The following is a 54,291-nucleotide window of genomic DNA, read 5'->3' on the forward strand; positions in this document are numbered from 1 at the left end:
TTACCCACTGCGCAGAACCTCCACTCGGCCTCTCGATGGGGCAAGAAAATCAAAATCAAAAGCAAAAGCAAAAGCAAAAGCAAAAGCCAAAGCCAAAGCAAAAGCAAAAGCAAAAGCGAGGCGGCCTTAAAGTCGACCTGATTGCAGCCCTGTCCGCGATCCCCTGTAGGAGCGAGGTTCACCCGTCAAAGTCAGGTCGGCTTTAAGGTCGCCTCGCTTTGCTGTTGATCGCGGGCGACCCACGGAGCAATGCCTTCGTTCTGGCATGCCGAGCCCAAGCGAGGCACCGAGTGGTGGAGGAGATTTACCAGAGCGCCAGGGTATAGCTGAGGATCAGTCGGTTCTCATCCAGGTCACTGCCGAAATGGGTCGAGCGCACCGTCGCGTTGCGCCACTTCACGCCGACATTTTTCAGCGGCCCGCTCTGTACGACATAACCAATGTCGGTATCCCGTTCCCACTCCTTGCCTTCCGGGCGGTTTGCGCCCAGGTCGATGTTGTCACCCGTGAGGTAGCGGGTCATGAAAGTCAGGCCCGGTAAGCCAATGGCCGCAAAGTTGTAGTCGTAACGCGCCTGCCAGGACTGTTCGTCCTTGCTGGCAAAGTCCCCGATCTGCACGAAGTTCACCAGGAAAGCGTCGGTGCCGTTGACGTAGGCGTAGCCGGTATCGCCGCTCATGCCTTGATAACCGAGGCCCAACGCATGCCCACCAAGGTTGTAGGTAAACATCGCGCCAATGGCGTTGTTATCGACATTGCTACCCCCATCGTCCGTTGAACGGGCGAAGCGCAGATCCGTCTTCAACGACTGGCCGGTCGTCACTGGCAACACGTAGGTCAGGTTGACCAGGTGCTGGCTGTAGAAGTTGTCGAGGTGACCGTAGCTATAGCCGGTGGCGAGGTTGCTGGTCCATTTGTAGTTCAGGCTGGCGAAATCGAAGCGGTCGCTGTCGATGTGACGTGTGGTGATGCCCTTGGCGCCCGTTCGGGTGATGCCCATGTCCTCGTAGTCCGAGGAGTCGCGCTGATTGACCTGCGTCAGGCGCCCGGCATCCACGGTCAGGCCTTCGAGTTCCAGCGACGTCAACTGACCGCCCTTGAAGGTTTGCGGCAACAACCGTGAATCGTTAGCCAGTACCGTCGGCAGCTTCGGCAGCAACGTGCCGAGTTTCAGCGTGCTTTTGGAGGCACGCACTTTGGCGGTCAGGCCCAGTTCGCCGTACTCGTCCTGCGCACCCTTGCTCGTGTCGCGATGGCGTTTGAGCAGGCCGGAACCTGCGCGATCAGGGCTTGAGTCGAGCTTGACGCCGACCAGTCCGATGGCATCGAAACCGACACCGATCAACCCTTCGGTGAAGCCCGATTCATAGCGCAGCAGGAAGCCTTGGGCCCATTCCTCTTGTTTGGATTGGGCGGCGTTGGCCTGACGATAATCTCGGTTGAAGTAAAAATTGCGCAGCTCCAGGCTGGCCTTACTGTCTTTGATGAAGTCCGCGTGGGCCTGGGTGGCAAGGCTGGTGCCTGCGAGGAATAGACTGAAAAGGGTAGGTTTCATGTTTGTCTCTTGTTGTTATGGGCAAGCCGATCCCGCACTGGCCGTGGCCGGTGGAGGGAAGGCTGGTTGACGGTGCCCTGGCCGGCGGCGCAGGGCGGGCGTAAAAAAGCGCGAAGCCAAGGGGCGCCTCGCGCTCGGGGTATTGGCCCCGCAAACACTGCAGCGTCAGTGACTGCTGGCCATGGCAGCGCCGAGGCCGGTCTGGGCGCGCACGAACTGATCGGCATAGGCCGCGCGTTCACGATCGGCACGCTCGCTGCGGTCCAGCCTGGACACGACCACTATGACCAGGAAGGCCAGCGGCATGGAGAACAATGCCGGCTGGTCGTAGGGGAAGATTGCCTGGGCATGGCCCAGTACACCGACCCACACCGACGGCGAACCGATGACCAACGCCAGGGCGCTGACCAGTCCGGTCAAGCCGCCGTAGAGGGCGCCGCGGGTGGTCAGGCCACCCCAGTACATGGCCATGATCAATACCGGGAAATTTGCCGAGGCGGCGATGCCGAACGTCAGGCCGACCAGGAAGGCGATGTTCTGGCCTTCGAACAGAATGCCCAGGGAGATTGCGACAATGCCCAGGCCGACAGTGGCGATGCGCGACACGCGCATTTCCTGCTTCTCGTCCGCCTTGCCCTTCTTGAATACCGAGGCATACAGGTCGTGGGAGATCGCCGATGCGCCGGCCAGGGCCAGGCCGGCTACCACTGCAAGGATGGTGGCGAAGGCAACGGCGGAAAGGAATCCCAGAAACAGGTTGCCGCCCACCGCTTTGGCCAGGTGCATGGCTACCATGTTGCCGCCGCCGATCATGGCACCGCCGAGCTTACCGTCGACGTAGTACTGCGGGTCTGTGCCGACGATGACGATGGCGGTGTAGCCCAGGATGCAGACCACGAGGAAGAAAAAGCCGATGAACACCGTGGCGAACAGCACCGATTTGCGCGCCTCCTTGGCATTGGGCACGGTGAAGAAACGCATCAGGATGTGCGGCAGGCCGGCGATCCCGAAGACGAGGCCCAGGGACAGTGACACCGCGTTGACCGGATCGGCCAGCAAGGTGCCCGGGCCCATGATCTGCACGCCGCTGGCATGCACCGCTACGGCCTGGGCCGACAGTGTCTCGAAGCTGAAGCCGAAGCGGCTCAGGGCCATCAACATCAGGGTCGTGCCGCCCGCCAGCAGCAGGACCGCCTTGGTGATCTGCACCCAGGTGGTCGCCAGCATGCCGCCGAAGATCACATAGACCAGCATCAGCAGCCCGACCACCACCACCGCCGTGCGATAGTCGAGGCCGAACAGCAGCTTGATCAGTTGGCCGGCACCGACCATCTGCACCACCAGGTAGCAACACACCACCGTCAGCGAGCCGAGGGCGGCGAAGCTGCGCACGCGAGTCTGGTCCAGGCGCAGGGAGACGATGTCGGCGAAGGTGTAGCGGCCCAGGTTGCGCAGGCGCTCGGCCATCAGGAAGGTGACGATGGGCCAGCCGACGAAGAAACCGATGATGTAGATGAAGCCGTCATAGCCCTTGGTGAACACCAGGCTCGAGAGCCCCAGCAACGTGGCGGCAGACATGTAGTCCCCGGCGATCGCCAGGCCATTCTGGAAGCCTGTGATACCGCCTCCGGCACTGTAGAAGTCGGCAGCGGAACGCGTACGGCGGGACGCCCACCAGGTGATCAGCAAAGTGGCGAGGACGAAGACGAAGAACATGCCGATGGCATGCACATTGAGCGGTTGTTTCTCGGCAGTGAGGGGGGCGGCGGTGGCCAGCAGGGGGCTGAAGGCGAGCAGGGCGAGTAGGGGTTTCATGCGCGGGTCTCCTGCAGGATCTGCGCGCTGAGCGCGTCGAAGCGGGTGTTGGCGGTGTGCACATACCAGGCGGTCAACAACCAGGACAGCAGGATAATCGCCACGCCAATCGGCATGCCGAGGCTCAGGTGACTGCCGTCGTACATTGGCAAGTGCAGCCAGGCGGGTGCAAAGGCCACGACCATGATGAAGCTGTAGTAAACCGCCAGGACCACGGCACTCAGGGACCAGGCCAGCAGCGAGCGTTGGCGCGTAAGGCGTTGGAAGTTGGGATTGGCCCTGACCTGGGCGCAGATCTGGACATGGTTCGGATGGTCGGTCGTCATCGTGAGGCTCCGCTTTTTTAATTGTTGTTTGTCGGCCTTTTGAGGGGCGTACGGGTACCCGGGCGACGTTCCGAAACGGAGCGTCACCTGAATGCTGCTGGAGTCGTTGCTGCCCTGGCGATCTTCCGGAGGCGAGGGGATGTTGATGGCGAAATCGGGTGCCAACAGGGGGCCCGCCGCATGAGCCCGCGGTGGGTACGAATGCGACAGATTGCACTGCCGCGCAGTTGCCTTTTTTCGCCTTGAAAACAGGCTTTTGAGCCTGCATTCAGGCCGTCAGCCCTGATTGAACTCTGGGCCTTTCCGCTTGCGAAATGCTGCTGGTAAAACCAGGCTGGATGCGAGTATATGTTGGCTAATTTCCAATAAGAATTGGCAGAAAAGCCTGATGAATATGCAAAATCGCACAACGCAAAACCAGGTGAATTGGGACGATATGCGTTTCTTTCTCGAGGTCGCCCGTGCGCGCACCGCCAGTGGCGCAGCACGCCGCCTGGGGGTGGACTACACCACCGTGTCGCGGCGCATTCGCGCCCTTGAGCAAAGCCTTGGTGCGCTGCTTTTCGAGAAGTCCCGTGCGTCGGGTTTCGTCATGACGGTCGAGGGGCAGCGCCTGATCAGTCACGCCGAATCATTGGAAAGTACATTGCTGGCAGCGTGCGAGCAGGTATCGGGAACCACCGCGGGGCTCGCCGGGCACTTGCGCATCGGTTGTACCGAAGCGTTCGGCTCCTGCTTCATCACCACGCAGATGAGCCATTTCATCATTCACTATCCGCACATCTCGGTGGACATCCTGCCGGTCCCGCACTTCGTCAACCTGTCACGGCGCGAGGCGGACATTGCCATCACCCTGGAGCGTCCTGAACGGGGTCCCTACGTGTGCTCGCGCCTGTGCGACTATCGCTTGCGCCTGTACGCGACACCGCAGTACCTGGCCGATCATCCACCGATTACCAGCAGCGAGGATTTGGCCAGTCACCCGTTCGTGACCTATGTCGAGGACCTGGCCTTCAGCTTCAAGCTGCTCTACCTGAACGACCTGCTGCCCGGCGCGCACAGCCGCCTGCGCAGCACCAGCGTAGTCTCCCAGTACCATGCGGCGCTGGAAGGGCGAGCGCTGGCCATCTTGCCCTGCTTCCTCGCCGGTCCCGATCCACGCTTGTGCGAAGTGTTGCCCCATGAGGTCGAGGTCACTCGCCAGTTCTGGATGTACTACAGCGAGGATTTGCGCAAGCTCAAGCGCATCACTTTGGTCGCCGACTATTTGCGTGCCTGCGCGGAACTCAATCAGCCACTGCTGATGGGCGAGTCCCGTGTGATGGCGTACTTGCCGTCGCCCTGAGTTGAACCACTCATTTGCGGTCACCGAAAAAAATAAAAACAGGTGTCTCCATGCTTCTCGACCATGCGCTGCTGACTGATGTCAGCGGCAAACCGATACGCCAGCAGCACAAAGTTTTTTCAACCGAGTGGGATGAAATCAGCGCCTGGTCGGATCGCGTCTACATGCCCTATCGTGTCACCCCCAAAGGGCAAGCCATCAAGCCTCGCGCCACCATGCATTCATCCAGGATTGGCGAGTTGACGCTGACCCGTTTTGGCTATGGCGTGGCGGTGAGCGTCGATGATTTTTCGCCTGAGGCGGGGAATGCCTTGCTGCTCACCACCATTGGCGGCAATGCCCGGCATTGGACACAACGTTCAGTCACTGAAGATACGGCAGTGGGTGAGTCCTTCATTGCCGATTGCAGTCGTGTCGAATACCGGGTTGACCTGGATCCGGATCACCTGCAACTGAATTTGACCCTGCCTCATGCAGTGTTGGAGCAGATGGCGCAGCAGTGGTTTGGGTTCGTGCCCGACGATCGATTCTGGAGGCATAAGTGCGTCATCGGTGGGGTTGGTTCGAGCTGGCTAAGTCTGCTGGAGTACACGGTTCGCTGTGTTGCCGAAGCTGGCGAACACATGACTGAGGGACGTATGGGGGCTCATCTGCAGCAAGCCCTGTGCGTTCATCTGTTGCGAGAGTGGGCTGGCCGCGCCGCACAAGCCGGACTTGATTTCAGCAGTCCAAAGAACCGGATTGCGCCCCGCTACGTGAGGGCTGCCGAAGAATTCATGAGTGCCAATGCAGCGAGCCTGCCGACGATGGCAGAGGTTGCCAGTGCGGTCGGGACCAGCGTGCGGGCATTGAGCGGGGCCTTCTCGCGCTTTCGCGGTATGACGCCCGGTGCGTTCCTGCGCGAACAGCGGCTACAGGGAGTGCACCGCGATTTATTAGTGGCAGATCCAGCGTCGGGCGCGACAGTTTCTGCCATTGCCTTTCGATGGGGTTATCTGAACCTGGGGGATTTCGCGGGGCTCTATCGCAAGCGTTTCAGTGAACTGCCGTCACAAACCTTGCAGCGCCGGTTGCGCTAGCGGCTTGATGAAAAAAAGGGCACCGAGAGTAACGTCAAAGCCACTCTCGGTGCCCACCAACCCAGCCAATCGCAGCGGGTCAGAACACCCACAGCAACCGTAGGTTAACCCGCTGTTCTTCCTTGAAACCATTGTCGACCGATACGTCCTGGCCGTAATTGAGCAGGGCCTGGAAGGTCGGGGTCATCCAGTAGGATCCTCCGACACGATACTTGCTGGTACCGGGTTCATCGTTCTGGTCCTGGCCATCGATGCGCGTCTCGCCGCCCCAGAGTTGAGACGCGCCGACGTGCACCGACAGCTTGGGTGTCACGGCGTACCTGAGGTAGGTCTGGGCTTGCCATAGCGGCTTCTGGCGCAACGTCAGGCCTTGACTCGTGAGATCGTCATTCTTGCCGAACAGCGTGACGTCGGCGGTGAGGTCCAGGGACAATCTGTCAGTGAGGCCGGTCACATAACCGGTCTGCAACGTCATCTTCCAACGGTTTTCACCGAGGTTGAGTGCATCGTTGCGGTCATAGCTACCGGTCGGCACGAACAGGTAGGGCGCAATGCCCCAGTAGCGGTTCTTCGCCGGATCGTTCACGAGCCACAGGGTCGAGGCCAGAATCAAATCACCCGTGCCACTGGTGTGTCCCAAGGCGTCGTTGTCGCGTGTTCCTTCCAGGCGACCGAAGGGCAACAGGAACTGTGTATTGATCGTGTAGTCCCCCAACTGCTGGTAATTGGCGACGCGCAGTATGCCGATATCCGAGTCGAGTCCCGCTTTGATCGCAGCCTTGTGACCGTCACTGTAGAGCGACCGCCGCTCGGCATGCTGCAGGTAGAGCAAGCCGATATTGCTGCCGGCTGGAAGCGCAGCGGCGTATTCGCCGGCGTCCACATCGATGGCATGGGCGTTGCCGGCCAGGGTGGCTAGCAGCAATGCGGCACCGATCATTGAAGTATCCAATGCGCAAGCTGAGAAACGAGCGCGCGCAGGGGTACGCGTGGAGATCTCCATGAGTCACCTGTTTTTGTTCTTGTAGGTTTTAGAGAGGGGTGAATCAGGAGCCGGCTCAGCGGCTCAGGTTGCGGTAGGCCGCCGTTTCGAAATCCAGATAACCCTGGGTCGATACAGGGTCTACGAATGGCAGTATCTGGGTGGCCCAAAAGCCACCGATGCCATTCTTGCGATCGATCCAATAGAAGAGATTGGCCAATCCAGCCCACGCCAAGGAACCCGCGGGGCGACCGGTGGGAGCGTCTTGTTCGTTGATCATGAAACTCAACGCCCACGACTTTGGCATGCCGGGGAAGAATTCCGCAGTATGGGAAATACTCGGAATCACACAGGGAAGGGCTTTTATCTTCAGGTTGTCGAGGCCGTTTTGCTCGGCGAAACGAATCGTCTCCGGCTTCAGGATCCGTCCGTGATCGCCTTGTCCATCGTTCAGCCAGGCGCGGATGAACAGGCAGTAATCCTTGACTGTCGAAAACAGGCCATGGCCTCCCATATGCACTTCGGGTTCCGGCGGGAGGAGGGAGCCTTCGACCGGGCTCAGCGATCCATCCTCTTCACGCTGGTGCATGCCAGCCCGTCGCTGGAGCATTGACGGGGTCATGGTGAAGGCCGTGTCGGTCATGCCCAGAGGCTCAAAAATACGCTGTTGCATGACTTCACCCAAGCGCTTGCCGGTAATGGCCTCGACCACCAGGCCGGCCCAGTCCATGTTGGAACCGTATTCCCACTGCTCACCCGGCTCGAACAGCAAGGGCGTTTTCAGGGCAGCCAACGATCCGCTGATGATGCTGGGTTGTCGTTGCTCCTGGACCAGCCTGTTGTAGTGTTCGTTGAAGAATTCGTAACCCAGGCCTGCGGTGTGAAGCAGGAGCATTCGGGTGGTGATGTGATTTTTCGCAGGGCGAAGCCGTGGGGTGCCGTCGCTATCAAACCCTTCGAGCACCTTGAGTTCGCCGATCATCGGCAGGTAGTCCCTGGCGGGCGCATCGAGATCCAGTCGGCCTTCCTCGACCAACTGGAGCACGGCGGTGGCGGTTATCGCTTTGGTCGTGGAAAACATCGCGAAAACACTGTCGGTCGTCATTGCCCCTGTTTGACCGAGCGTTCGTTGCCCTGAAGCACCCTCGTAGAGCAAACCGTCTCGCCCGGTGACGGCAGCCACGACGCCTGGGACGCGCTGCTGCCCAACGGTGACGGCATCGAGTATCTGGTCGAATGCTGATGTAGAACCTGGATTCATTATTCTTATTCTCCTTAAACCCAACCCTGGTGCGCTTGGCTAGCGCCGGGAGCGGGATGTGCAGTGACAGGACTGATTGAGCCGACGTGAAGCGATGAACGTCGGGCCAGGGGAGATTAAGAAAATAAAACCGGAGCGTTTGTCGGCTGCCGGCAGAGGGTGTCGGAATCCGGCATTTATCCAATTATCCGCCTCGCCTAAGGGAAACCTTTAGCCGCACGGGAGATTTCCCCCTTTCGGATGCTGTTCATCTTGATACCGGCGCGGCGTCTACTCGCTTACCTTGCGCACACAGGAGGCGTGTCGTCGTAGCGAACTGTTCCACTGAGCTCGCCTTGCGCTTACCCCATAACAATAAGAATGGAGATATCAGGTGAAGCAATCTTGCCGTGGGCTCGGTATTGCCAGTGTGATCGGGGTTGTCTGTTCACCCTTGGCAGCTCATGCCGATGTGATCGATGACAGTCATTTCAAGGTGGATACCCGTAACTTCTACTTGCACCGCAACTACACCAACACCACCGCTCCAGTGTCTGAAGTGCACAGTTGGTCCCAGGGTTTCGATGCGCAATTTACCTCCGGCTATACCGACACGGCCTTGGCCATTGGCCTTGATGTGGATGCGCAATACGCCGTGCGCCTGGATTCCTCGGGCAACGACGGTTCGCTGCCGTACAGTGTGAGCGATCAACAGACGGCCAATGACTACAGTCGCGCCGGTGCGACCTTCAAGATGCGCTACAGCAAGACCGAGTTGAAGGTGGGAGACCTGCGCCCGCAATTGCCGGTGGCGTTCGATGACCCCAGTCGACAACTGGATACCATCTATCAAGGCGCCGTGGTCGAGTCCAAGGAAATTGACGGATTGACCGTAACCGGTGGCCGCTTCTGGTCTGCCGTGACACGGGAGTCTTCCAATCACGAAAAGCTCTACAAGTTTGGCTCCACCGATAATCTCGACAGCGACGGCCTGGATTTCGGCGGCGTCACTTACGACATCAGCAAGACGTTGCAAGCCAGTTACTTCTATGGCGTCCTGCACGATATCTACCAGCAGCACTATTTCGGCCTGATGCACATGGCTGACCTGGGCAATGGCTACAAACTTAAAACCGACTTGCGCTACTTCAATAACAATGAAGACGGCAGTGCCTTGAACGGTGAAATTGACAACCGCTCCTACGGTGCCCTGTTCAGCTTGCTCAAGGGCGCGCACATGTTCGGCCTCAGTTACCAGCGCATGCTCGGTGACAGCGTGTTCCCGACCATGAACGGCTATATCCCGCAACCTTACCTGGTGCACTGGTCGTCCCTGGGTTTTGTCCGCCCCGATGAGAAGTCCTGGGGGGCGCGCTACAGCTATGACTTTGCCGGGATGGGCATGCCAGGGCTGAAGTTCTACACCCGCTACATCAAGGGCACGAACTGGGACCGCGGCGGCAACTTGAGCGACAACCAGGAAAGCGAACGCTACCTGGGGCTCAATTACGTGGTACAGAGCGGGGCGCTGCAAGGCCTTGGACTGGACCTGCGTAACATCGATGTGAAACAGAAGTACGGCTACGACTACAACGAGTTCCGTGTCGCCACGACCTACACGTGGAAGTTCTGGTAAGCGCATTGACTCCATAACAATTCCAACAGGAGCAAACACTAGTGAATATACAGGTCGATAACCCGGTCCTGCAGCGCAAGAAAACCTACGTTTACGAGTGGTACGTGGTGGCCCTGTGCATGATCGCCTACATCTTTTCGTTTGTGGATCGGCAGATCCTGGCGCTGATGATCGAACCGATCAAGGCCGACCTGCAGATCAGCGACACCCAGTTCAGCCTGCTGCACGGGCTGGCTTTTTCGTTGTTCTACGCCTTCATGGGCATGCCCATCGCCTATCTGGCCGACCGCTTCAGCAGGCCGAAGATCATCGCCGTCGGCGTGGTGTTCTGGAGCCTGGCGACCGCAGCCTGCGGCCTGAGCAAGAACTTCCTGCACATGTTCCTCGCGCGCATTGGCGTCGGCGTTGGCGAAGCGGCCCTGTCGCCCTCGGCCTACTCGATGTTCAGCGACATGTTCCCCAAGGAGAAACTCGGCCGCGCCGTGGGCATCTACTCGATCGGTTCGTTCGTCGGTGGCGGCCTGGCCTTCCTGGTGGGCGGCTATGTGATCGCCTTGCTCAAGGACATGAACACCATCGAGGTCGCCTTTCTCGGCGCGATGAAGGCCTGGCAACTGGCGTTCTTCATTGTCGGACTGCCCGGTATCGTGGTGGGTCTGCTGATCTGGCTGACCGTGCGCGACCCGGCGCGCAAAGGCCTGCAGGTCGATGCCCAGGGTCGAGCCAAGAAGGTCGCGATGAGCGATGGCTTGCGCTTTCTGGGTCGTCACCGTGCCACCTTCACCTGCCATTACCTGGGCTTTTCGTTCTACGCCATGGCCCTTTTTTGCATGATGAGTTGGAGTCCGGCGCTGTACATCCGCAAGTTCGGCCTGTCGCCGATGGAGGCCGGCTACATGCTCGGCACCGTGCTGTTGGTGGCCAATACCGCCGGCGTGCTGTTCGGTGGATGGCTCACAGACTACCTGGCCAAGAAGGGGCATCAGGACGCGGCGATGCGCACGGGTGTCATCGGCGCCCTGGGCATGGCGGTGCCGGCCGTGCTGTTCCCGCAAGCCGATCAGCTGTGGCTGTCGGTGACCCTGCTGGTGCCGGCCATGTTCTTCGCCTCGTTCCCGATGCCGGCATCCACGGCAGCGATGCAGATCCTCGCGCCGAACCAGGTGCGTGCGCAGGTCTCGGCGGTGTTCCTGCTGATCAGCAACCTGCTGGGGTTGGGCCTGGGCACCACGCTGGTGGCGCTGTTGACCGACCGCTACTTCGGTTCGCCGGCAGCGGTGGGCTCGTCGATGTCGTTGGTGATCGCCGGTGCGTCGGTGTTGACCGTGCTGTTGCTCTGGCGTGGTTGCCGGCGTTTTCGCGAAAGCTATGCCCGGGAGTATCCGAGCCGCGCTTGATTGGTCATAGTTCATGATCGGTGCCTCGGCCCCGCTGCGTTTGTATGCAGCGGGGCTCAAGCACTTCCAGGCCAGGAGAATCCCCGATGTTGAATGACGTACACCTGCTGGAACGGCATAGCCTGTTCAGCTCGGCCGATTACCGGGAAATCAAGGACAAAGTCAGCCACTACCTGTGTCCGCACAGTTTCAACGTGCTGCGCGACGAGCCGATCCATACCCGGCTCAACGGCGTATTCTTCGGTACTTCGGCGCTGCTCGACCTGCGCTATGGCGCGCCGGTGGAGATCAACATCGGCGACATTGCCGACCAGTACCTGTTTCGCATCACCTTGCAGGGGCATTGCGAAGTGGCCCACGGCCGGCGCAGTGCGGCGATGCAGTCGGGCTGCCTGAGCGTTTCCTCGCCGTTCGCGCAAAGCCGTATCGTCACCGATGGCGAGTGCCGCAACCTGATCCTGCGCGTCGACCGTGACGCCCTGCAGCTGCAACTGCAACGCCTGCTCGGGCGCAGCCTGCGGCAGTCGGTGATCTTCGATGTCAGCGTCGACCCGCTGGGTGCCGGTGTGGTCAGCCTCTATCACACTCTGGACTACATCTGCCGGCTGTACGGCAGCGGCGTGGACGGGTCGCGACTCGCCAGCGGCTTGTCCGACTACCTGATGCAGCTGTTGCTCACCCAGCTGCCACACAACTATTCGGCGGATCTGCTGATCGATTCGCGCGCACCGCTGCCGCACCACGTGAAGAAAGCCCGTGACTACATCGAGGCGCACCTTGGCGAGCCGATCAACCTGGCGACCCTGAGCGAGCTCTGTGGCGTCTCGGCCCGCACCTTGCAGAACGGCTTCAAACAGTTTCTGCAGCAAGCGCCGGTCGAGTACATCCGTGAGCGTCGCCTGGCGGTGATTCACGAATCGCTGCAGCAGGGCAATACCTGCGAAAGCGTCACCGATATCCTGTTGCGCCACGGCATCAACAGCTTCGGGCATTTTTCCAGTGCCTATCGGCAACGCTATGGCTGCCTGCCGTCGGACACCCTGCGCCGACACAGGCATTGAGACTTCTGCGTAATCCGTCAGTCGGCTGCGCAATCGGGACAGTCCGTGGCGGTGCAGACCGATAGCATCGAGTCTCTTACAAGAGGAGCAACTCGATGAATATTACCGTGCTGGGTGGGGGACATGGCTGCTACGCCGCTGCTGTCGAGATGGCTGAAAAGGGCCATCAGGTTCGCTTGTGGCGGCGCGATTCGGCAGCGCTCAAAGAGTTGCTGGCCATCGGCAGCCTGACCATCAAGGACTATCGAGGCCCCCGTCAGCTGTCCGTCGGCAAACCGGGCGACAAACTGTCGTTCACCGACGACCTGGCCGAAGCCCTGGGCGACGCGCAACTGGTGATCATCCCTTTGCCGTCGACCTCCCACGAAGACCTGGCCCGGCACGTGGCGCCGCACCTGCGCGACGGCCAGGTGGTGTTCCTGCCACCGGGCACTTTCGGTAGCTACGTGTTCGCCAAGGCGATGGCCGATGCCGGTAACCACAGCAAAGTCGCCTTCGCCGAAACCGGCACACTGCCGTACCTGGTGCGCAAGCATGGCGCCAGCGACCTGGTGATCAGCTGCTACGCGACCCGCCTGCCGACCGGCGTGTTCCCCAGCAACCTGTCCGAGCACGCCTTCAGGGTATTGCGCGAGGCCTACCCGAGCGTCGAACCGATCGAAGACGCCCTGAGCGGTGCGTTGATGAACGCAGGCCCCATCATCCACCCACCGCTGATCATGATGAACGCAGGTCCCCTGGAGCATTTCGAGGCCTGGGACATTCACAACGAAGGCACCCAACCGTCGATTCGTCGCGTGACCAACCAGCTGGACGCCGAGCGCATGGCCGTGCGTGAAGCACTGACCTACGGTGCACCGCACTTTCCCCTGGCCGACCACTACAACACCAGTGAAGGCGAGGAATGGATGTACGGTCGCGGTGCCCATGGCAAGCTGACCGACAGCGGCGACTGGCGCGAAGACATCGACCTGCAGGCCCATCGCTACATGCTCGAAGACACCCGCCTGGGCCTGTCCTTCCTGGTGTCCGTCGGCCGTTGGGCCGGTGTGCCGACCCCGGTTGCCCAGGGCCTGCTGAGCATCGCTTCGGTCGTTGCCGAACGTGATCTCTACGCTGAAGGCCGCACCCTGGAAAACCTCGGTCTGGCCGGGCTCGACCGCGCACGGATGACTGAACTGCTGACCAAGGGCTTTCAATCATGAGCATTGAATGGCCTCAAGTCAGCGTGGTGGGCGCCGGCCGGATGGGCGAGGGCATTGCCCTGGCCTTCATCCATGCGGGCTTGCCGGTCACCCTTATCGACATCAAGGCGCGCGCCGAGGATGAGCGCGACGACTACTTCGAGCGCGTGCGCAATAACATCCGCGGCGAACTGCAGATGCTGGTTCGCCTCGGCGTGCTCCAGCCGGAACAGGCGGACATCGCGCTATCGCGCTTGACCCTGCAAACCCGGGATCGGGCCTGCGAGGCATTGCGCCAATGCGAGTTGGTGTTCGAAGCCGTGCCGGAAGTCATCGAGGTCAAGCAACAGACGTTCGCCTGGGTCAGCGAACATGTCCCGGCGTCGGCGATCATCGCGTCCACTACCTCGACGTTCCTGGTCACCGAGTTGAGTGAAATGGTCAGCACGCCAGCGCGCTTCGTCAACGCGCACTGGCTCAATCCAGCGCACCTGATGCCGCTGGTGGAAGTCAGCCGCAGCGCCGCAACCTGCCCCCAGGTGGTCGAGCGACTGATGCAACTGCTCAAGCGCATCGGCAAGGTGCCGGTGGTGTGCAATCCGGTGGCGGGCTATATCGTGCCGCGCATCCAGGCACTGGCGATGAACGAAGCCGCACGGATGGTGGAAGAGGGCGTGGCCAGCGCAGAGGATATCGACACCGCCGTTCGCATTGGCTTCGGCTTGCGCTTCTCGGTACTGGGACTGCTCGAGTTCATCGACTGGGGTGGCGGCGACATTCTCTACTACGCCTCGCGTTACCTCAGTGGCGCGCTGGCGCCGCGCTTCGAATCGCCACAGGTGATTGCCGACAACATGCACAACGGCCGCAACGGCCTGCGCGACGGCCAGGGTTTCTACGATTACCGTGAGCTGGACGTGGAGGCCTACAAGCAGCAGCGAATGGGTGCCTTTGTGCAAAAGCTGGCGTCGTCGGGGCTGACGCCAGCGTTCGATGGCGCGTTGGGACAGGCCTGAGCATCAGGGCCCGGTTGCCGGGCCCTGACTACGCGACGTTTGAGTTGATGTCGTTGCCCACGACTTCGACGATGCGTCGGGCAATATGCTCGACGTGGGTCTCCAGGGCGAAGTGGCCGGTATCGAGCAACTCGACCACCGCATTGGGGTTATCGCGCTGATAGGCCTCGGCGCCCGGTGGAATGAAGAAGGGGTCGCCTTTGCCCCAGATCGCCAGCGTTGGCACCTGGGTGTCGCGAAAGAACTGTTGGAACGCCGGATACAACTCGAGGTTGTTCTGATAGTCAAGGAACAGGTCGAGCTGGATGTCCTTGTTGCCGGGCCGCTCCAGCAGCAGCGCGTCCAGATGGTACGCCTCGGGTGCGATCACCTCGGGATGACTCACGCCCTCCACATACTGCCAGCGCGTGCCTTCCAGATGCAGGATGGCATCCTTGATCACCTGGCGGTTGGCGGGCGACGGGTCGGCCCAGTACTGGCGGATCGGCGCCCACGCATCCCCCAGACCTTCGAGATACGCATTGCCGTTTTGCGAAACAATCGCGCTCACCCGATCCGGGTAAGCCAGCGCCAGGCGCAAGCCAGCGGGGGCGCCGTAGTCGAAGACATACATCGCATAACGCTTGAGTTCCAGTACATCGACAAAATGGCGCAGCGTCTCGCCGAGGGCATCGAAGGTGTAGACGTAGTGACGTTCAGCCGCTACTTCTGTGAAGCCGAATCCGGGCAGGTCCGGCGCGATGAGGCGGTATTTGTCCGCCAGCAGCGGTATCAACTCGCGGAACTGGTGCGACGAGCTGGGAAAACCGTGCAGCAGCAACAGTACCGGCGCGTCGACAGCACCGGCTTCGCGATAGAACACCTTGACGCCGTCGGCTTCGACGAATTTGTAGGCAACGTTGGTGTGTCGGGGAGTGGTCATTGTTCTTTGATCCTGTAACTGTATAAAAGTGTTTTACGGGTTACTCAAATCTATTCTGCATGGATTATGTAACTGGTCAAACTATTTTTATGGGTTACAATCTGTCTGGTTATTCCCCGGAGATTTCCATGACTGACGACGTTCCTCCCCTTGAACTGCCTGCGCCGTTGCTACTGGCCGATCACCCGGCACTGGACCTGCTGAACACCCGCATGATGGTCGACGGCCAGCGGCAAGACCTGCTCGGCACCGATGCCGAGGCGGCGGCGTGGCTGCAGCAGATTGGTTTCGGTCCGGCGATAGACGTGGAGGGCGACGACGGGCATTTGCTTGCGCGATTGCGCACGCTACGCGACAGCGTCGAGGGCCTGCTCGCCGCCCGCCGGGAAAATCGCCCGGCGGATCCGGCAGCGTTGAATGCCTTTCTGTTGGCGGCGGTGCCGCAACTGGTGTGGGAGGAGGGCGGCGCGCCGGTACTGGATCGCTTCCGTCAGGGCGATGCCGCCAGCCAATGCCTGAGCCGGCTGGCTTACGCCGCTGCCGAGTTGTTGGCTGAAGGCGATTTCAATCTGGTGCGCAAATGCGAAAACGCGGAATGTTCATTGATGTTCTATGACCGCACCAAGGCGCACAAACGACGCTGGTGCAGCATGGCGCTGTGCGGAAACCGGCATAAGGTCGCCGAGTTCCGCAAGCGACGCCAGGGTGCAACCCAGGGTTAGGGCACCTGGCTGTGGACCTGTCGATCAGCGCACCAGGCAAGGTTGCTTGTTGTTGAAGCGCCAGCCCGGAATCAGGAACTGCATCGCGACGCTGTCATCCCGCGCGCCGAGCCCCATGCTTTTGTAGAGCTCGTGGGCCTTGGCCACCGCGTCCATGTCGATCTCTACGCCCAGGCCATGCCGGGTCGGAACCTTGACGTAGCCGGCTTCGATTTTCAGCGGTTCCCGGGTCAGGCGCTGGCCGTCCTGCCAGATCCAGTGCGTGTCGATCGCGGTGATTTCCCCCGGTGCGGCGGCTGCTACCTGGGTGAACATGGCCAGGGAGATATCGAAGTGATTGTTGGAATGCGAGCCCCAGGTCAGGCCCCATTCGTGGCACATCTGGGCAACTCGCACTGAGCCTTGCATCGTCCAGAAGTGCGGGTCGGCAAGCGGGATGTCGACCGATTGCAACTGAATGGCGTGGCCCATTTCGCGCCAGTCGGTCGCGATCATGTTGGTGGCGGTCTTCAGTCCCGTGGCCCGGCGGAATTCGGCCATGACCTCGCGGCCCGAGTAGCCGTTTTCTGCACCGCACGGGTCTTCGGCGTAGGCGAGGACGTGATGCTGATCGCGGCACAAACGAATGGCTTCTTTAAGCGACCATGCACCATTGGGGTCAAGGGTGATTCGTGCGTCAGGAAAGCGTTCAGCCAGCGCGGTGACTGCTTCGATTTCTTCATCGCCGCTCAACACACCGCCCTTGAGCTTGAAATCGTTGAAGCCATATTTTGCGCTGGCTGCTTCTGCCAGGCGCACCACGGCTTCGGCGGTCATGGCTTTCTCATGACGAATCCGGAACCAGTCGTCTTCTGCGTCGGCTTCGTTACGGTAAGCCAGGTCCGTGACATGGCGGTCGCCGATGTAGAACAGGTAGCCGAGCATCTTCACCGCATCGCGTTGCTGCCCTTCGCCGAGCAATGCAGCCACCGGCACCTCGAGGAATTGGCCCAGCAAATCGAGCAGGGCGGCTTCCATGGCGGTCACTGCGTGAATGGTGATCCGCAGGTCGAAGGTTTGCAGGCCGCGACCGGCCGCATCACGGGAAGCAAAGGTGGTGCGCATCTGATTGAGGATGCGTTGGTATTGGCCGATGGGCTGGCCGATCACCAGGCTACGAGCGTCTTCGAGGGTCTCACGGATGCGTTCCCCACCTGGTACTTCGCCCACGCCGGTATTACCAAAGCTGTCCTTGAGAATGACAATGTTGCGAGTAAAGAACGGACCGTGGGCGCCGCTCAGGTTCAGCAGCATGCTGTCGTGGCCCGCGACGGGTACGACTTGAAAATGGGTGACGACAGGCGACTGGGTGGCGTTGGCAGAATGTTCAGCGTTCATGGCAAGTTCCTACGAGTTTGGTCGTTCAACGAACAATGGAGTCAGTGCGCTTTGACTGTCGCATGCGTTGGAGCAGCGTTCGGTGGTGTCAGCACGGGTGATGGCTTGGGTGAGGTCCTGGCAAAAAACACCAGTATCGCGGCAAGAACCGAGGTGCCGGCCAAGCCGTAAAGGCCGCCTTGAATCGAGCCGGTGGTCTGTTCCAGGAAACCGAAGGTCGTGGGTGCCACGAAACCGCCCAGATTGCCGATCGAGTTGATCAGCGCGATAACCGCGGCGGCGATACGGGCATCCAGGTAGCCCTGGGGAATTGGCCAGAACAATGAGGACGCGGACTTGAAGCCGATGGCAGCGAAGCAGATGGCGACAAAGGCGAAGATCGGCCCGCCGGTGGTGGACAGGAACATGCCGGCAGCTGCAATCAACAAGGCAGTTGCGACCCAGGCTTGCTGGAATTTGAACTTGCCCGACAGCGCCGCAAAGGAGTACATGGCGATGATCGAGATCAGCCAGGGAATCGAGTTGAAAAAACCTACCTGCACGTCACTCAGGTCACCCATCTTCTTGATGATGCTGGGTAGCCAGAAAGTCGCGGCATAGATCGTCAGCTGGATGCAGAAGTACAAGGCGCAGAACAGCAGGATCTGTCGATCTTTCAGGAGTTTGCCAATGGTCGGTTTCACGCTGGTCAGGGCTTCACGTTCGCGTTGCTCCTGATCGATGGCGCCGACCAGCGCATCCTGCTCCTGGCGCGTCATCCACTTGGCGTCGTGGGGTTTGGAGTCAAGCCAGAACCAGACGAAGAAGCCCAGGAACACCGAGGCCAGGCCTTCTATGGCGAACATCCATTGCCAGCCGTGAAAGCCAAAGCCTTCGATTTGCAACAGGGCACCCGACAGCGGACCGGAAATCAGTGAGGCAACGGCTGAGCCGCTGAGGAAAATGGCGATGGCTTTACCGCGCTCGACGCCTGGCAGCCAGCGAGTGAAGTAGTAGATCACGCCAGGGAAGAAGCCTGCTTCGGCCACGCCCAACAGGAAGCGCAGGATGTAGAAATGGGTTTCGTTCTGGATGAACGCCATCAGCGTGGCGACGATGCCCCAGGTGAACATGATGCGGGTCAGCCAGATGCGGGCGCCGACCTTTTGCAGCAGCATGTTGGAGGGCACTTCGAACAGTGCGTAGCCAATGAAAAAGAGGCCTGCGCCCAGTCCGTAGGCGGCAGCGCCAATGCCCAGGTCATGTTCCATGTGCGTGCGCACGAAGCCGATGTTGACCCGGTCGATGTAGTTGAGGATGAACATGATCACGAAAAGCGGGAGCACATGTCTCTTCACTTTGCCCACGGCGCGCGCGAGAACCGAATCATTTTCTGGAACGACAGATGCGTTGCTTGAATTGTTCACAATTCAAATCTCCCACTGATTATTTTTATGCGGGTTTGAGCGTGATAGCGGCGGCCTGGCCGCCGGTTATTGCTGTCGAGTTACCAGGCACCGAGCGCCTTGATCAGGGGCGCGTCGGGGTCGGTCAAAGGAAAAGGCAGGGAGGTCTTGCGAGAGGAGGGACTTGAGTACTTGAGGATTCATGGGATTCGCCTGCATCGATGGTTTTTGTTTAGATGTCTGGAGCGGGTTAAGTTGATAGACATCATACAAGTGGTTGTTTGGCGCTGCAATGCGGAGAATGGTGTTTTGTGTGCATAACGACGTGAGAAAATGACTTTTTTGGTTATTATAGGCAGTGATCGTTGGCGTTTAACGGCTAAATCGTGCCGAGCCTGATAGGGTCGAACTATCATTGAGCTAGAAGGTATCCCGAGTTAAACAGGACCGTATAGGTGTGTTGTCATACAAGTATGGGCCTTTTATGATGGCTTAAGGGGGGGGGTACATTCGCATTTCGCCAGTGAATCTCCGGTGGGTGTTAAGCTCTGTGAAGCAAAATTCCGTGGACTCGAACCTATGCAAATTGAAAGCGGAACCCCTGTCCGCAGACGCCCCAATAATCTGGCTCAAGGCGTGGTCGAAGCACTGACCCAGCGCATTTTGCTCGGCCAATTGAAGCCAGGCGAAAAGCTGCCTTCGGAATCCACCATCGTTCTCGAACATGGCGTGAGCCGCACTGTTGTCCGGGAGGCTATCTCCAAGCTGCAAGCTTCGGGGCTAGTCGAGACACGACACGGAATCGGCACATTCGTGCTGGAGCAACCCTCCCAGCCAGGGCTGCGCCTGCACGTGGATACCGTTGCCAGTGTTCGCAGCATGCTGGAGCTGAGATTGGGCCTGGAGGTGCAGGCGGTTGCTTTGGCCGCTGTGCGCCGAACCGACGATCAGCTCGCGCGCATGCGCCAGGCCTTGAGTGATTACCAGGCTTCGCTGGCGAACAACGATAGTTGCGTCGAGCAAGACAAGCGCTTTCACCAGATCATTGCCGAGGCGACCGGCAATACGTTTTTCACGGAAATCATGCAGCACCTGGGCAATGCCATGATTCCTCGTACCCAGGTGAAGGCCGACGAGCGTGGAGGCGCCGATTTTTCGCAATTGGGGCAGCTGGCGAATCTGGAGCATGAAGCGATTTTCAACGCGATCAAGCGACAAGATCCCGATGCGGCTCGAGCAGCGATGGTGCTGCACCTGACCAACAGTCGGGATCGGTTTTCGGGGAGTTGAAGGGGGGCTGAAACCGTGGCAAGGGAGCTTCCACTCCCTCACCGCTGTCTTATCCCCGGCACTCCACCAGGCTTTTCACCTGCCCCGAATCCGTCTGGTTCTCATCACTCAACCAGCGTTCGAACCCTGCGCCAATCGCCGGCCACTCCGAATCGATGATCGAATACCAGGCGGTGTCGCGGTTCTGCCCCTTGACCACCATGTGCTGGCGGAACACCCCTTCGAAACTGAACCCCAGGCGCTCGGCCGCGTACCTGGAGCGGGCGTTGGCGTTGTTGCATTTCCATTCAAGGCGTCGATAACCCAGGGCAAAGGATTCCCTGGCCAGCAGATAAACCGCTTCCGTGCTTTTCGGTGAGCGCTGCATCGGCGCGCCGAAGGTTACGTGGCCGATCTCGATACGGCCCTGGGAAGGGACGATCGACATCAGGCTTAGGATGCCTTGCACCTCGCCGCTGGCACGGTCGACCACGCTGAAAAAATACGGGTCGCTGTGGGCTGCATGATTATTCAGCCAATCGTTGAATGCGCTGCGTTCAGGGAAGGGACCGTAAGGCAGGTAGTCCCACAGCTTCGGATCGGCGCCGGGGCCTTGCAGGGCCTTGAACAGGTCGTCGCCATGGCGCGCCGGGTCGAGTTTTTCCAGGCGAATGAAACGCCCTTCGATCAATTGGACCGTCGGGGCCGGGACGCCTTTCCAGTCGGCGAGTGAAGTCAACATGCTGTTCTCCTTAACGTTATAAGGCTTTGCGAAACTGGATGAAACCCGGACGCTCGGCGATGCGCTCGTAGAGCTGGATCGCGGTGGCGTTGGTTTCGTGGGTCAGCCAATGCACTTTGCAGCAACCGTGCGCCTTGGCAGTGGCGTAGACGTATTCGATCAGCTTGCGGCCAACGCCGGTGCCGCGGGTTTCGGGCGTCACCAGCAAGTCTTGCAGGTAGCAGGCGTTTTCGATGCTCCAGTTCGATCGATGGTAGATGAAGTTCACCATGCCGACTGCCTTGCCATCGATCCACGCCAACGCCGAATGAGTCGGTTCGTTGGTATCGAGCAGGCGTTGCCAGGTGCTTTGGGTGACAGCCTCAGGCAGTTCGGTGTTGTAGAAACGCAGGTAAGCGTGCCACAAGGGCAGCCACGCCGCGTGATCGTCGGCGCTGACCTGGTGAATGTCGATCTGACTCATGTGAAGTTCCTTAACGCATCAAGTGGGCGAGGGCCTGAGCATGCGCATCGGGGCTGGCGGCGAGCCCCTCGCGCACGCCGGCGATGTCTGCGGCACTGCGGTTCTGGCTGAGCTTGCGCTTGCCTTCCAGGCGCTGGATCGGGAGGGCAAACCCGACGATGGCCTTGAGCATGCCGTCGATGTAGTCGGTGGGGGCATCGGCAACGGTCCAGGGTTGGGCGCGACCGGTCTCGTGACGATCGGTCAGGGCGCTGACCAGCTCGAGCAGGCGCTCGGCGTCCGTGAACACCTCAGCCGTGCCGTAGGCATGCACCGCGACGTAGTTCCAGGTTGGCACGACTTTGCCGTGTTCGGCTTTGCTCGGATAAAAACCGGGGCTGACGTAAGCGTCGGCGCCGGCAAAGATCACCAGGGCCTCGGCGCCTTCCTGCAGTGCTTTCCACTGTGGGTTGGCCTTGGCGAAGTGGCCGTAGAGGGTGCCATTGGGACCTTGCTCCGGGCGCAACAGCAGTGGCAGATGGCTGGCTTGCAGGCCTTGCTCGCCGTGGGTGACGAGCATGGCCAGGCGGGTGTCTAGCATCTGCCGGTGCAATTCATCCAGATCTTTGATGGCAAAACCGCTGGGGGTGTACATGGAAAAACTCCTCGGCGAATGCCTGCATCCTAGGCAGTCTAATGGTCTGTTGTAAGAGCCATTAATGACGAATTTCATAGGTCCATTGTCATGACGGATGCGCCGCTTTCCTTGTCGTTCAACCCGGCAGGTATCGAACTCGATCGCCGTCAGGGCCTGAGCCGTCAGCTTTACCAGGCCTTGCGCCTGCGTGTGCTCGATGGGCGACTGGCCAGTGGCACGCGGTTGCCGGCCAGCCGTGATCTGGCGGCGGCCTTGGGGATTTCCCGCAACAGCGTGGTACGCGCTTACGACCAGCTCTTTGCCGAAGGGTATATCGAGGGGCGGGTGGGTGACGGAACCTATGTCGCGCAACTACCGCAGACCGCGCTCCCGGCAAAAACACCGGGCAAAAAAAAAGGACCGGCCGCCTTATCCACGAACGGGCTGGAGCTGCCTGTGGTTCCATTCGCCAAGGCGACTCGCAGTGCAGCGCTCGGACGCGTTGAAAACAACCATCTGGCCCTCCCGCCCAGTGGGCCGCCTCGGGCATTCCGGGTGGGGGTACCGGCGTTCGATCTGTTTCCTTTCGAGGTATGGGCCAAGCTGAATGCGGCGTTCTGGCGTAAACCGGATTTGCAGCAACTGTGCTACGGCGATCCGGCGGGCGACGAGCGTCTGCGCGGGCTGATTGCCGCGTATTTGCGCAGTTCTCGCGGCATGCAGTGCACGGCCGAGCAAATAGTGATCACCAGTGGCGCGCAGCAAGGCATCAGCCTCTGTGCACAGCTGCTGGTGGAGCCGGGCGATGGCGTGGCGATTGAAAATCCGGGGTATCGGGCGGCGGGGCATGCCTTCGCCGTGGCCGGTGCGCATTTGCATGGCGTGGCGGTGGACAGCGAGGGTATCGACTGTGCCGAACTGGCCGGGCTCAGCGACTGCCGGCTGGCCTATGTCACGCCGTCGCACCAGTACCCCACCGGGGTGGTGATGAGCCTGGCACGGCGCCTTGAGTTGCTGGCCTGGGCCGAACGCAACCAGGGCTGGATCGTCGAGGACGACTACGATGGCGAGTACCGCTACAGCGGCGCACCCCTGGCACCGTTGGCCGCCCTCGACCGCCAGGGGCGGGTGTTGTACGTCGGCACGTTCGGCAAAGTCGCCTTCCCGGCACTGAGACTGGGATATCTGGTGCTGCCACCCGGCCTGGTCCAGGCCTTCTCGCAACGGCGCGCGGTGGACGTTCGGCATTCCGAAGTGAGCACCCAGGCGGTCATGGCGGAGTTCATGGCCGCCGGCCATTTTCAGCGGCACATCCGCCGCATGCGGCGAGCGGCGCTCAGTAGGCGTAACACGTTGCTCGCCGGTTGGCCTCGGGACATCCCCGGCGTCGGCAACCTGCCGAGTGTCGTGGCAGGGCTGCATCTGACGGTGGCGGTCGACTCGCAGGCACGTGAGCGCGAACTGGTGGAGCAGGCTTACAGTGTCGATATCGAGATCAACGCCCTGAGCAGCTACTGGTTGCCTGACTCGTCGACACCGCCGGACTTGCGCGCCGGGCTGGTCCTGGGTTTTGCAGCGGTGCCCGAGGCGGCAATCAGCGCAGCACTGGGGCGTCTGGAAAAGGTCTGGCGTCGCTGAGCCATCAAGTTGCCGTTGTCACCGTTTCAGGCTCCAGGTCGAGGAACAATTTGCGCAGCAGCGGCTCTTCAATTTTTCTGAACACGCCATCGACGGGCTCCAGGGTACTCAAGTCCTTCTGCAATTCGGGTGTCAGCGTTTTCAGATAGTCCTCCGACACTTTCAAATGGGCCGCCGTCGGCATGTTCGCCGGGCTTTTCAAGGTTTCGTAGTGAAAGTGCGCAACCCACAGCGGCTGGTTGCGGGTCTTGTCGACAATCCGGTATTCCTGGAAAAAGTCGCCCAGGCCCCGGGTCCGGATTCGCCCTCGGGGGTCGCGGCTGATGTCGATTTGGCCGTTTTCATGCATCCATTTGAAAATGCTTTGGGTCGGTTTACGCCGACCGTAGAGGCTCGCTCGTACCTTGATGCCTTCCTGGCGAAGACGGCGGGCCGCCTCTCGCAGTTCCAGGCCCAGGTTGGCGGCGGGAGGCGGGGTGCCCTTGGCTTTGCTGATGTTGGCCAGGGCCTGATCAACGCTGTTGGCACTCTGTTCCAGCTTCAGAGCCTGTTGATCGAACAGGTCCTGTATGTCGGCCGGAATGCGCCTGGGCAGGAAAGCATCCTTGCGAGTGCGCTCCATGAACTTTTCAGCATCAAGGTTGAGTTCGGTGCCGGCCTCGATGATGTCCAGGTCACCCAGCGCCGTGGCGGGTTGCTGATAAATGGCCGGTGTGAGGGGCTGCAGCGGTTCCTCGCTCGAGCTTTGCGCCTGGTTTCTGACGGGGTCCCGTGGCCGGGTCCTGCGCACTTTTATCGCTGGCCGTGAGGGGCCAGGATGTTCGCGATCTACCGGCCCCGGCCGCGCAAGGGGTTCGGGTTCCGGGAGCAGGGCCTGGAGGCGATTGTGTGCCAGTTGTGCGAATTCATCGATGAGCGTGCGCAGGTGATTGAGCCGGGGCGGCTTGACCAACCCGGGATAAACGTCGGGCAACTCCCGGATTCGCTGTTCGGCGTCGGCAAAAACCTCCATGAGCCTGCTCAGTTCTTCGATACGCCCCTCCAGACGGGCAGGGGCTTCGCCGGCTTTCGTGAGTTCGATAACTTTGATCGCGGCCTTGGCGGCACTCACGACCAATCTGCCTACCGCGACACGCGCCTGTTGCATCAGGGGACTGGCCTGTTCCTGCAGGCACAGCTCCTGCGCCATGCCGATCTCGTTGGCCTTCAGATCCAGTGCTGAGAAGGAAGGGGCCACCTTGCTGCATAGCCGCGCACTTTCAACACCCGCTTTTCCCGCGGCGCGCATACCCTCGAGGGTCGAACTCCACAGCGTCAGCTTTTGTTCCATTTCCTGGCCGATGTCGGTGGCCAGCTGGATCTGTTCGACGTAGGTCTGTCTGGGCACCGGTTCGGCATGCCCGGGATCGGTCATGACACTGATAGCCTTGCCATAGGCGACTCGTTTGATGACAAGCCATAAGGACAGATTTTTCTGTAGCGCGCCGCTCATGCGCAGCAACTCTTGCTGGTAGTTTTCCGATCCGCCGAGTTCACGCCATTGGCGCAATTGTCCCAGTGCCTGGCGATACTCGTCGATCGCAGTGTCCAGTTTTTCCACGTACACCGCCATCAGTCGATCGTAGTCCTGGGCGCTGGCCTGCTGTGCATCGGCATACCGCTTTTTCAGTTCGGCTTCCTTCACAGGTTCCAGGTGCTTGAAGGCCTTTAGGGCCTTGTCCAGGCGCTCGAAATCAACGGTTGCCTGGAGGCGGCTGAGGGCATTCCCACCGCCCCCTCGCAAGCGCAGGCGAAGATCGAGCACCCATTGGCCTTTGCCGCTGTCCAGCAGCAGCGGTCCGGTTCGGGCGGGTGCATCCGGATGGACAATTTGGATCTGTTGTTCGCCACTCACGTTGACGTAGAACCACCGCTCACCGACCTGGGCGTAATTCCTGTTGTCATGCTGGTAGATATGAGGCGGCGCCGGCCTGACCGTGGTCACTTGCTCGCTGGAGAGGTCGGGGGCGACGACTTTGAATGTGTCCAGATAGGCACCCAGCGCTGTCGGTGTGCGCCGGGGCACCGAACCGGCGACGTCCAGCGAGGCGTAATGGCTCGGCGCATGTTCCGGCGCCAGCGCCACGGGATTGAAAGTGGCGGTGACGGGCCTGACATCGGGTCTGGAGGCTCGGTCCAAGGGCAGCCGTTCGATGCCTGGCGTGCTCGACGGCCTCTTGCGTGCCATCGCCGCGTGATGGCTGAGGATCATTCCAAGCGCCAACAGCACGTCCGCCACGGAGGTCCATTCGATGAATTCGTCACCCCGATCCCTGGCATCGAGTGCCTGTTGAATCTGATCGATGGCCTGCCAGACCCAGACCGCCGCACCCACGGCACCGCTGAGGAAATTCGAGGCGACGTTCAACAGCGCCCAGGCGCTGTCATTCAACACGCGCCAACGATATTCGGCATTGGATTGCGCCTGCCGGTCAGCGAGGTCGACCAGTGCCTGCGCGTTACTCTTGAACAGTACCGATAGAACGTCACCGGTGATCTCGTCGCTCTCCAGCACCACGCGCCCGAACCGGTCCGCCCGCTGCAGTGGATTGACCACCTGTTCGGCGACCAGCCACGGGGAGGGTAACCCCGTGGGGAAGACATACTGGGCGTACTCAAAACTCAGGGCTTTGTCGGGCAACCAGGCCAGTACCGAATCCCTCAGATCACCGGCCTGGTGCATCGCGTACAACAGGTTTTGCCTGGAGGGGAATTGCAGCAGAGGTTCATCGAGCATCGGGCGATAAAGCAGGCAAGGACCGCCTTGTGTTGCGCGAGGGCCGATGATGAACATGTTTTCGACGGTGTCGCTGGTGCTGATCAGGCGATGCTGCGGTGTCATGGTGAGCGGGTAGAGGGCGACCGTTTTGTTCGTAAGGTCCGGGTCCAGCAGCTCGCAGATGTATCGGTAACCCTGTTCATCAACACCGGTTTGCGCCTGGTACCTGGCTTCAAGTGCCTGAAGCGGCAACAACCATCGCAGTTGGTTGCGATAGAAATCTTCCTGGCGTTGCGAACTGAGCGGATTTTCCTGAAGCCTGAGTTTGATCAGCAAGGGATACGCCTTGCCGACATCAACACGCGCCGCCATAAGGGTGAGCCATTGAGGTGTCAACCAGCCCGGTACCGCTGCGCCACTCTTGAAAAAGACCGATGCCATGAAGGGCGCTTCATTTTCCATGGCGTATTCGGCCAGTGTTTCAATGCGCTGGTCGAGCGGGTTGGGGAGCGTGAGGTTATCAGCGGTAAAGCTGTTGGTGATCTTGATTCGCAGATCGTCCAGCGCCAGGTGCGTCGCGCCAACGGCCAGCGGATCGGCAATGATCGCTTCGCGCATCAGGCGTTGCGCATAATCGGTGATGGAGGGAACCTCGGCTCGGGCGAGTTTGCCCTGCGGTTGGCGATACAGCATGCCCAGGCCATTGATGTAGCGGCTGTAGTCCGAAATATGCTGGGGCGATGCGTTGTGCAGCCAATCAGGAATCGCCGCGTCCAGTTGCAGGAATCGCGCTTTTTCGGCGGGATCGAGCCCGGTCTCGGGTTCTACGTCATTGTTCAGCCGCGCCTCGATGGAATTCAACGAGTGGATGGCGTCCAGTTGTGACGACACCAGCGCCCAGGCCATGTGGTCGAAAATGTTGCCTTGGGGTTCGTAGAGTCGCCAGGTCAGGGTGCGGCCTTTCAACTGCTCCTGCAGGCGCGCGGGAAGCGAATCCCCCAGCTGCGTCATTGAACTGAACGACTCATAGGCACGCTCGATGGTGTACATCACCAGCAATGGGCGATTGTTGTACGTGGCCTTGAGTACCAGGGCGCCACCGATCAACAGATGGTGCGTGGCGTCATCCTCGACCGTATCGATATCGATCAGGCACGCCTGAATGACGGAAAACCCGCTATCGGTATTTTTCCGGGTAGTGTTGTCCGGGTCATTGAAGACCTCTCGCGCCATCGCACATTCATCGCCGTCCCAACCCTTGACCTTCTGCACATTCAGCGCCTGGCGCAACGTGTCGGAGAGTTCCTGCCACCGAGCAATCCTGTGCCCCCTGGCATTCCAGAAATCGAGTTGGCTGCCTTGCAACGCCACGAACAGCATCGACGCCGACTCGTTGAGCAGCTTTGCAATCTCTTCGATGCTGACGGCTAGGTGAACCGGGCTTTTACTGTCCGGCTCGAGGGTAAGATAGTGTTCCCCTTCGAGGAAATTGGCTTTTGTACCCTGCAGGCCCTGTCGCACCAGTGCGTGGGTCAGCGATTCGAAAAGGGTCGGCCCCGCCTCTACGCTGTCGTCCACCACCCGCCACTGGGGGGAGGCGACGACGGCGGCGTCCGGGTCGATTTCCAGTTGCGGATAAAGTTCTTTCAAGGCCCGGCGCAGTAGCTGTGAAGCCACTTGATCGAGAGTCGGGCCATGACTGGTCTGGCTGATCAGATCACTCGTGTGTACCAGGGGCGTCGAGTCATTTTGCGGTAGTGAAGTGTTATTGCTCATGGCGGATACCTTGGGGGCAAGGGCGAGGCGGGGAAAGCCTCTTGTTGCGCCGAAGGTAATAGGGCGTCGACACCCGAGGGTGGTAGATAGTTATCGTGGGGGGGAAAAAAGACCCCCGGCCACGATCTAAACCCATGGCGAGGCTGCCAGGCCGCCTCGCCTTAGCTTTTCTTTCCACCTCACGCCCTGAGCCTGTCCGTCAACCTGAGACGACTCATGATGGAGGCACTGTCGCGGTCTTCCTGGCGAAGAACAGCGCTTTGGCCAGTTGAGGGCTGATCTCGCTGCGATAGATCGAAATCGCTCGGAGATTGTCATTCGAACCACGCGCCTCGCGCGCGCCGCCCAGGTGCCTTTGTTCAGCAGTCTTCAGGTGCGCAGCCGTGAAGTGCTGCACCGGCGCCGCGGCGTCGCCGTAGTGGAAGTGCGCGTACCACAGGACGCTCTGGTCGCTGGCGTCACGGATCTCATACTCATCGAGGTAATCTTTCTTGCGGCTCTTGAGCAGGCGTCGGCCCGGCGATTTGACGATGTTGACCTCGCCTTGCTCATGCAGCCACTGGACGCGGCCCGCCGTTGGGGGTTGCAGCTTGGTCATGCTGACCCGTACCTGATGCCCTTTGCCGTAGAGCCTGGTGGCCTCGTCGTTGAGTTGCTTGGCCACGGTTACGGCGGAGCCCGGGCCGCCGTCAGTCGAATTGCTGGATGTCAGCGCTTCTTCGATCACATTCGCCGCTTCATTGAGTCGATGGGCCTGCTGGTGGAACATTTCCTCTATTTCCACGGGGATTCTTCGCAGCCCTTTTGAATGGGTCTCTGTGCGCCGGATGAACGCCTCCACCCCGTCCAGCAATGTTTGCCCCTGGACAATGCTGTTGGCCAGCGTGGGGGTGTTTGGGGTGGATGAAGCCGTGGTCGGTTTCACCCTTTCAACCCAGACGCCCGGGGACTTTTCATGAAAGGTCGTGATTTTGCCGCTCAGCGCGGATGTCACGTCAAGGAACGCGGATCCTTTCATTTGCGGATCGCTGCGCAACTGGCCAACCACCGTGCCCCGGAAGCGGGTCTTGACGATGCGCTTGTTGGGAGCGGTCGATGGCCGGGAAGGCCCGGGTTGCGGCGCCAGGCTCTGGCGTTCCAGCAGCAGGCTCGCCAAGTGCGTTTCGGTGCGTTGCTGGAACGCTTCTATACGCTGGCGCATCAGGTCCAGTGGTGGTTGCAGCAACTGCCCGGGGAACTCGGCCGACAGATCGACGATGCGCTGGTTGACGGTGGTCAGTTGCTCAAGCACATCGCTCAGGCCGTCGATTCGCTCGGGCAAGCGCAGGATGTCATCCTCGGCGGCCAGATCAAGCGAAGACTGGATGGAGAGGGCAGCGTCTTCGACCACGGCGTCCAGCGCCTGTCGCACATCCAGGATGGGCGCGGCGCTACTTTCGTCGACGCACAATTCCTGGGCCAAAGTGATCTGGAACAGCTTGAGCTCCTGCAAGTCGAACGACGGCAGGATGACCCTGAATTCTCGACTCGCCTCGGCACCCCCTTTTCCAAGTAGGTTCAGTTGCTCGAACACTGACTGCGCGAGCTCGATCTTGTTGATGTAACCCTCGGTCAGATCGCTCAAGTGTTGATAGGTCTGACGAGCAATCTGGGTGTTTGCAGCTGCATCGCTGTCGAGCGATTCCTCGGAACGTCTCAGTTGTTCCTGGAAGTCAGGACGCTGCTGCACGAACCATTTGTCTATCAGTGACAATTGGAGCTTTAGGCGGCTGATCATTGCCTCTCGGTAGTTGCTGATCGCCTCGCGCGCATTGAGGATTTTCATCTGTTCGATATTGCCGATGACCGATGCAATTCGTGCGTCGAGCGTTTCAAGGTATACCCGGCGATGGGTGTCGGTGGCGGTGGCGGACTGCGCATTTTTTTCCGCCTCGTCCAGTTCCGCCTCCCGACGGTCTGCCTGGCTCTCGAACACCGCCATCTGACGTTTCAGTTCTGCATGGCGCTGGGCGTTTTCCCGTTCCAGTCGCTGTTGCGCCTTGCCTGCGCCCCTCAACCTCAGGCGCAGATCGATGAACCACTGGCCTTTTTCATTCTTGACCAACAGCGGGCCGTTGCGCGTGGGGGACTGGCGAGAGTCAATGATTTGCACGTCACCGTTGTCGTTGAGCGTGGTTTCGAACCATCGCTGGCCGACCTGGGCATACCATTTTCCATTATGCGAGCCGAGGTATTGATGGGGGCCGGGGGCCGAGGTGCCGACGCTCATGCCCTTGGGTTCGGCGATGGCCAGCTCATCGAGAAAAGTGCCCAGGGAGGAGGCCGGGAGTGCGGCGACGGCATGCAGGGCTGCTTCGTGGGTAGGCGGTAAGCGCTGAAGGTCAGGCAGGCGCGTCACCACAGGCTTTGTCGCTGCCAGGATCTCTGGCGTTTCGAGGGGAAGCCCTGGTAGCTTGCGCGCGCGGTTCACCGGCCCATGGCGAGAGGCTGCCTGATGGGCGAGCACCATGCCGAGCGTCAATAGCAGATCGGTCATGGCAGTCCAGCCTCGATCGCTGTCATCGCTCTCTACGGCCTCGCTCACTTGCTGCAAGTCGTCCATGATCTGCCAGATCCAGGCGGCGATGCCGACATTGCGTCCGAGGAAGGGCAGGGCGATGTTGAACAGCATCCAGGCACCCTGCTTGAACGTTGCCCAGCGAGCTTGGGCATTGGAAACCGATTGACGGTCCGCCAGGCTGATCAGGGCATTGGCGTTGGTCTTGAACAGCGTTGCCAACGGATCGTCATCCAGTGCGCGGGTACCGAGTGACACCGTGCCCATCCTGCCCAGTGCCGATGTGGGATCGACCAGCAACTGGGTCAGTGTCCAGACCGATGGCAGGTCACCCGTAAACACATACTGGGAGTAGTTGAAGCGCACATCGTCAGGGAGCCAGGCCAGCACTGATTGGCGCAGTGCCTTGTCATGCTTGATGGCGTACAGCAGATTGGATTCGCTCGGGTATTGCATCAGCGAGGGTGTGAGCAGTGGCCGATACAGCAGGCAGGGGCCCTGATCGGGATGGCGGGGGCCGATCACGAACATGTTGGCGACTTCGTCGGCGGTGGTGTCCATGCGATCACCAGTCACGAAAGCCAGCGGTCGAATGACTATCGGTTGCCCGTTGACGACGCGATCGGCTGCGTTTTCCTGCAGGGCCGCCACCACGTATTGATAGCCGCATTCGTTGATGCCTGCTTCACCGCGCATTTTGTGCTGCAGCGCCTGCAACGACAGCTGGATGCGCAAGTGCCGGGTGTAGAGGCCTTGTCGGCGCAAGCTCTCCTGCGGATCGTCCAGCAGTTTGCTTTTGATCAGGGCCGGGTACACCGCGCCAATGTCGACCTGGGTCACGAGCCTTTCCAGATAATCCGCGCTCAGCCAGGTCGGCACGGGGTCACCATTCGTGTATTGCACGGTCTTGTTGCCCAACGGGACGGCGATCAGGTTTTGCAGCGCCAGTTCACTGAGCGACAGCGTGACCGTCTGCGTCTTGCCAGGCAGCACGATGGTGCCCAGCACCACGACACTGGTGATGCTGATTTCGATGTCCTTCAGTGCCAGCCCTGCTGCCGCGGGATGATCCTTGATCATGTGTTCGCGCAGGGCTTGCAGGGCGAATTCCGGTAGCGCGGCGATGCCCTCGTCGAAGGTTTTGCCGCCATCCTGTTCGCGCAGCAGTGCCAGGTCCATCAGGTGTCGGCTGCACCGGCTGAGATCGGCGGTCGAGGCCTTGTCCAGCCAGCGTGGCAATACGCCCCTGACCTTGTTGAAATGCGACGAGGACAAGGTTTCAAAGTCGGTGAAATGCTTTGCGGCGGCGCTGACTTGTGCAGAAAGGCCGGCCGGGAAGAGGGGCTGGAACGCCTGTAAAGCACCGATGGCCTCGGTTTCAAGCGCGATCAGAGCGCAGGCCTGGTGATGGAAAAAATTCCCTTCGGGTTCATACAGGCGCCACTGCAGGTTCTGCCCCCTGCCGGCTAGCGTTTCACCCAGCGCCTCAAGGGACTCGTAGCGCTTGAACCCCTCTGAAATCGAGTGCGTCAATACAAGGCTGCGACTGCCCGCCGTGCCCACGAGAACGGCGGTGTCCAGCACCTGTCGATGGACGCTCACAGCGTTTTCCAGGTGGTCGATGTCGATCAGGCAGGCCTTGCTCAAGTACTTGTCCTGAGGCCGTCGAGTCACCCGATCCGGGTGATCGAACAGGCTGCGGGCCAAAGCTTTCTGGTCCGCGTCCCAGTCCGCGGGCGGTACGCTGTTCCAGAGGTTGTGCAATGAGCGCGAAAGCTGATGCCAGCGCGGAGTCGAGGGTTTGGTTTCCTGATTCCAGTAATCCAGTTGCTGTTGCTGATAGGCGATGAACAGCTGTGAAGCGAGGCGATTGATCAGGCGGCCTATCGCATCGATTTTCACCGGCATGTGAACCAGTGGCTCGGCACCGGGTTGCAAGGTTAAAAAGTGTTCACCGTCGATGAGCGTTACAACCGACCCCGACAAGCCGACTCGCACCAGCACATCGGTGAGCGATTCATAACGGTTTTCACCCGGCACGACACTGTCGTCGGTAATGATCCACGTCGGGGTGACGACCGTGGCGAGCGTCGGGTCGATCTTCAACGCCGGGTACAACGTGCCGAGCGCGGGCGCTAAAGCCGTTGCCGCGACTTCTCTGATCGAGGGACCGGTGACCAGTTGGGTCAGTATATCTTCTGCATTCTGAGGTATGGTTTCGGGCATGGTCGTCTCCTGACTGGGGCGCCGCAGTCCTGCCGGCGCTGAATCTGGAAACGGTATCGAGCCGCACCACCGGTCTGGCGGTACATAGATATCGCGGGTAAAAAAAGACCCGCGAGTGCGGGTCTTTGGTTTCCTGACAGGTTTCAGGTGCCTGACTTGATCTTGGTCCAGGCCCGCGTACGTGCACGTTCGGCATCACGCGGCAGCGGTTGCAGGGTGTAGAGCGTGCCCATTGCCGCTTCGGTCGGGTACAGGTTGGGGTTGTTGCGGATCGCCGGGTCGACCAGTTCCGTGGCGTCCTTGTTCGGGTTCGGGTAACCCACGAAGTCACTGACCGGTGCGATCACCTGCGGTTGCAGCAAGTAGTTGATGAAGGTGTAGGCGTCCTGCGGGTTCTTTGCGCCCTTGGGAATGGCGAGCATGTCGAACCAGATCGGCGCGCCTTCCTTGGGCAGGCGCATGTCGACGACCACGCCGTTCTTGGCTTCCTTGGCGCGGTTGGCGGCCTGGGAGAAACTGCCGGAGTAACCGACGGCGACGCAGATGTCACCGTTGGCGATGTCGGCCATGTACTTGGACGAGTGGAAGTAGGTGATGTGCGGACGGATCTTCATCAGCAGCGCTTCCGCCTTGTCGTAGTCCGCAGGCTTTTTGCTGTTGGGGTCCAGGCCAAGGTGCTGCAGGGCCAGGGGCAGGATCTCCGAAGGCGAGTCGAGCAGGGCGACGCCGCACTGCTTGAGCTTGCTGATGTTCTCTTCCTTGAAGATCAGGTCCCAGCTGTCCACCGGCGCATCGGCGCCCAGCGCGGCCTTGACCTTGTCCGGGTTGAAGCCGATCAGGATGGTGCCGTACATGTACGGCACGGCGAATTTATTGCCCGGGTCATTGGCTTCGATCAGCTTCATCAGCTTGGGATCGAGGTGGTTCCAGTTCGGTAGTTTGCTGCGGTCCAGAGGCTGGAACACACCGGCTTCGATCTGCTTGGCCAGGAACACGTTGGAAGGCACCACCACGTCGTAGCCGGAGTTTCCGGTCAACAGCTTGGCTTCCAGCGCTTCATTGGTGTCGAAGATGTCGTAGACCAGTTTGGTCTCTGGGTTCTGGGCCTTGAAATCTTCCAGGGCCTTGGGGGTGATGTAGTCGAACCAGTTGTAGACGCGCAACGTTCGTTCTTCTGCATGTGCGCCGCCACCGAGCACCGTGGCGCACAGGGCAGGAACAATCAGGCGCTTTAGATTTTTCATTGTCATGCGATTCCCCGTTAAGCGTTTTCAAAGCCTTCAAGCACGTTGACGGCGTTGATGCCGATTTCTTCCACCGCGTAACCGCCTTCCATCACGAACAGCGTCGGCACACCGAGCCTGGCGATGCGTTGACCCATGGCCAGGTAGTCGGGGCTGTCGAGCTTGAATTGGGAGATCGGATCGTCCTTGAACGTGTCCACGCCCAGGGAGACGACGACGATGTCGGCGCCATAGGTCTCGATCTCGTTGCAGGCTTGCTCCAGCGCAGCGCTCCAGGTATCCCAGCCGCTGCCGGCGGGCAAAGGATAGTTGAAGTTGAAGCCTTCACCGGCGCCTTCGCCGCGCTCGTCCTCGTAACCGAGGAAGAACGGGAACTCGGCTTCCGGATGTCCATGGATCGAGGTGAACAGCACGTCGCTGCGCTCGTAGAAAATCGACTGTGTGCCGTTGCCGTGGTGGTAGTCGACATCGAGAATCGCGACTTTTTTGTGGCCCTGGTCGAGAAAGGCCTGGGCGGCGATGGCCGCGTTGTTGAGGTAGCAGTAACCGCCCATCAAGTCGCTGGCGGCGTGGTGTCCCGGTGGACGGCACAGGGCGAAGGCGCTGCGCGCACCGCGCTGGATCTCTGCTTGCGCGGTGAGTGCGACCTGCGCCGCGCTGTACGCCGCTTGCCAGGTGCCGGCGGTGATCGGTGCGCCGCCGTCGAAGCTGTAGTAGCCGAGCTGGCCGTGCAGGCTGGTGGGTTTGACCTGACGCAGGGTACGCGCCGGCCAGGTGTAGGGCAGCAGGTCACCGTCGGTGTTGAATTCGGTCCAGCGCGCCCAGGCACCTTTGAAGAAGTCGAGATAGTCGCGGCTGTGGATGCGCTCGATTGGCCCCAGGCCAAAATCCTTCGGCGCTTCTACGGGACCCAGATTCTGCTTTTGCACACGTGACAGCACATGATCGGCACGCGAAGGCATTTCAAAGCAGGGCTTGAGTTGCCCGTCAATGAGTTCGCAACGGCCGTGGTGCAGGTGGTGATCATCCGAGTAGATCGTCAGCATTTTCTTGTTCTCCGCAGGCGGTTTCGGTTGCACACAGTCTTGCGGCGCGGACGAATTCGGAGAACGGCAGGAAAGGCCAAAAGGGGATTAATGTGGCCAAAATAATTGACCGAAATTCGCCCCTTGATGATGTGGGACTCACAATTAGGTGAACACTCATTACTCTTGATGTGGCCTTTTGCTGTTCAGGGCCGGAACTGGCTAGGCGTCACACCACTCCAGCGCATAAACGCATGGCGGAAACTCGCGGTCTCGCTGAAACCCAATGCTTCGGCGATCCGGTAGATCGGCATCTGGTCTTCACACAGCAAAAGCTTGGCCTGCTCGAACCTGAGCTCATCGAGCAATTCCTGATAGCTGCACCCCAGGTCCTTGAGATGCCGGCGCAAGGTGCGTGCTGAACAATTCATCTGCTCGGCCAATCCCTCGAGTCCCGGTGCCGCATGCAATTGTGCCCTGAGCAGCTGGCGGATCCGCCCCAGCCACGCCTGGCGCCCGGTGAACTCGGTATTCTGCTTGCGGCAACGCTCGGCCATGGCCTGGTGGGTGATGGCATCGGCCAGGGGCAAGGGTTGATCGAGCCAGCGCTTGTCGAACGCGAAGGCGTTGTCCTGGGCGCCGAAATGCAGGGGGCAATTGAAGTGATCGTTATAGGACGCTTCATAGTCGGGCGCAGCATGTTCAAAGCGTGCAGCCAACAGCGGCAGTGGATGCCCGAGCAGGTCATCGCAGATGACTTTCAGCGACACCAGGCAGAACTCGGCGTTGAACACCGCCAGTGCCGGATTCTCCCGGTAATCGGCGGCGACAAACCAGACGCGCTCGTCGTCCTCTTCCAGGCTCAGTTCGAAAAGTGTTCCCAACAGCGCCGGATAACGCAGCGCCAGGCGCAATGCGTCACCGAAGGTGGCACTGGTGAGCAGGGCGTAGCCGAGGATGCCGTAGGACGAAACATGCATGCGTCGACCCAGCTCCAGGCCGATATCGTGCTTTAGGGCGACGGCGTTGGCGCAGACCTGCATCTCTTGATTGGTGGTGATGCGCGTGTCCGCCCGGGCCAGATCCGCGGCACAGATGCCGCTGCCGGCGAGCAGGGTGTCGCTGGGCAGACCTTGGGCCTTGAAGGTGTCGAGCACCAGGGAAACGGCGTTGAGGGTGGTGAGGTGGGAGTGGAGCATGCTCGATTCCGGTGTGGGGGTGCCAGAACCGAGCAACTTGTGTGCCGGTTTGCGTCAGAAGGCCTTAATGACCGCTGAGCAAGGACGCCGCCCCGGCTCCACCGAACAATCCGGCGCTGACCCGGTTGAACCAGCTCTGCCCCTTGCCGCTGCGCAGATACCGCGCCGCGCCATGGGCACCCAGGCCGTAGGCCAGCTTGCATAGCAGATCCAGTACGGTCCAGGTGGCGATCATCACCAGCAATTGCGGCAGGAACGGTTGCCCGGCGCTCAAGAATTGCGGCAGGAACGCGGCGAAGAACAGGATGTCCTTGGGATTACTCGCGCCCAGCATGAAGGCGCGCCCGAACAGTGCGCGAAAGCGCGGCACTGCGGCGGCCTGAGGCACTTGCGCACCGTGGGACGGTTGGCGCGACTGCTGCCAGCTCTGCCAGGCGAGGTAGAACAGGTACAGCGCGCCGACGATTTTCAGTGCGCTGAACAATTGTTCCGATGCCAGCAGCAGGGCGCCCAAGCCCAGCGCCGAAGCACTCAACAGGCAGATCGAGGCAATCACGCCGCCAAGAAACGCGGGGTAGGAACGGACCAGGCCGTAATTCAAACTGTTGCTGATCATCAGCAAAGACAGTGGCCCCGGGATCAGGATCACCACCAGCGCAGCGCCGCTGAACAGCAGCCAGGTTTCCAGACTCATCACTTTCCTCCATTTGCACAAAAGCCTCACCCGACGGGGTGAGGCTGGTTTAACGCGCGTACCGCCGAGATTTACAAGAAGATGAACTTGGCAATGAAAATTGCGCAGAGCACCCACAGACTGACGGAGATTTCCTTGTACTTGCCAGTGCCGGCCTTCAGCGCCACGTAGGTGATGAAGCCCAGCGCGATGCCGTCGGCGACCGAGAAGGTCAGGGGCATCATGATTGCCGTGACGATTGCCGGAATGCTGTCGGTCGCCTCGTCCCATTCGATGTGGGCCATGCCGCCCATCATCAACATGGCCACATAGATCAGCGCACCGGCCGTGGCATAGGCGGGGATCATCCCGGCCAGCGGCGCGAAGAACATGGCCGCAATAAATAGCACACCTACGGTCACTGCGGTAAGACCAGTCCGACCACCCGCGGCCACGCCCGCCGCACTTTCCACGTAGCTGGTGACCGGCGGAACGCCCACGACCGCACCAAAGACACTGGAAGCACTGTCGGCTTTCATGGCACGCGAGAGGTTTTCGATGCGACCGTCAGCGCCCACCAGGTTGGCGCGCTGGGCCACGCCCATCAGGGTGCCGGCGGTGTCGAACATGTGCACGAAGAGGAAGGCCAGCACCACGCTGATCATGCTGACGTTGAACACGCCGGCAATGTTCATGGCCATCCAGGTCGGGGCCAGGCTCGGCGGGGCCGACATGATGCCCTCGTAGTGCACCAGGCCCAGGCCCCAACCGGCCAGGGTCACGGTGATGATGCTGATGAGGATCGCGCCGAACACCTTGTGGTAGCTGAGGATGGCGATCATCAGGAAGCACACGGCGGCGAGCAGCGGGCCAGGCTCGCGCAGGGAACCGAGCTTGATCAAGGTGGCCGGGCTATCGACGACGATGCCTGCGGTTTTCAAGCCGATCAGCCCAAGGAACAGCCCTACACCAGCGCCCATCGCGTAGCGCAGACTGACCGGGATGCTGTTGAGCAGCCATTCGCGGATGCGTGAGAAGGTCAGGATCATGAACAGCACGCCGGAGACGAATACCGCGCCCAGTGCAGTTTCCCAGTTGTAGCCCATGGTGCCGACCACGGTGTAGGTGAAGAAAGCGTTCAGGCCCATGCCCGGTGCCAGACCGACCGGCCAGTTGGCGTACAGGCCCATCAACAGGCAGCCCAGGGCGGCGGCAATGCAGGTGGCGACGAACGCCGCGCCATGGTCGATGCCGGCATCCGCCATGATGTTGGGGTTGACGAAGATGATGTAGGCCATGGTGATGAAGGTGGTCAGACCGGCAATCAACTCGGTCTTCACCGTGGTGCCATGCAAGCTGAGTTTAAAGATGCGCTCCAGCCAGCCATTGCGTAAAGGCGGCGAGAGATCCAGCGTCGATGCTTCGGATTTGCGGCTTTCCACAGCGAGGTACTCCTCAAGAGTTTTATTGTTATTTCCAGGGCCGGACCCATGAGGGTGGCAGCGGCCCTTTGAGGCACTTGCGATTTGTTGACCGATAGGTCAGGAACTCGCACGAAGTGGATTATGCTTTTGTATACAAATAAAGCAAATAATGTTTTTGATTTTGTAGACGAAAAGTTTGGCAATAGGGATATATCGCCTGCTCTGGCCCCTTCGCGAGCAGGCTCGCTCCTACAAGGGATCGCATTCCCCTGTGGGAGCGAGCCTGCTCGCGAAGCTTTTGTGGTACTCAGATTTTTTGCTGGTTCTCACCCAGCGCCATATTCACCGCCAACCACCCATTCACCGCCGTCTCACCCGCCTCGGCAAACACCCGCTCCAACAATTTCACCTGTTCGCGGCGCAGCGCCTGTTCAAACCGCGCGCCGTCTTCGGTCAACTCCAGCAGCCGCTTACGCTTGTCGGTCTCGGACGCCACGCTGTTGACCAAATGCATCTCCAGCAGTTGGCGCAACGGCATGTTCAGCGCCTGTTTACTCACGCCCAGCAATGCCAGCAACTCCTTGACGCTAAGGTTCGGGTAGCGGGCAATGAAAAACACAATGCGCTGATGCACCCGACTCAAGCCGCGGCGCTCGAGCATTTCATCGGCCTTGGCGGTGAAGGCCTGGTAGCCGAAGAAAAACGCTTCCATGGCCTGCTGTTGGGAAATCGGGCTTTTAAGGTCAATCATGTTGACGTATCCGTTGGTGATGCCGTAATTTCGGTCAATAAGTTTGACTCATTTTTCCCTGGCCTCGCTACCGGTGACCCCCATGGCTTTTTCCGAACGTGTCTCGCGCCTTAAAAGTTCTTTGATCCGTGAAATCCTCGCTGCTGCCCAGCGTCCGCAAGTGATGTCGTTCGCCGGGGGCTTGCCGGCCGAAGCCATGCTGCCGAAAGTCGAATGGGCGCGGATGCCGGTGTCCATGGGGCAATACGGCATGAGTGAAGGCGAACCGGCTTTGCGTGAAGCCCTGGCGCAACAAGCGCGAGCGGTGGGCGTGCCATGCGAGGCGAGTCAGGTGTTGGTGGTCAGTGGTTCACAGCAAACCCTCGATCTGGCTGCCAAGCTCTATATCGACAAAGGCACCGAAGTGCTGCTCGAGGCACCGACTTACCTGGCGGCGCTACAGATCTTCCAGCTGTTCGGCGCCGATTGCCTCACGGTGCCGCTGGAAGCCGACGGCCCGAACCTGGCGCAGCTGCGTTCGCGCCTGGAAAAACATCGCCCGGCGTTCATCTACCTGATCCCGACCTTCCAGAATCCATCGGCGGTGCGTTACAGCGAAGCCAAGCGCGAGGCGGTCGCCGGATTGCTCGATGAGTTCGGCGTGACCTTGATCGAAGACGAACCCTACCGCGAGCTGACGTTTGACGGCGGCAGCGCCAAACCCATTGCCGGACGCCTGAAAAAATCCAGCTGGATCTACACCGGCACGGTGTCGAAAACCTTGCTGCCGGGTCTTCGCGTGGGTTATCTGATCGCCAGCCCGGACCTTTTCCCGCACTTGTTGAAACTCAAGCAGTCGGCGGACTTGCACACCAATCGAGTCGGCCAGTGGCAAGCGTTGCAATGGATCGGCAGCGAGTCTTACCAGCAGCACCTGAGTGAGTTGCGTGGTTTTTACCGCGTGCGTCGCGATGCATTCCAGGCGGCGCTGCAAACGCATTTTGCCGATCTGGCGGATTGGAATGTGCCCCAGGGCGGGCTGTTTTTCTGGTTGACGCTCAAACAGCCGCTGGATACCCGTACGCTACTCGATGGGGCGTTGGCCAACGACGTGGCGTTCATGCCCGGCGAGCCGTTTTTCCCTGAACCGGATAATCATCACGGGCACATGCGGTTGAATTTCAGCCATATTGACCCGGCGCGGCTGGAGGAGGGGATCAAGCGGTTGGCGCAGGTGGTGCGACAGGCGCAAGCGGCGCAAGCGGCCTGAAGAAAAAAACCGCTTCCAGGGCCGGTTTGTTTTTGTCCGGGATTTGTAGCGTTTGTGCCGGCCTCTTCGCGAGCAGGCTCGCTCCCACATTGAATCTGTGCAACCAGTTCCCTGTGGGAGCGAGCCTGCTCGCGAAAGCGTCGGTCAGAACACCACAAATAAATCAGGCTGCCGCGAATCGCTTATCCAGATAATCAATGATCACCTTGGACTCATACATCCAGGTCGTCTGGCCATTCTCTTCAATACGCAAGCACGGCACCTTGACCTTGCCGCCGTGCTCGAGCAGGGCCTGGCGATCCTGTTCGTTGTTTTTCGCGTCGCGCAGGGCCACCGGCACGTTCAGGCGGCGCAGAGTGCGGCGGGTTTTCACGCAGAACGGGCAGGCATGGAACTGATACAGGGTCAGGCCCCTGGCGGCAGCTTCGACCTGGGCCTGAGCGGCGGCAGGGCGCTGCTTCTTGCCTGGACGGGTGATGAAGTCGATGAAGATGATCAGTTGGCCAAGGCCGACACGAAGCGCTTTTACGAACACGTTGAAGCCTCACGGTGCTAATGAGAAAGGCGCGCAGCTTACCTGATTTTTTCAAGACGAAAAAAAACCGGCGATGAAAGCCGGTTCTCTTCGTACCGCCAATTACTTGATCAAGCTGAGAAACTCGCTGCGGGTCGCAGCGTTCTCACGGAACTCGCCAAGCATCACCGAGGTGATCATCGTCGAATTCTGTTTTTCCACACCGCGCATCATCATGCACATGTGCTTGGCCTCGATCACCACGGCAACGCCCAGGGCGCCGGTGACCTGCTGGACTGCATCGGCAATCTGGCGGCTGAGGTTTTCCTGGATCTGCAGGCGGCGGGCGTACATATCGACGATACGCGCGACTTTCGACAAACCCAGCACTTTGCCGCTCGGGATGTAGGCCACGTGGGCCTTGCCGATGAACGGCAGCAGATGGTGTTCGCACAACGAGTACAACTCGATGTCCTTGACCAGCACCATTTCGCTGTTGTCGGAGCTGAACAAGGCACCGTTGGTGACCTCTTCCAGTGTCTGTTCATAACCGCGGCAGAGGTACTGCATGGCTTTGGCGGCACGTTTTGGCGTGTCGAGCAGGCCCTCGCGGGAAGGATCCTCGCCCAGTTGGCCAAGGATCGCGGTGTAATTCTGTTCCAGGGACATGAAACTACCTGTGGGATTTTACGCAAAGGGCAAGGGTACGGTGGCAGACACGGCGCTGCAAGCGCGGCGCATCAGGTTTACTCGTCGCGACCTTCCATCATGGTGCGTTTGAGCATCACATAAACGGCTCCGGCACCGCCATGCCTGGCCTGGCACGAGGTGAAGCCAAGTACCTGTGGATGCTGGCGCAGCCAGGTGTTGACGTGGCTCTTGATCATCGGCCGCTTGCCGTCCAGGCGCACGGCTTTGCCGTGGGTGACACGTACGCAGCGGATTTCGAATTTTGTCGCTTCAGCCAGGAATGCCCAAAGGGTTTCCCGGGCTTTTTCCACGCTCATGCCGTGCAGGTCAAGGCTGCCCTCGAACGGGATCTGCCCGATCTTGAGCTTGCGCATCTGGCTTTCCTGCACGCCGTCGCGTGCCCACATCAGTTCGTCTTCCGGGCCGACGTCGATGACGAACTGATCGGACAGCCCGTCAACAGTGGTGGCATCGGTACGCACGGTGGCGGCTTGGCGCAACGTGGCGATGTGCGCGCGGTCCGCCTTGGGCTTGCCGGTTTCGGCGCGATCGTGCTTGATCGGCTTGACGCCTTGGATCGCACTTTTGAACAGGGAAAAATCGTCGTCTTGCATGTCAGCCTCCGCGAAGGGTGGCCAGTTTACCCAACTCGAAGCGAATCGGGCGCGAGAAAACGTGCGGCATCGCGCTGCAACTTGCGCTTAGTCGTGTTTTTTCATCAGGTGCGGGGAGATGTTCAGCGCGTTCGACTGGCGCGAGCGGCGGCGGCAGCGGCGCCACAGCCAGATCCCGAGGTACAGCACGAACAGGCCCAGGACCAGGATCACTGCCGCGCCCGCCCGGTTGGTGTTCAACTCGCCCAGGGCCGGAGCGTGGCCGAACAGGCTGGCGGCGCCGGCCATCGCCAGCAGCACGCCGCAGGTCGCCAGCAAGGCAGCGAAGGCTGCGCCGATTCGAAAACGCCAGTTGCTTTGGCCTTTGGGCCGTAAACGGCGAGCGTCAAAACCATCGGATAACTTCATTCCGACCTTCCTCAATGGGTATCGGCCCTTCGACCGGAAGTTGACCGGGATGTTCCTGAGGCTAAGACATTTACGGCATACGAGAGGCTTTTGCGGATGAGCGGCGGCATGGACCGCTCACGAACCGCCGATCAGACCAGGTCGTTGGTCAGGGCGAGGGCGGCAAAGTTGTCCGCCATGATCGCCATTTCGGTCTGCTGCACATGCTCGGCACTCAGGACGCCGCCTTTGTACGGCAGGTCTCGGGTGGCGCAGGCGTCTTCCACCAGGGTGCAGCGGAAACCCAGGTTCTTGGCTGCCCGCACGGTGGTACTGACACTGGAATGGCTCATGAAGCCGCACACCACCAGATCCACCGAGCCCAGGTCTTCCAGGCGTTTTTTCAGGTCCGTGCCATGGAACGCGCTGGGCAGGATTTTCTCGATCTTGATTTCCCCGGCCAGCGGTTCCAGCCCTGGAATGAACTGGCCGCGCTCGCCGCGTGGGTCGAACAGCCCCCCAACGGTGCCGAGGTGGCTGACATGCACGATCGGTCGGCCGGCCGCGCGGGCGGCAGTCACCAATTTCTTGATGTTCGCGACCGCCGCATCCATGCCGCTCAGGGCCAGGGGACCGCTGAGGTATTCTTTCTGGGCATCGATGATGATCAGGGTCGCATGACTCAGTTTGGCTGCTGCATAACCGCGGCCGCTGAGTTGAAACATCGTTTGTGGAACGGACATTCTGGGGCTCCTTCGGGTGGGGCTTTTGCGACATTGTCCTCTGGCTGAGCGCTTCTGTGAATCGCTACCATCGCAGGCACCGTCGTTACTGGCTTACAGCGTTGTCAAGTATTGAGTTTTGTTCAATAGCCGGCGATAAAACCAGATAATTCCTACATTTGTCCCGGTGTATTTCCTGCGTCGTCGGGACGCCGTTTGACTGGTAGAATCGCCCGTCGATTTTTCTGGAGTTTACCGTCGTGATCACTTCCCGCCTTCGTACCCTGCGTGACCATATCCGTTGGGCCGTCAGCCGCTTCCATGGGGAGGATCTGTTTTTCGGCCATGGGACCGACAACGCCTGGGACGAAGCCCGTCAATTGGTGTTGGGTGCGCTGCACTTGCCGTGGGAAATCTCCGACAGTTACCTGGACTGCAATCTGGAAGAAGACGAAGTGGCGCACCTGCAGAACCTGCTCAAGCGCCGGATCGAAGACCGCGTGCCGACCGCCTACCTGCTGGGTGAAGCCTGGTTCTGTGGCATGTCGTTCATCGTCGATGAGCGCGTATTGATCCCTCGCTCACCGATTGGCGAACTGATCGAAAACCGTTTCGCACCCTGGCTGGGCACCGAGCCTGCGCGAATTCTCGACCTGTGCACCGGCTCCGGCTGCATCGGTATCGCTTGCGCCTACGAGTTCCAGAATGCTGAAGTGGTGCTGGCCGACCTGTCCTTCGAAGCGCTGGAGGTGGCGAACCAGAACATCGAGCGCCACGGCGTCGACGAGCGTGTCTACACCGTGCAGGGCGATGGTTTCGATGGCTTGCCAGGGCAGCGTTTCGACCTGATCGTGTCGAACCCGCCGTACGTTGATGCCGAGGATTTCGCCGACATGCCGGACGAATACCAGCACGAACCGGAACTGGGCCTGGCCTGTGGTGATGACGGCTTGAACCTGGTGCGCCGCATGCTCGCCGAAGCGGCGGATCACCTGACCGAGAAGGGCTTGTTGATTGTCGAGGTAGGTAATAGCCAGGTGCACGTCGAGACGTTGTACCCGGAGGTCGACTTCGCCTGGCTGGACTTCGAGCGCGGCGGGCATGGCGTGTTCATGCTGACGGCTGAGCAGTGCCGCGATCATCAGGCCCTGTTCGCCTCCCGCGTCTGACTCAGATCGTTCCCACGCGCTGCGTGGGAACGATCAGCCGTTACCGTTACCGGTGCGTCGCAATCCAGATCAGCAACCCCGCCTGAAACACCGCAAACGCCACCAAACACGTAATGGTGAAGCGCAAACCGGCGTCTTCACGCTTGTATTTGCTGACCTTCTCCTCGTGTTTCTTGAGTTTGACTTCCTGCTCGGCCAGGTTCTGCTCGGCTTGCTGGAGCATCTGCGCCGCCTCGAGAATTTCCACGACTTGGACTTTCTCGGTGTTCCAGTCACTCAACAGGTCGCCGACCCTGACCTCCTTGACGCTGCCCTTCAAATGCTGGGCATCGGCATAGATCACGTCGAACCCGTGCACCCGCAAAAAGTGATCGCGGCGCAGGCGCGTGTCTTCGTTCAGCGCGTCCTTGTTGTTGAGATCGGTGCCGTCGACGGTGTAGCCAGGCCATCTTTTCTTCGCCCAGTTGATGCCGTGGGCGGCCATGAAACGGCCGATGCCACGGTTCAGTGGTTCGATTTGCAGGCCGCTGTCGGGTCCGAAATGCACGCGTTTTTCCGCGTGGTCGACCCATACGTCCAAATGATTCTGTTCCTTGCGCACGCGCTGGCCGGGCAGGGCGATGCTCATGCGCATCAGGCTGCGCAACTTGTCGTTGCGCTCGGCGTAGCCGAATTCGACAAAGCGCAGGGGCCGGCCACCGGTATTTCGGTCTGTCTGCAGCGGCGCCAGGCGGAGCATCTTGTGGTGCTCGACGTGGACGTCCGCCCAAGGCAGCTCGACCGCTGGCGGTACGTCTTTTTCAGCGGTGGTGTCGGGTGAAGTCTGGGTATCGGTCATAACGGCGAGATCCTGTCCAAGCTCGACTGCCGCCAGCCAGTACGCTGGCGACAAAGGCTTATCGGCCGTTTTCGACAAGACTGGAGAGCAAATTAGCTGGAGCGAAGCCCGTCAATGAATCCGAGGATGCGCGCGCCCAGCTCCGCCGCCAGTGGCAAATTCGGATCCTTGTAGGAGGCCAACTGGCGTTTGACGTCGTTGGGCACGATGCGCATCACGTGGTTCATGCCTTCGATCAGCGCCAGTTCGGCGTCCGGTTTGGCCGCCTTGAGCAGTTTGGCGTCGTTGACCCCGACCTGGATGTCATTGCTGCCCTGGATGATCAGTGCCGGCATTTTCAACTTCGCGAATGCGGCGGCGGGGTCCTGGCGGAACAGCGAAATCAGGTACGGCTGCACGCTCGGACGGAATATCACCTGCAGTGGCGGTGGCACGTTGTCGTCGGTTTTCCCGGCCTTGAGGCTGTCGAGCAGCTCATTGCTGCGCAACATCAGCGGGGGAGGCAGGCGATTGCCCAGTTGCTGGCGCAGGACCTGGTCGATCGGCCGTGCGCTGCCGGACACGGAAATCACCGCCGCCGCATTGACGCTGGGTGCCGCGAGGCTGGCGATCAAGGCCCCTTCGCTGTGACCCAGCAGGATCAGTTGGCCGAAGCGCGGATCGGTCTTGAGTTTTCGCCCCCAGGCTTCGGTGTCGGCCACATAGGCTTCCACTGACAGGTTGCGTTCGTCGGGGGTGGCCGCCAGGCTCGCCGCCACGCCGCGCTTGTCGTAGCGCACGCTGGCGATGTTGTGTTTGGCCAGCACCCAGGCCAGGCGCTTGAGGCTGTCATTGCGCCCGCCTTCGGGGTTGTTGCCGTCACGATCGGTCGGGCCGGAACCGGAAATGATCAGGACAACAGGCACCGGGGTGTCGGATTTAGGCAGCAGCAGCGAGCCGAAAAGCTCGCCGGTGCCGGTGTCCAGGGAGATTGGCCGCTGCAGGACAGTGGCCTGGGCGAAGCCGGAAATCAGGGTAAGGCTCAAGGCAAGAACTCGCAGCATTGTCGGGCCATCATCAAAGGGTGCCGGTTGGACTCGCAGGCAACCATAAGGTTCGAGGATGAACTAGTTGGATAGCCTGCGTATACTGGCGCGCATTACGTATTCAGGTTCATTTCACGGAGCGTCCTGCATGTCCGGCAATACCTACGGCAAGCTATTCACTGTCACCACCGCTGGCGAAAGCCATGGCCCGGCGTTGGTCGCCATAGTCGATGGCTGCCCGCCGGGGCTGGAGATTTCCCTGGAGGACCTGCAGCGCGACCTGGATCGACGCAAGCCCGGCACCAGCCGTCACACCACCCAGCGCCAGGAAGCCGACGAAGTCGAAATCCTCTCGGGGGTATTCGAAGGTCGCACCACCGGCTGCGCCATTGGCCTGCTGATCCGTAACACCGATCAGAAGTCCAAGGACTACTCGGCGATCAAGGACTTGTTCCGTCCGGCCCATGCCGACTACACCTACCACCACAAATACGGCGAGCGCGACTATCGCGGCGGCGGCCGCAGTTCGGCCCGGGAAACCGCGATGCGCGTGGCCGCAGGTGCGATTGCCAAGAAGTACCTGGCGACCCAGGGCATCGTCATTCGCGGCTACATGAGCCAGCTTGGCCCAATCGAAATTCCGTTCAAGACCTGGGACTCGGTGGAGCAGAACGCGTTTTTCAGTGCCGATCCGGACAAAGTGCCGGAACTGGAAGCCTATATGGACCAGTTGCGCCGCGACCAGGATTCGGTCGGCGCGAAGATCACCGTGGTCGCCGAAGGCGTGATGCCAGGCCTTGGCGAGCCGATTTTTGACCGTCTCGATGCGGAGCTGGCCCATGCGCTGATGAGCATCAACGCGGTCAAGGGCGTGGAAATCGGCGCCGGTTTCGCCAGCGTCGCCCAGCGTGGCACCGAGCATCGCGATGAGATGACTCCAGAAGGCTTCCTCAGTAATAACGCCGGCGGCATTCTCGGCGGCATCTCGTCCGGCCAACCGATCGTCGCGCACCTGGCGTTGAAGCCAACGTCCAGCATCACCACGCCGGGCCGTTCCATCGATATCCATGGCAACCCGGTGGACGTCATCACCAAAGGCCGCCACGACCCCTGCGTCGGCATCCGTGCCACGCCGATCGCCGAAGCGATGATGGCCATCGTGCTCATGGACCACCTGCTGCGTCACCGCGGCCAGAACGCCGATGTGCGTGTGAGCACGCCGGTGTTGGGCCAGATCTAAGCCAGCGGTGACGGCGCTCCCGTACTGGCGGCTGTCCAGCTTCTATCTGTTCTATTTCGCTTTGCTCGGTTCGACAGCGCCTTTTCTGGCGCTGTACTTCGATTACCTGGGATTCTCCGCGGCGCGCATCGGCGAACTGGTGGCCATCCCGATGCTGATGCGTTGCGTAGCGCCGAACATCTGGGGCTGGCTCGGCGACTATACCGGGCGGCGGCTGGCCATCGTGCGCTTCGGCGCCGTGTGCACGTTGCTGACGTTTTCGCTGATTTTCGTCAGCCAGACCTATGCCTGGCTGGCGATGGTCATGGCCTTGCACGCGTTCTTCTGGCACGCGGTGCTGCCGCAGTTCGAAGTCATCACCCTGGCGCACCTGCAAGGCCAGACCTCCCGCTACAGCCAGATTCGCCTGTGGGGCTCGGTTGGTTTCATCATTACCGTGGTCGCGCTGGGACGCTTGTTCGAATGGCTTAGCCTGGACATTTACCCCGCGGCGCTGGTGCTGATCATGGCCGGGATCGTGCTCAGCAGTCTGTGGGTACCGAACGCCCAGCCGGTCCAGGGCGAGCGATTGAGCGGCGACGGTTTCCTCGCGCAACTGCGCAGCCCCGGGGTGTTGGCGTTTTACGCCTGCGTAGCGCTGATGCAGATGAGCCACGGCCCTTATTACACCTTTCTCACGTTGCACCTGGAACGACTGGGCTACAGCCGGGGCGTTATCGGCATGCTCTGGGCCGTCGGCGTGGTCGCTGAAGTGCTGATGTTCATGGCGATGAGCCGGATCCTCGCGCGTTTCTCGGTACGGCGCGTGCTGCTGGCGAGTTTTCTGCTGGCGGCGTTGCGTTGGCTATTGCTCGGTTCGCTGGCCGAGTTTCTCTGGGTGCTGTTGTTTGCCCAGGTGCTGCACGCGGCGACGTTCGGCAGCTTTCATGCCGCGGCCATCCAGTTTGTGCAGCGCAGCTTCGGCCCACGCCAGCAAGGGCAGGGCCAAGCGCTGTACGCCGCATTGGCCGGCACCGGTGGCGCAATGGGCGCGTTGTATTCCGGTTACAGCTGGACGGCCCTTGGCGCCCCCTTAACCTTTAGTATTGCCAGCCTCGCCGCGTTGGCCGCAGCCGTTATCATTGCCACACGAATGCAAGAGGACACGCGTTCCCTCTTGAACCCTTAAGGAGTTGTCCTGATGAGCACCCTGTCCGTTTATCACGTTTCCAGCCCCGACGTACCCAACAAGGTGCTGACTCATTTCGAAGATATTGCCTCGACCCTCGCCGAGCAGGGCGTGCGCTTCGATCATTGGCAAGCCACGGCGAAAATCCGCCCCGGTGCCAGCCACGAAGATGTCATCAGCGCCTGCCAGGCGCCCATCGATACACTGATGACCCAGCACGGGTTGCGCGCGATCGATGTGATCAGCCTCGATCGCGATCACCCGCAAAAAGAGTCGATACGCGCGAGTTTCTTCGCCGAGCACCGCCAGGACGAAACCGAAGTCATGCTGTTCAGCGCGGGTAGTGCACTGTTGTCTGTATACATCGACGACTATGTCTACGCCGTGCTGTGCGAGAAAGGCGACCTGATTGTGCTGCCGGCCGGCACCCGGCAGTGGCTGGACATCGGCGAACAGCCCTATGTGGTGGCGATTCGTCTGTCCAGCAGCCAACCCTGGGTGGCCAATTTCACCGACGTCGACAACGCTGGACGTTTTCCGCGAATGGATGATTGAAAGCTGTTGGCGACCCACACAACTCAGGCCGTGAAGCGAAAGCTTGCACGGCCTGATGGTTTACCGCGGCGCAACCTTACAGCGAATGATAGGTCGGCAGGGCAAAGCGCTGCTGGCTTTGCAGCAGGGAGATTTGTGGCAATTCGCTGGCCTGTTCGGCCAGGTCGCGGCGAATGGCGCTGATGACCCACGACAGTTGATCGCCATTGTGCAGCTGCTGGTAGGAGATTGAGCGTTTGAATTCCTTACCCTCGCCGCGCAGGGTCAGCAGGATGCCGCCATCAGGTCGGTCCTGGGTGGTGACGTCGAAGTTGGAGAACAAGGAGGAAAATTTTTCTTGGATGAGGCTCATGTCTGTCAGCTCCGTTAGCTCTTGAATGGCAAGCATGGGGAGACTGTTGCAGTGATTGTGCCAGTATGTAGTTCTCTAAAATAATCATATAAAACAACGACATATAAAATCTGACGATTTTTGGTTTCGTGCAATCTGCATGAATGGCTATCGTGCATCCTGCATTTTGCGTGGTCGTCGGCGCTTCAATGGAACCATTTGCCGTACACGCGCTCACGATTTCAAACGTCGGTGTCGCGGATACAAAACATTTCAAAAACCGCGTGTACAGCCGCAGAACCGTTGACGTATTTTCGGGGTCATTCAATGCCGCCCGACAATAAGAAGAGCCAACGGGATCAGCCATGAGCCGCACGCCGCACGACACGATCACCTGGGGCATGATGCTCCGCAAGCTGCCTTCCATTGCCAAAGCCATTCCTCGCGTGGTCAAGGGCATGAAGGTCGCCAACGTCAAGGATCCGACCCAAGCGTGTGGCCTGGGCTGGAGTTTCGAGCAGGCTACCCTGCGTAACCCCGAAGGCCCGGCCTTGCTGTACGGAGAGGTGCGGCTGACATATGCCCAGGTCAACCGTTGGGCCAATCGCATCGCCCACCACCTGATTGCCCGAGGCATTGGCAAGGGTGACGTGGTGGCGGTCTTCATCGAGAACCGCCCGGAACTGCTGGTGACCCTTCTGGCGGTGGCCAAGGTCGGTGCCATCAGCGCTTTGCTCAATACCTCGCAAACCCGCGATGCCCTGGCCCATAGCCTGCACCTGGTGACACCCGCGGCCATTGTCGTCGGCGCGGAACTGGTGCCGGCCTACCTGGCGGTGCGAGAGCGGGTGCCGATCGAGATGGCGCGTATCTGGTTCGTCGCCGACCAGGACACCTACAGCCACCCCGGCATCGCGCCCGACGGGTTCGTCAACCTGATGACAGCCAGCGTCGATGCCTGCAGCGACAATCCCGCCAGTAGCCAGCAGATCTTTTTCGACGACCCTTGTTTCTACATCTATACCTCGGGCACCACCGGGCTGCCCAAGGCCGGGGTTTTCAAGCACGGGCGCTGGATGCGCAGTTGCGCAAGCTTCGGCATGATCGCATTGGATATGCGCCCAGAAGACATCGTTTACTGCACGTTACCGCTGTATCACGCCACCGGCCTGTGCGTGTGTTGGGGCTCGGCCATCAGCGGGGCGTCGGGGTTTGCCATCCGCCGCAAGTTCAGCGCCAGCCAGTTCTGGAACGATGTGCGCAAGTACCGGGCGACCACCCTGGGCTACGTGGGGGAGCTGTGCCGCTACCTGGTCGACCAGCCTGCCAGTGCCGACGACGGCAAACACGGCGTGACCAAGATGATCGGCAATGGATTGCGTCCCGGCGCATGGGGCGAATTCAAGACGCGCTTCGCGGTCGGGCACATCTGCGAGTTGTATGCCGCCAGTGACGGCAACATCGGCTTCACCAACATCCTCAATTTCGACAACACCGTGGGCTTTTCCCTGATGTCCTGGGAACTGGCCGAGTATGACCACGACAGCGGTGTGCCGATCCGTGGCGCCGATGGGTTCATGCGCAAGGTCGGCAAGGGCGGGCAGGGGTTGCTGCTGGCCAGGATCGACGACAAGGCGCCGCTCGATGGTTACACCGATCCGCATAACACCGAAAAAGTCGTGCTGCATGACGTGTTCGCCAAGGGCGATCGATACCTCAACACCGGCGACCTGTTGCGCAACATCGGTTTCGGTCATGCACAGTTTGTCGATCGCCTGGGCGACACTTACCGCTGGAAGGGGGAAAACGTGTCGACCACCGAGGTCGAGAACATCCTGCTGCAGCACCCGAACATTTCCGAGGCCGTTGCCTATGGCGTGGAGGTGCGCAACACCAATGGCCGGGCCGGGATGGCGGCGATCACGCCAGCGGAATCCCTGGCAACCCTGGACTTCGGCGAGCTGCTGGCTTTCGCCCGACAGCACCTGCCGGCGTACGCGGTGCCGCTGTTCCTGAGGGTAAAGGTGAAAATGGAAATCACCGGGACTTTCAAATACCAGAAGACCCGGCTCAAGGACGAAGCCTTCGACCCTGGCAGGACCGGCGATGACCCGATCTACGCCTGGTTGCCGGGCACCGAGACCTATGTGCAGGTCACCGGGCAGGTGCTGGCGGACATCCAGGGTGGCAAGCATCGTTATTGAAAGAAGCGTTATTGAATTGGGCTATGGCCGCGCAACAGAAAAAACAAGTGACAGTGGCGAGCACCGTCGGGAAACTATCGGCTTTGCGAAAAACTGAAAGTGGAGCGTTCAATGTCTGACAAAAGCCGCCAGATGACCCCCGAAGAAGCCGCCGAGTTTGCCGAACAGGTCTTCAACAAGGCGCGCGAGGGTGATGCGGCCATGATGGCTGCGCTGCTGAGCAAGGGCCTGCCGCCGAACCTGCGCAATCACAAGGGCGACACCTTGCTGATGCTGGCCGCTTACCACGGCCACGTGGACACGGTAAAAGTCTTGCTTGAGCACAAGGCTGATCCGGAAGTCCGCAACGACAACGGCCAGAGCCCGATTGCCGGCGCGGCATTCAAGGGCGACCTGGCCGTGATCAAGGCCCTGGTCGAAGGCGGCGCCCAGGTCGAGGGCTCGTCATTCGACGGGCGCACTGCGTTGATGATGGCCGCGATGTTCAACCGTGTCGAAGTCGTCGACTACCTGATCAGCAAAGGCGCCGACCCGAAAGCCAAGGACGCCAACGGCATTACCGCGCTGGATGCTGCCAAGACCATGGGCGCCGTCGATACCGTGGCGCAACTGGAGAAATTGCTCGGCTGATGGCGTTTCGGGCCAGGTTCGATGTGCGCGCGGACCTGGCCTGGCAGCCTCAGTAGACCCAGACCTCGACCCGCCGATTCCTGATCCGTCCTTCATCCTCGCTATTGGCCGCCACCGGCATTTCGGCGCCAAAACCGCGAATGTCCCGCAGTACCACGCCGCTTTTCACCAGTTCGCGGCGCACCGCCATGGCCCGCAACTTCGACAGCAGGTCGGCGCGTGCCGGATCGAGCTTGGCATCGCCGAACCCGACCAGCGTTACCCGGCGATCGGTCTTTTCGTGCTGCTTCATATAGTCGAGGACCCGTGACAGGTCCTGTCGGGCCTTGTTGTCCAGGCTGGCGCTGCCTTCTTCGAAACGAAAATTCACTGTCAGGCGCATGGCGTGGCGGCTCAGTGCCTGGTAGCCCTCGGGCATCAACGCATTCGGCGTGACGCTCATGGCCTGGATCGTCTGGGCGACGAAACCGTTGGCCGCGACGATCGCCTGGCCTTTCTGACTTTGCGCGAAGGCCACCAGTGCTTCGGCCCAAGGGTTTAAGCGCTTGGGGGGCAGGTAAAAAAACAAGCGCCGCGACAGCGGATAGTCTTCAGTGGCAATCAGGCTGTTGAGTGGCAACATGGCCATGGACTGGCCGTCGGCAATCGCCACGGCCTTGGCCGAGCGCACGTAGGGCAGGCCGATAAAGCCGATGCCGTGCGGGTCCTGGCTGACTGCGTCGGACAACTGTTCGCTGGACTCGAATCGTTTTGCGCTTGCGCTCAGGGTTTTGCCATGACCACTGAGCACCAGTTCCCTGAACGTATCGTAGGTGCCGGACTGATCGTCGCGCGCATAGAGATGGATGGCCCCGCCGTGGCCACCGAGCTCCTCCCAGGTTTTCACCTCACCGCTGAAAATGCGCGCCAGTTGCTCAGTGGCGAGGGTGTTCAACGGGTTTTGCGGATGGAGGATGATTGCCAGCCCGTCGATGGCGATGACTTGTTCGGCGTTGGCGCCTTTCAGGTCGCCCAAGGGTTGCAGGTTGACCAGCTCGCTGTCCTTGATCGGCCGGGAAGAGGCAGCGAGATCGGCACTGGCCGCTTTCAGCGCGCTGAATCCGGTACTGGAGCCATGGGCCGCCAGTTGCACTTCGACCCGGCGGCCTTGTTCGGTTTCACCGACGATACGCGATTCATTGGGCTGGTCCGTCGCTTCGCTGTGCACCTTGAGCAGACCCTGCTCACGCATCAGGCCCTCGACCAGCGCCGGCCCCAGTGCCGCGCCAATGGTGTTGGAGCCCTGGATACGCAGCACCGGACCTTGCCCGGGAATCGGCAAGGCGCTGGCCGCCACCGACAACGGCAGCCAGGTGCAGAGGATCAACAGGAGCAAACCGCGTAGCGACATGCCGGCACCTTTCAAGACCAAGGGAAGTGCCGGGAGAATAAGTCAGAAAGATTTCCGAAAGATGACAGCTCTGTCTGCCACCCATGCTTTGATCGTTCCCACGCAGAGCGTCACTAGTGTCCGGTAAACATGTTTCATAGCTGAAGGCTGCCTTGGGCAGCC

Annotated in this window: 44 protein-coding genes and 1 pseudogene; 17 read left to right on the forward strand and 28 right to left on the reverse strand. The window is 60.4% G+C overall.

Annotation, left to right across the window (positions count from 1 at the left end; translation table 11 throughout):
* Positions 1-304: 304 nt before the first annotated feature.
* The 3 genes from QLG10_RS09460 to QLG10_RS09470 form a co-directional block, all read right to left on the reverse strand.
* Complete coding sequence (locus QLG10_RS09460; RefSeq protein ID WP_188263614.1) at positions 305-1,555, reverse strand: OprD family porin; 1,251 nt, start codon at positions 1,553-1,555, stop codon at positions 305-307.
* Positions 1,556-1,720: 165 nt separating this feature from the next.
* Positions 1,721-3,370 carry a cation acetate symporter gene (locus QLG10_RS09465; RefSeq protein ID WP_282487100.1) on the reverse strand — a complete coding sequence of 550 codons (1,650 nt, stop codon included), beginning with the start codon at positions 3,368-3,370 and terminating at the stop codon, positions 1,721-1,723.
* Positions 3,367-3,696 carry a DUF485 domain-containing protein gene (locus QLG10_RS09470; RefSeq protein WP_020800907.1) on the reverse strand — a complete coding sequence of 110 codons (330 nt, stop codon included), beginning with the start codon at positions 3,694-3,696 and terminating at the stop codon, positions 3,367-3,369. The genes QLG10_RS09465 and QLG10_RS09470 overlap by 4 nt, the downstream gene beginning before the upstream one ends.
* A gap of 388 nt (positions 3,697-4,084) precedes the next feature.
* Between QLG10_RS09470 and QLG10_RS09475 the strand changes: the two genes are divergently transcribed.
* Positions 4,085-5,041: a LysR family transcriptional regulator gene (locus QLG10_RS09475; RefSeq protein WP_282487103.1), complete on the forward strand. Its 957-nt coding sequence runs from the start codon at positions 4,085-4,087 to the stop codon at positions 5,039-5,041.
* A gap of 50 nt (positions 5,042-5,091) precedes the next feature.
* A complete protein-coding gene (locus QLG10_RS09480) occupies positions 5,092-6,120 on the forward strand; it encodes an AraC family transcriptional regulator (RefSeq protein ID WP_349016954.1) in 1,029 nt (342 codons plus the stop codon).
* A gap of 79 nt (positions 6,121-6,199) precedes the next feature.
* Here the strand turns inward: QLG10_RS09480 and QLG10_RS09485 are convergent, their stop codons facing one another.
* Both QLG10_RS09485 and QLG10_RS09490 read right to left on the reverse strand, forming a co-directional pair.
* A complete protein-coding gene (locus tag QLG10_RS09485; RefSeq protein ID WP_349016953.1) occupies positions 6,200-7,123 on the reverse strand; it encodes a transporter in 924 nt (307 codons plus the stop codon).
* 55 nt (positions 7,124-7,178) lie between these two features.
* The gene (locus QLG10_RS09490) at positions 7,179-8,363 is read right to left on the reverse strand and encodes a serine hydrolase domain-containing protein (protein WP_282487109.1); all 1,185 of its coding nucleotides are present in this window, start codon (positions 8,361-8,363) and stop codon (positions 7,179-7,181) included.
* Positions 8,364-8,736: 373 nt separating this feature from the next.
* Between QLG10_RS09490 and QLG10_RS09495 the strand changes: the two genes are divergently transcribed.
* From QLG10_RS09495 to QLG10_RS09515, 5 genes are all read left to right on the forward strand, one after another.
* Positions 8,737-9,978 carry an OprD family outer membrane porin gene (locus tag QLG10_RS09495; RefSeq protein WP_282487111.1) on the forward strand — a complete coding sequence of 414 codons (1,242 nt, stop codon included), beginning with the start codon at positions 8,737-8,739 and terminating at the stop codon, positions 9,976-9,978.
* Between the two features lie 41 nt (positions 9,979-10,019).
* Positions 10,020-11,375 carry an MFS transporter gene (locus tag QLG10_RS09500; RefSeq protein WP_110754932.1) on the forward strand — a complete coding sequence of 452 codons (1,356 nt, stop codon included), beginning with the start codon at positions 10,020-10,022 and terminating at the stop codon, positions 11,373-11,375.
* Positions 11,376-11,461: 86 nt separating this feature from the next.
* Positions 11,462-12,436, forward strand: a complete 975-nt coding sequence (locus QLG10_RS09505) for an AraC family transcriptional regulator (RefSeq protein ID WP_110754931.1) — start codon at positions 11,462-11,464, stop codon at positions 12,434-12,436.
* Positions 12,437-12,531: 95 nt separating this feature from the next.
* The gene (locus tag QLG10_RS09510) at positions 12,532-13,641 is read left to right on the forward strand and encodes an NAD/NADP-dependent octopine/nopaline dehydrogenase family protein (protein WP_110754930.1); all 1,110 of its coding nucleotides are present in this window, start codon (positions 12,532-12,534) and stop codon (positions 13,639-13,641) included.
* Positions 13,638-14,636, forward strand: a complete 999-nt coding sequence (locus QLG10_RS09515; RefSeq protein WP_110754929.1) for a 3-hydroxybutyryl-CoA dehydrogenase — start codon at positions 13,638-13,640, stop codon at positions 14,634-14,636. Before QLG10_RS09510 ends, QLG10_RS09515 begins: the two co-directional genes overlap by 4 nt.
* Before the next feature lie 28 nt (positions 14,637-14,664).
* On the opposite strand, the gene QLG10_RS09520 is transcribed toward QLG10_RS09515, so the two are convergent.
* Positions 14,665-15,558 carry an alpha/beta hydrolase gene (locus QLG10_RS09520; protein ID WP_282487122.1) on the reverse strand — a complete coding sequence of 298 codons (894 nt, stop codon included), beginning with the start codon at positions 15,556-15,558 and terminating at the stop codon, positions 14,665-14,667.
* A 128-nt stretch (positions 15,559-15,686) separates the two neighbouring features.
* Between QLG10_RS09520 and QLG10_RS09525 the strand changes: the two genes are divergently transcribed.
* Positions 15,687-16,280, forward strand: coding sequence for an ABATE domain-containing protein (locus tag QLG10_RS09525; protein WP_282487124.1), 594 nt, complete (start codon positions 15,687-15,689; stop codon positions 16,278-16,280).
* Positions 16,281-16,304: 24 nt separating this feature from the next.
* Here the strand turns inward: QLG10_RS09525 and gudD are convergent, their stop codons facing one another.
* Together gudD and QLG10_RS09535 are read right to left on the reverse strand one after the other, a co-directional pair.
* Positions 16,305-17,657 (reverse strand): glucarate dehydratase, encoded by a 1,353-nt coding sequence (gene gudD, locus QLG10_RS09530; protein ID WP_282487126.1) that lies wholly within the window; start codon positions 17,655-17,657, stop codon positions 16,305-16,307.
* Positions 17,658-17,698: 41 nt separating this feature from the next.
* Positions 17,699-19,063, reverse strand: a complete 1,365-nt coding sequence (locus QLG10_RS09535; RefSeq protein WP_110754925.1) for an MFS transporter — start codon at positions 19,061-19,063, stop codon at positions 17,699-17,701.
* A gap of 558 nt (positions 19,064-19,621) precedes the next feature.
* Between QLG10_RS09535 and QLG10_RS09540 the strand changes: the two genes are divergently transcribed.
* The gene (locus tag QLG10_RS09540; RefSeq protein WP_282487159.1) at positions 19,622-20,332 is read left to right on the forward strand and encodes a FadR/GntR family transcriptional regulator; all 711 of its coding nucleotides are present in this window, start codon (positions 19,622-19,624) and stop codon (positions 20,330-20,332) included.
* Between the two features lie 49 nt (positions 20,333-20,381).
* Here the strand turns inward: QLG10_RS09540 and QLG10_RS09545 are convergent, their stop codons facing one another.
* The 3 genes from QLG10_RS09545 to QLG10_RS09555 are packed head-to-tail and all read right to left on the reverse strand — an operon-like array spanning position 20,382 to position 22,150.
* Positions 20,382-21,053: a GNAT family protein gene (locus QLG10_RS09545; RefSeq protein ID WP_282487129.1), complete on the reverse strand. Its 672-nt coding sequence runs from the start codon at positions 21,051-21,053 to the stop codon at positions 20,382-20,384.
* A 16-nt stretch (positions 21,054-21,069) separates the two neighbouring features.
* The gene (locus QLG10_RS09550) at positions 21,070-21,516 is read right to left on the reverse strand and encodes a GNAT family N-acetyltransferase (protein ID WP_282487131.1); all 447 of its coding nucleotides are present in this window, start codon (positions 21,514-21,516) and stop codon (positions 21,070-21,072) included.
* A 10-nt stretch (positions 21,517-21,526) separates the two neighbouring features.
* Positions 21,527-22,150 carry an FMN-binding negative transcriptional regulator gene (locus QLG10_RS09555; protein ID WP_282487133.1) on the reverse strand — a complete coding sequence of 208 codons (624 nt, stop codon included), beginning with the start codon at positions 22,148-22,150 and terminating at the stop codon, positions 21,527-21,529.
* 90 nt (positions 22,151-22,240) lie between these two features.
* Between QLG10_RS09555 and QLG10_RS09560 the strand changes: the two genes are divergently transcribed.
* On the forward strand, positions 22,241-23,770 hold the full coding sequence (locus QLG10_RS09560; protein WP_248677828.1) for a PLP-dependent aminotransferase family protein: 1,530 nt from the start codon (positions 22,241-22,243) through the stop codon (positions 23,768-23,770).
* A 4-nt stretch (positions 23,771-23,774) separates the two neighbouring features.
* Here QLG10_RS09560 and QLG10_RS09565 read toward each other — a convergent pair whose 3' ends face one another.
* From QLG10_RS09565 to QLG10_RS09600, 8 genes are all read right to left on the reverse strand, one after another.
* Positions 23,775-28,304, reverse strand: a complete 4,530-nt coding sequence (locus tag QLG10_RS09565; RefSeq protein ID WP_282487136.1) for a DUF6543 domain-containing protein — start codon at positions 28,302-28,304, stop codon at positions 23,775-23,777.
* Between the two features lie 214 nt (positions 28,305-28,518).
* A complete protein-coding gene (locus tag QLG10_RS09570; protein ID WP_282487138.1) occupies positions 28,519-33,087 on the reverse strand; it encodes a DUF6543 domain-containing protein in 4,569 nt (1,522 codons plus the stop codon).
* A 143-nt stretch (positions 33,088-33,230) separates the two neighbouring features.
* The gene (locus QLG10_RS09575) at positions 33,231-34,331 is read right to left on the reverse strand and encodes a polyamine ABC transporter substrate-binding protein (RefSeq protein ID WP_083348698.1); all 1,101 of its coding nucleotides are present in this window, start codon (positions 34,329-34,331) and stop codon (positions 33,231-33,233) included.
* A 17-nt stretch (positions 34,332-34,348) separates the two neighbouring features.
* On the reverse strand, positions 34,349-35,377 hold the full coding sequence (locus tag QLG10_RS09580; protein WP_110754915.1) for a histone deacetylase family protein: 1,029 nt from the start codon (positions 35,375-35,377) through the stop codon (positions 34,349-34,351).
* A 185-nt stretch (positions 35,378-35,562) separates the two neighbouring features.
* Entirely contained in the window at positions 35,563-36,555 is a 993-nt protein-coding gene (locus QLG10_RS09585) for an AraC family transcriptional regulator (protein WP_110754914.1), read from the reverse strand.
* A gap of 64 nt (positions 36,556-36,619) precedes the next feature.
* Entirely contained in the window at positions 36,620-37,249 is a 630-nt protein-coding gene (locus tag QLG10_RS09590; RefSeq protein WP_110754913.1) for a LysE family translocator, read from the reverse strand.
* 71 nt (positions 37,250-37,320) lie between these two features.
* The gene (locus QLG10_RS09595; RefSeq protein ID WP_282487161.1) at positions 37,321-38,640 is read right to left on the reverse strand and encodes an NCS2 family permease; all 1,320 of its coding nucleotides are present in this window, start codon (positions 38,638-38,640) and stop codon (positions 37,321-37,323) included.
* Between the two features lie 319 nt (positions 38,641-38,959).
* Positions 38,960-39,403 (reverse strand): MarR family transcriptional regulator, encoded by a 444-nt coding sequence (locus QLG10_RS09600; RefSeq protein ID WP_110754912.1) that lies wholly within the window; start codon positions 39,401-39,403, stop codon positions 38,960-38,962.
* Positions 39,404-39,485: 82 nt separating this feature from the next.
* Between QLG10_RS09600 and QLG10_RS09605 the strand changes: the two genes are divergently transcribed.
* Complete coding sequence (locus QLG10_RS09605) at positions 39,486-40,652, forward strand: PLP-dependent aminotransferase family protein (protein ID WP_110754911.1); 1,167 nt, start codon at positions 39,486-39,488, stop codon at positions 40,650-40,652.
* Between the two features lie 163 nt (positions 40,653-40,815).
* Here the strand turns inward: QLG10_RS09605 and QLG10_RS09610 are convergent, their stop codons facing one another.
* The 5 genes from QLG10_RS09610 to QLG10_RS09630 all read right to left on the reverse strand — a co-directional run bounded on the left by QLG10_RS09610 (position 40,816) and on the right by QLG10_RS09630 (position 43,600).
* Entirely contained in the window at positions 40,816-41,187 is a 372-nt protein-coding gene (locus QLG10_RS09610) for a glutathione S-transferase N-terminal domain-containing protein (protein WP_020800031.1), read from the reverse strand.
* A gap of 102 nt (positions 41,188-41,289) precedes the next feature.
* Positions 41,290-41,835: a GTP cyclohydrolase I FolE gene (gene folE / locus QLG10_RS09615; protein WP_020800032.1), complete on the reverse strand. Its 546-nt coding sequence runs from the start codon at positions 41,833-41,835 to the stop codon at positions 41,290-41,292.
* A 77-nt stretch (positions 41,836-41,912) separates the two neighbouring features.
* Positions 41,913-42,470 (reverse strand): Smr/MutS family protein, encoded by a 558-nt coding sequence (locus QLG10_RS09620; RefSeq protein ID WP_020800033.1) that lies wholly within the window; start codon positions 42,468-42,470, stop codon positions 41,913-41,915.
* A gap of 87 nt (positions 42,471-42,557) precedes the next feature.
* Positions 42,558-42,878, reverse strand: coding sequence for a hypothetical protein (locus tag QLG10_RS09625; RefSeq protein WP_110754910.1), 321 nt, complete (start codon positions 42,876-42,878; stop codon positions 42,558-42,560).
* A 131-nt stretch (positions 42,879-43,009) separates the two neighbouring features.
* Positions 43,010-43,600: a cysteine hydrolase family protein gene (locus QLG10_RS09630; protein ID WP_008057272.1), complete on the reverse strand. Its 591-nt coding sequence runs from the start codon at positions 43,598-43,600 to the stop codon at positions 43,010-43,012.
* A 239-nt stretch (positions 43,601-43,839) separates the two neighbouring features.
* On the opposite strand from QLG10_RS09630, the gene prmB reads away from it, so the two are divergent.
* Positions 43,840-44,748 carry a 50S ribosomal protein L3 N(5)-glutamine methyltransferase gene (gene prmB, locus QLG10_RS09635; protein ID WP_110754909.1) on the forward strand — a complete coding sequence of 303 codons (909 nt, stop codon included), beginning with the start codon at positions 43,840-43,842 and terminating at the stop codon, positions 44,746-44,748.
* Between the two features lie 46 nt (positions 44,749-44,794).
* Here prmB and QLG10_RS09640 read toward each other — a convergent pair whose 3' ends face one another.
* The gene (locus QLG10_RS09640; protein ID WP_248677834.1) at positions 44,795-45,586 is read right to left on the reverse strand and encodes a hypothetical protein; all 792 of its coding nucleotides are present in this window, start codon (positions 45,584-45,586) and stop codon (positions 44,795-44,797) included.
* Positions 45,587-45,678: 92 nt separating this feature from the next.
* Positions 45,679-46,676: pseudogene (locus QLG10_RS09645) on the reverse strand (alpha/beta fold hydrolase).
* 83 nt (positions 46,677-46,759) lie between these two features.
* Here QLG10_RS09645 and aroC point away from each other — a divergent pair.
* Genes aroC through QLG10_RS09660 form a run of 3 tightly spaced genes read left to right on the forward strand, consistent with a single transcriptional unit; the run spans position 46,760 to position 49,574 of the window.
* A complete protein-coding gene (gene aroC / locus QLG10_RS09650) occupies positions 46,760-47,851 on the forward strand; it encodes a chorismate synthase (protein ID WP_110754907.1) in 1,092 nt (363 codons plus the stop codon).
* Positions 47,852-47,858: 7 nt separating this feature from the next.
* Positions 47,859-49,019 (forward strand): MFS transporter, encoded by a 1,161-nt coding sequence (locus QLG10_RS09655; RefSeq protein ID WP_188263596.1) that lies wholly within the window; start codon positions 47,859-47,861, stop codon positions 49,017-49,019.
* 12 nt (positions 49,020-49,031) lie between these two features.
* The gene (locus tag QLG10_RS09660; protein WP_282487152.1) at positions 49,032-49,574 is read left to right on the forward strand and encodes an acireductone dioxygenase; all 543 of its coding nucleotides are present in this window, start codon (positions 49,032-49,034) and stop codon (positions 49,572-49,574) included.
* Between the two features lie 76 nt (positions 49,575-49,650).
* Here QLG10_RS09660 and QLG10_RS09665 read toward each other — a convergent pair whose 3' ends face one another.
* Positions 49,651-49,926: a DUF3509 domain-containing protein gene (locus QLG10_RS09665; protein ID WP_110754904.1), complete on the reverse strand. Its 276-nt coding sequence runs from the start codon at positions 49,924-49,926 to the stop codon at positions 49,651-49,653.
* Positions 49,927-50,270: 344 nt separating this feature from the next.
* Here QLG10_RS09665 and QLG10_RS09670 point away from each other — a divergent pair, with 344 nt between their 5' ends.
* Both QLG10_RS09670 and QLG10_RS09675 read left to right on the forward strand, forming a co-directional pair.
* Positions 50,271-52,109, forward strand: a complete 1,839-nt coding sequence (locus tag QLG10_RS09670) for a long-chain-acyl-CoA synthetase (protein ID WP_188263594.1) — start codon at positions 50,271-50,273, stop codon at positions 52,107-52,109.
* Between the two features lie 111 nt (positions 52,110-52,220).
* Complete coding sequence (locus tag QLG10_RS09675; RefSeq protein ID WP_168757673.1) at positions 52,221-52,739, forward strand: ankyrin repeat domain-containing protein; 519 nt, start codon at positions 52,221-52,223, stop codon at positions 52,737-52,739.
* Positions 52,740-52,788: 49 nt separating this feature from the next.
* On the opposite strand, the gene QLG10_RS09680 is transcribed toward QLG10_RS09675, so the two are convergent.
* Positions 52,789-54,129 (reverse strand): phosphate ABC transporter substrate-binding/OmpA family protein, encoded by a 1,341-nt coding sequence (locus QLG10_RS09680; protein WP_110754902.1) that lies wholly within the window; start codon positions 54,127-54,129, stop codon positions 52,789-52,791.
* Between the last annotated feature and the right edge of the window lie 162 nt (positions 54,130-54,291).

Source organism: Pseudomonas sp. V98_8 (assembly GCF_029967975.1).
Classification (GTDB): domain Bacteria; phylum Pseudomonadota; class Gammaproteobacteria; order Pseudomonadales; family Pseudomonadaceae; genus Aquipseudomonas; species Aquipseudomonas umsongensis.

Excerpts from the sequence above, each read along its gene's own strand:
- QLG10_RS09460 (WP_188263614.1), bottom strand. The coding sequence starts at position 1,555 with ATGAAACCTACCCTTTTCAGTCTATTCCTCGCAGGCACCAGCCTTGCC.
- QLG10_RS09465 (WP_282487100.1), bottom strand. The coding sequence starts at position 3,370 with ATGAAACCCCTACTCGCCCTGCTCGCCTTCAGCCCCCTGCTGGCCACC.
- QLG10_RS09470 (WP_020800907.1), bottom strand. The coding sequence starts at position 3,696 with ATGACGACCGACCATCCGAACCATGTCCAGATCTGCGCCCAGGTCAGG.
- QLG10_RS09475 (WP_282487103.1), top strand. The coding sequence starts at position 4,085 with ATGAATATGCAAAATCGCACAACGCAAAACCAGGTGAATTGGGACGAT.
- QLG10_RS09480 (WP_349016954.1), top strand. The coding sequence starts at position 5,092 with ATGCTTCTCGACCATGCGCTGCTGACTGATGTCAGCGGCAAACCGATA.
- QLG10_RS09485 (WP_349016953.1), bottom strand. The coding sequence starts at position 7,123 with ATGGAGATCTCCACGCGTACCCCTGCGCGCGCTCGTTTCTCAGCTTGC.
- QLG10_RS09490 (WP_282487109.1), bottom strand. The coding sequence starts at position 8,363 with ATGAATCCAGGTTCTACATCAGCATTCGACCAGATACTCGATGCCGTC.
- QLG10_RS09505 (WP_110754931.1), top strand. The coding sequence starts at position 11,462 with ATGTTGAATGACGTACACCTGCTGGAACGGCATAGCCTGTTCAGCTCG.
- QLG10_RS09510 (WP_110754930.1), top strand. The coding sequence starts at position 12,532 with ATGAATATTACCGTGCTGGGTGGGGGACATGGCTGCTACGCCGCTGCT.
- QLG10_RS09515 (WP_110754929.1), top strand. The coding sequence starts at position 13,638 with ATGAGCATTGAATGGCCTCAAGTCAGCGTGGTGGGCGCCGGCCGGATG.
- QLG10_RS09520 (WP_282487122.1), bottom strand. The coding sequence starts at position 15,558 with ATGACCACTCCCCGACACACCAACGTTGCCTACAAATTCGTCGAAGCC.
- QLG10_RS09525 (WP_282487124.1), top strand. The coding sequence starts at position 15,687 with ATGACTGACGACGTTCCTCCCCTTGAACTGCCTGCGCCGTTGCTACTG.
- gudD (WP_282487126.1), bottom strand. The coding sequence starts at position 17,657 with ATGAACGCTGAACATTCTGCCAACGCCACCCAGTCGCCTGTCGTCACC.
- QLG10_RS09540 (WP_282487159.1), top strand. The coding sequence starts at position 19,622 with ATGCAAATTGAAAGCGGAACCCCTGTCCGCAGACGCCCCAATAATCTG.
- QLG10_RS09545 (WP_282487129.1), bottom strand. The coding sequence starts at position 21,053 with ATGTTGACTTCACTCGCCGACTGGAAAGGCGTCCCGGCCCCGACGGTC.
- QLG10_RS09550 (WP_282487131.1), bottom strand. The coding sequence starts at position 21,516 with ATGAGTCAGATCGACATTCACCAGGTCAGCGCCGACGATCACGCGGCG.
- QLG10_RS09555 (WP_282487133.1), bottom strand. The coding sequence starts at position 22,150 with ATGTACACCCCCAGCGGTTTTGCCATCAAAGATCTGGATGAATTGCAC.
- QLG10_RS09560 (WP_248677828.1), top strand. The coding sequence starts at position 22,241 with ATGACGGATGCGCCGCTTTCCTTGTCGTTCAACCCGGCAGGTATCGAA.
- QLG10_RS09565 (WP_282487136.1), bottom strand. The coding sequence starts at position 28,304 with ATGAGCAATAACACTTCACTACCGCAAAATGACTCGACGCCCCTGGTA.
- QLG10_RS09570 (WP_282487138.1), bottom strand. The coding sequence starts at position 33,087 with ATGCCCGAAACCATACCTCAGAATGCAGAAGATATACTGACCCAACTG.
- QLG10_RS09575 (WP_083348698.1), bottom strand. The coding sequence starts at position 34,331 with ATGAAAAATCTAAAGCGCCTGATTGTTCCTGCCCTGTGCGCCACGGTG.
- QLG10_RS09580 (WP_110754915.1), bottom strand. The coding sequence starts at position 35,377 with ATGCTGACGATCTACTCGGATGATCACCACCTGCACCACGGCCGTTGC.
- QLG10_RS09585 (WP_110754914.1), bottom strand. The coding sequence starts at position 36,555 with ATGCTCCACTCCCACCTCACCACCCTCAACGCCGTTTCCCTGGTGCTC.
- QLG10_RS09590 (WP_110754913.1), bottom strand. The coding sequence starts at position 37,249 with ATGAGTCTGGAAACCTGGCTGCTGTTCAGCGGCGCTGCGCTGGTGGTG.
- QLG10_RS09600 (WP_110754912.1), bottom strand. The coding sequence starts at position 39,403 with ATGATTGACCTTAAAAGCCCGATTTCCCAACAGCAGGCCATGGAAGCG.
- QLG10_RS09605 (WP_110754911.1), top strand. The coding sequence starts at position 39,486 with ATGGCTTTTTCCGAACGTGTCTCGCGCCTTAAAAGTTCTTTGATCCGT.
- folE (WP_020800032.1), bottom strand. The coding sequence starts at position 41,835 with ATGTCCCTGGAACAGAATTACACCGCGATCCTTGGCCAACTGGGCGAG.
- QLG10_RS09620 (WP_020800033.1), bottom strand. The coding sequence starts at position 42,470 with ATGCAAGACGACGATTTTTCCCTGTTCAAAAGTGCGATCCAAGGCGTC.
- QLG10_RS09625 (WP_110754910.1), bottom strand. The coding sequence starts at position 42,878 with ATGAAGTTATCCGATGGTTTTGACGCTCGCCGTTTACGGCCCAAAGGC.
- QLG10_RS09630 (WP_008057272.1), bottom strand. The coding sequence starts at position 43,600 with ATGTCCGTTCCACAAACGATGTTTCAACTCAGCGGCCGCGGTTATGCA.
- QLG10_RS09640 (WP_248677834.1), bottom strand. The coding sequence starts at position 45,586 with ATGACCGATACCCAGACTTCACCCGACACCACCGCTGAAAAAGACGTA.
- aroC (WP_110754907.1), top strand. The coding sequence starts at position 46,760 with ATGTCCGGCAATACCTACGGCAAGCTATTCACTGTCACCACCGCTGGC.
- QLG10_RS09660 (WP_282487152.1), top strand. The coding sequence starts at position 49,032 with ATGAGCACCCTGTCCGTTTATCACGTTTCCAGCCCCGACGTACCCAAC.
- QLG10_RS09665 (WP_110754904.1), bottom strand. The coding sequence starts at position 49,926 with ATGAGCCTCATCCAAGAAAAATTTTCCTCCTTGTTCTCCAACTTCGAC.
- QLG10_RS09670 (WP_188263594.1), top strand. The coding sequence starts at position 50,271 with ATGAGCCGCACGCCGCACGACACGATCACCTGGGGCATGATGCTCCGC.
- QLG10_RS09675 (WP_168757673.1), top strand. The coding sequence starts at position 52,221 with ATGTCTGACAAAAGCCGCCAGATGACCCCCGAAGAAGCCGCCGAGTTT.
- QLG10_RS09680 (WP_110754902.1), bottom strand. The coding sequence starts at position 54,129 with ATGTCGCTACGCGGTTTGCTCCTGTTGATCCTCTGCACCTGGCTGCCG.